At 70.9% G+C, this 56,862-nt stretch carries 53 protein-coding genes and 1 pseudogene (2 of these 54 running past the window's edge); 21 read left to right on the forward strand and 33 right to left on the reverse strand.

What is annotated here, in order from left to right; translation table 11 throughout:
- A protein-coding gene (locus FCI23_RS16505) for an ABC1 kinase family protein (RefSeq protein WP_136724646.1) crosses the window boundary here: on the forward strand, positions 1-58 show its end. Its footprint begins 1,292 nt before the window's first position; 58 of the gene's 1,350 nt are visible here — the last part of the coding sequence; its start codon lies off the left edge, out of view; its stop codon occupies positions 56-58.
- Between the two features lie 7 nt (positions 59-65).
- Here the strand turns inward: FCI23_RS16505 and FCI23_RS16510 are convergent, their stop codons facing one another.
- The 5 genes from FCI23_RS16510 to FCI23_RS16530 form a co-directional block, all read right to left on the reverse strand.
- Positions 66-287 carry a hypothetical protein gene (locus FCI23_RS16510; RefSeq protein ID WP_136724647.1) on the reverse strand — a complete coding sequence of 74 codons (222 nt, stop codon included), beginning with the start codon at positions 285-287 and terminating at the stop codon, positions 66-68.
- 105 nt (positions 288-392) lie between these two features.
- On the reverse strand, positions 393-707 hold the full coding sequence (locus FCI23_RS16515; RefSeq protein WP_136724648.1) for a hypothetical protein: 315 nt from the start codon (positions 705-707) through the stop codon (positions 393-395).
- Complete coding sequence (locus tag FCI23_RS16520) at positions 704-1,063, reverse strand: WhiB family transcriptional regulator (protein WP_136724649.1); 360 nt, start codon at positions 1,061-1,063, stop codon at positions 704-706. Before FCI23_RS16520 ends, FCI23_RS16515 begins: the two co-directional genes overlap by 4 nt.
- Positions 1,064-1,164: 101 nt before the next feature.
- Complete coding sequence (locus tag FCI23_RS16525) at positions 1,165-1,464, reverse strand: hypothetical protein (RefSeq protein WP_136724650.1); 300 nt, start codon at positions 1,462-1,464, stop codon at positions 1,165-1,167.
- Between the two features lie 136 nt (positions 1,465-1,600).
- Positions 1,601-3,838, reverse strand: a complete 2,238-nt coding sequence (locus tag FCI23_RS16530) for an ATP-dependent DNA helicase UvrD2 (protein ID WP_211265348.1) — start codon at positions 3,836-3,838, stop codon at positions 1,601-1,603.
- 166 nt (positions 3,839-4,004) lie between these two features.
- On the opposite strand from FCI23_RS16530, the gene FCI23_RS16535 reads away from it, so the two are divergent.
- Positions 4,005-4,247: a mycoredoxin gene (locus tag FCI23_RS16535; protein WP_136724652.1), complete on the forward strand. Its 243-nt coding sequence runs from the start codon at positions 4,005-4,007 to the stop codon at positions 4,245-4,247.
- Positions 4,248-4,462: 215 nt separating this feature from the next.
- Complete coding sequence (locus FCI23_RS16540) at positions 4,463-4,909, forward strand: hypothetical protein (protein WP_136724653.1); 447 nt, start codon at positions 4,463-4,465, stop codon at positions 4,907-4,909.
- Here the strand turns inward: FCI23_RS16540 and nudC are convergent.
- The 5 genes from nudC to FCI23_RS16565 form a co-directional block, all read right to left on the reverse strand.
- On the reverse strand, positions 4,883-5,824 hold the full coding sequence (gene nudC, locus FCI23_RS16545) for an NAD(+) diphosphatase (RefSeq protein WP_136724654.1): 942 nt from the start codon (positions 5,822-5,824) through the stop codon (positions 4,883-4,885). The two genes, FCI23_RS16540 and nudC, sit on opposite strands and share 27 nt — an antisense overlap.
- Positions 5,825-5,857: 33 nt before the next feature.
- Positions 5,858-7,252, reverse strand: a complete 1,395-nt coding sequence (locus FCI23_RS16550) for a dipeptidase (RefSeq protein ID WP_136724655.1) — start codon at positions 7,250-7,252, stop codon at positions 5,858-5,860.
- A 49-nt stretch (positions 7,253-7,301) separates the two neighbouring features.
- On the reverse strand, positions 7,302-10,718 hold the full coding sequence (locus FCI23_RS16555; protein WP_136724656.1) for an ATP-dependent DNA helicase: 3,417 nt from the start codon (positions 10,716-10,718) through the stop codon (positions 7,302-7,304).
- A 673-nt stretch (positions 10,719-11,391) separates the two neighbouring features.
- The gene (locus tag FCI23_RS16560; protein ID WP_136724657.1) at positions 11,392-14,703 is read right to left on the reverse strand and encodes an ATP-dependent helicase; all 3,312 of its coding nucleotides are present in this window, start codon (positions 14,701-14,703) and stop codon (positions 11,392-11,394) included.
- Positions 14,704-14,999: 296 nt separating this feature from the next.
- On the reverse strand, positions 15,000-15,359 hold the full coding sequence (locus FCI23_RS16565; protein ID WP_246143745.1) for an MGMT family protein: 360 nt from the start codon (positions 15,357-15,359) through the stop codon (positions 15,000-15,002).
- Positions 15,360-15,562: 203 nt separating this feature from the next.
- Between FCI23_RS16565 and FCI23_RS16570 the strand changes: the two genes are divergently transcribed.
- Both FCI23_RS16570 and FCI23_RS16575 read left to right on the forward strand, forming a co-directional pair.
- Positions 15,563-18,226 (forward strand): lysylphosphatidylglycerol synthase transmembrane domain-containing protein, encoded by a 2,664-nt coding sequence (locus FCI23_RS16570; RefSeq protein ID WP_136724658.1) that lies wholly within the window; start codon positions 15,563-15,565, stop codon positions 18,224-18,226.
- A 68-nt stretch (positions 18,227-18,294) separates the two neighbouring features.
- Entirely contained in the window at positions 18,295-18,525 is a 231-nt protein-coding gene (locus tag FCI23_RS16575; RefSeq protein WP_136724659.1) for a hypothetical protein, read from the forward strand.
- Between the two features lie 66 nt (positions 18,526-18,591).
- On the opposite strand, the gene FCI23_RS16580 is transcribed toward FCI23_RS16575, so the two are convergent.
- Both FCI23_RS16580 and FCI23_RS16585 read right to left on the reverse strand, forming a co-directional pair.
- A complete protein-coding gene (locus FCI23_RS16580; RefSeq protein WP_136724660.1) occupies positions 18,592-19,332 on the reverse strand; it encodes a hypothetical protein in 741 nt (246 codons plus the stop codon).
- A 74-nt stretch (positions 19,333-19,406) separates the two neighbouring features.
- Positions 19,407-19,823, reverse strand: coding sequence for an ATP-binding protein (locus FCI23_RS16585; RefSeq protein ID WP_407645973.1), 417 nt, complete (start codon positions 19,821-19,823; stop codon positions 19,407-19,409).
- Positions 19,824-20,084: 261 nt separating this feature from the next.
- Here FCI23_RS16585 and FCI23_RS16590 point away from each other — a divergent pair, with 261 nt between their 5' ends.
- Positions 20,085-20,990 carry a glycerophosphodiester phosphodiesterase gene (locus FCI23_RS16590; protein ID WP_136724661.1) on the forward strand — a complete coding sequence of 302 codons (906 nt, stop codon included), beginning with the start codon at positions 20,085-20,087 and terminating at the stop codon, positions 20,988-20,990.
- Positions 20,991-21,030: 40 nt separating this feature from the next.
- Here the strand turns inward: FCI23_RS16590 and moeZ are convergent, their stop codons facing one another.
- The 11 genes from moeZ to FCI23_RS16640 form a co-directional block, all read right to left on the reverse strand.
- Positions 21,031-22,209 (reverse strand): adenylyltransferase/sulfurtransferase MoeZ, encoded by a 1,179-nt coding sequence (gene moeZ, locus FCI23_RS16595; RefSeq protein WP_136724662.1) that lies wholly within the window; start codon positions 22,207-22,209, stop codon positions 21,031-21,033.
- Between the two features lie 145 nt (positions 22,210-22,354).
- Complete coding sequence (locus FCI23_RS16600; protein WP_136724663.1) at positions 22,355-23,251, reverse strand: NAD-dependent epimerase/dehydratase family protein; 897 nt, start codon at positions 23,249-23,251, stop codon at positions 22,355-22,357.
- Between the two features lie 64 nt (positions 23,252-23,315).
- On the reverse strand, positions 23,316-24,428 hold the full coding sequence (locus FCI23_RS16605) for a hypothetical protein (protein WP_211265349.1): 1,113 nt from the start codon (positions 24,426-24,428) through the stop codon (positions 23,316-23,318).
- Positions 24,425-25,996: a GT4 family glycosyltransferase PelF gene (gene pelF / locus FCI23_RS16610; protein ID WP_136724664.1), complete on the reverse strand. Its 1,572-nt coding sequence runs from the start codon at positions 25,994-25,996 to the stop codon at positions 24,425-24,427. Before pelF ends, FCI23_RS16605 begins: the two co-directional genes overlap by 4 nt.
- Positions 25,997-26,280: 284 nt before the next feature.
- Entirely contained in the window at positions 26,281-27,945 is a 1,665-nt protein-coding gene (locus tag FCI23_RS16615; RefSeq protein WP_136724665.1) for a dipeptide ABC transporter ATP-binding protein, read from the reverse strand.
- Positions 27,942-28,931: an ABC transporter permease gene (locus FCI23_RS16620; RefSeq protein WP_136724666.1), complete on the reverse strand. Its 990-nt coding sequence runs from the start codon at positions 28,929-28,931 to the stop codon at positions 27,942-27,944. The genes FCI23_RS16615 and FCI23_RS16620 overlap by 4 nt, the downstream gene beginning before the upstream one ends.
- Positions 28,928-29,917, reverse strand: coding sequence for an ABC transporter permease (locus FCI23_RS16625; RefSeq protein ID WP_136724667.1), 990 nt, complete (start codon positions 29,915-29,917; stop codon positions 28,928-28,930). The genes FCI23_RS16620 and FCI23_RS16625 overlap by 4 nt, the downstream gene beginning before the upstream one ends.
- Positions 29,914-31,626 carry an ABC transporter substrate-binding protein gene (locus FCI23_RS16630; RefSeq protein WP_136724668.1) on the reverse strand — a complete coding sequence of 571 codons (1,713 nt, stop codon included), beginning with the start codon at positions 31,624-31,626 and terminating at the stop codon, positions 29,914-29,916. The genes FCI23_RS16625 and FCI23_RS16630 overlap by 4 nt, the downstream gene beginning before the upstream one ends.
- Positions 31,627-31,820: 194 nt before the next feature.
- A complete protein-coding gene (locus FCI23_RS63065) occupies positions 31,821-31,919 on the reverse strand; it encodes an Ms4533A family Cys-rich leader peptide (protein WP_322973845.1) in 99 nt (32 codons plus the stop codon).
- A gap of 102 nt (positions 31,920-32,021) precedes the next feature.
- On the reverse strand, positions 32,022-33,482 hold the full coding sequence (locus FCI23_RS16635; protein ID WP_136724669.1) for a DUF3152 domain-containing protein: 1,461 nt from the start codon (positions 33,480-33,482) through the stop codon (positions 32,022-32,024).
- Positions 33,483-33,486: 4 nt separating this feature from the next.
- A complete protein-coding gene (locus FCI23_RS16640) occupies positions 33,487-34,473 on the reverse strand; it encodes an alpha/beta fold hydrolase (RefSeq protein WP_136724670.1) in 987 nt (328 codons plus the stop codon).
- A gap of 133 nt (positions 34,474-34,606) precedes the next feature.
- Between FCI23_RS16640 and FCI23_RS16645 the strand changes: the two genes are divergently transcribed.
- The 4 genes from FCI23_RS16645 to FCI23_RS16660 all read left to right on the forward strand — a co-directional run bounded on the left by FCI23_RS16645 (position 34,607) and on the right by FCI23_RS16660 (position 36,358).
- The gene (locus FCI23_RS16645) at positions 34,607-34,846 is read left to right on the forward strand and encodes a hypothetical protein (RefSeq protein WP_322973846.1); all 240 of its coding nucleotides are present in this window, start codon (positions 34,607-34,609) and stop codon (positions 34,844-34,846) included.
- Positions 34,847-34,972: 126 nt separating this feature from the next.
- Positions 34,973-35,620, forward strand: coding sequence for a TetR/AcrR family transcriptional regulator (locus FCI23_RS16650; RefSeq protein ID WP_136724671.1), 648 nt, complete (start codon positions 34,973-34,975; stop codon positions 35,618-35,620).
- Positions 35,621-35,731: 111 nt separating this feature from the next.
- Positions 35,732-35,962, forward strand: a complete 231-nt coding sequence (locus FCI23_RS16655; protein ID WP_136724672.1) for a DUF3107 domain-containing protein — start codon at positions 35,732-35,734, stop codon at positions 35,960-35,962.
- A gap of 123 nt (positions 35,963-36,085) precedes the next feature.
- A complete protein-coding gene (locus FCI23_RS16660) occupies positions 36,086-36,358 on the forward strand; it encodes a hypothetical protein (RefSeq protein WP_136724673.1) in 273 nt (90 codons plus the stop codon).
- Between the two features lie 343 nt (positions 36,359-36,701).
- Here the strand turns inward: FCI23_RS16660 and FCI23_RS16665 are convergent, their stop codons facing one another.
- Positions 36,702-37,433 carry a ferritin-like fold-containing protein gene (locus FCI23_RS16665; RefSeq protein ID WP_136724674.1) on the reverse strand — a complete coding sequence of 244 codons (732 nt, stop codon included), beginning with the start codon at positions 37,431-37,433 and terminating at the stop codon, positions 36,702-36,704.
- A 338-nt stretch (positions 37,434-37,771) separates the two neighbouring features.
- Between FCI23_RS16665 and FCI23_RS16675 the strand changes: the two are divergent.
- Both FCI23_RS16675 and FCI23_RS16680 read left to right on the forward strand, forming a co-directional pair.
- Positions 37,772-39,572: pseudogene (locus tag FCI23_RS16675) on the forward strand (DEAD/DEAH box helicase); the annotation flags it as partial.
- 76 nt (positions 39,573-39,648) lie between these two features.
- Complete coding sequence (locus FCI23_RS16680; RefSeq protein ID WP_407645974.1) at positions 39,649-40,608, forward strand: DMT family transporter; 960 nt, start codon at positions 39,649-39,651, stop codon at positions 40,606-40,608.
- A 701-nt stretch (positions 40,609-41,309) separates the two neighbouring features.
- Here the strand turns inward: FCI23_RS16680 and FCI23_RS16685 are convergent.
- Positions 41,310-42,434 (reverse strand): magnesium and cobalt transport protein CorA, encoded by a 1,125-nt coding sequence (locus FCI23_RS16685; RefSeq protein ID WP_136724677.1) that lies wholly within the window; start codon positions 42,432-42,434, stop codon positions 41,310-41,312.
- A 420-nt stretch (positions 42,435-42,854) separates the two neighbouring features.
- Here FCI23_RS16685 and FCI23_RS16690 point away from each other — a divergent pair, with 420 nt between their 5' ends.
- The 4 genes from FCI23_RS16690 (at position 42,855) to FCI23_RS16705 (ending at position 45,758) form a co-directional block, all read left to right on the forward strand.
- Positions 42,855-43,442, forward strand: a complete 588-nt coding sequence (locus FCI23_RS16690; RefSeq protein WP_136724678.1) for a suppressor of fused domain protein — start codon at positions 42,855-42,857, stop codon at positions 43,440-43,442.
- Between the two features lie 80 nt (positions 43,443-43,522).
- Positions 43,523-44,161, forward strand: a complete 639-nt coding sequence (locus FCI23_RS16695; protein ID WP_136724679.1) for a DUF6758 family protein — start codon at positions 43,523-43,525, stop codon at positions 44,159-44,161.
- 103 nt (positions 44,162-44,264) lie between these two features.
- Positions 44,265-45,137 carry a PHP domain-containing protein gene (locus tag FCI23_RS16700; protein ID WP_136724680.1) on the forward strand — a complete coding sequence of 291 codons (873 nt, stop codon included), beginning with the start codon at positions 44,265-44,267 and terminating at the stop codon, positions 45,135-45,137.
- A 6-nt stretch (positions 45,138-45,143) separates the two neighbouring features.
- Positions 45,144-45,758, forward strand: coding sequence for a MarC family protein (locus FCI23_RS16705; RefSeq protein WP_136724681.1), 615 nt, complete (start codon positions 45,144-45,146; stop codon positions 45,756-45,758).
- Positions 45,759-45,823: 65 nt separating this feature from the next.
- Here the strand turns inward: FCI23_RS16705 and FCI23_RS56410 are convergent, their stop codons facing one another.
- Positions 45,824-45,967 (reverse strand): hypothetical protein, encoded by a 144-nt coding sequence (locus FCI23_RS56410; protein ID WP_169316817.1) that lies wholly within the window; start codon positions 45,965-45,967, stop codon positions 45,824-45,826.
- A 202-nt stretch (positions 45,968-46,169) separates the two neighbouring features.
- Here FCI23_RS56410 and FCI23_RS16710 point away from each other — a divergent pair, with 202 nt between their 5' ends.
- Complete coding sequence (locus FCI23_RS16710) at positions 46,170-47,054, forward strand: NYN domain-containing protein (RefSeq protein ID WP_136724682.1); 885 nt, start codon at positions 46,170-46,172, stop codon at positions 47,052-47,054.
- Positions 47,055-47,160: 106 nt separating this feature from the next.
- Here FCI23_RS16710 and FCI23_RS16715 read toward each other — a convergent pair whose 3' ends face one another.
- Positions 47,161-48,030: an alpha/beta fold hydrolase gene (locus tag FCI23_RS16715; protein WP_136724683.1), complete on the reverse strand. Its 870-nt coding sequence runs from the start codon at positions 48,028-48,030 to the stop codon at positions 47,161-47,163.
- 66 nt (positions 48,031-48,096) lie between these two features.
- Here FCI23_RS16715 and FCI23_RS16720 point away from each other — a divergent pair, with 66 nt between their 5' ends.
- A complete protein-coding gene (locus tag FCI23_RS16720) occupies positions 48,097-48,630 on the forward strand; it encodes a hypothetical protein (RefSeq protein ID WP_136724684.1) in 534 nt (177 codons plus the stop codon).
- An 11-nt stretch (positions 48,631-48,641) separates the two neighbouring features.
- Here FCI23_RS16720 and FCI23_RS16725 read toward each other — a convergent pair whose 3' ends face one another.
- A complete protein-coding gene (locus FCI23_RS16725) occupies positions 48,642-49,340 on the reverse strand; it encodes a hypothetical protein (protein ID WP_136724685.1) in 699 nt (232 codons plus the stop codon).
- 117 nt (positions 49,341-49,457) lie between these two features.
- Between FCI23_RS16725 and FCI23_RS16730 the strand changes: the two genes are divergently transcribed.
- From FCI23_RS16730 to FCI23_RS16740, 3 genes are read left to right on the forward strand one after another with little or no spacing between them, the layout of a single operon-like run.
- Complete coding sequence (locus tag FCI23_RS16730; RefSeq protein WP_136724686.1) at positions 49,458-50,747, forward strand: magnesium transporter MgtE N-terminal domain-containing protein; 1,290 nt, start codon at positions 49,458-49,460, stop codon at positions 50,745-50,747.
- Positions 50,737-51,249, forward strand: a complete 513-nt coding sequence (locus FCI23_RS16735; protein ID WP_136724687.1) for a DUF1003 domain-containing protein — start codon at positions 50,737-50,739, stop codon at positions 51,247-51,249. Before FCI23_RS16730 ends, FCI23_RS16735 begins: the two co-directional genes overlap by 11 nt.
- 21 nt (positions 51,250-51,270) lie before the next feature.
- Positions 51,271-52,428, forward strand: a complete 1,158-nt coding sequence (locus tag FCI23_RS16740; RefSeq protein ID WP_136724688.1) for an Mrp/NBP35 family ATP-binding protein — start codon at positions 51,271-51,273, stop codon at positions 52,426-52,428.
- Between the two features lie 199 nt (positions 52,429-52,627).
- Here the strand turns inward: FCI23_RS16740 and FCI23_RS16745 are convergent, their stop codons facing one another.
- The 5 genes from FCI23_RS16745 to sigE all read right to left on the reverse strand — a co-directional run.
- Entirely contained in the window at positions 52,628-53,239 is a 612-nt protein-coding gene (locus tag FCI23_RS16745) for a hypothetical protein (protein WP_211265350.1), read from the reverse strand.
- A gap of 48 nt (positions 53,240-53,287) precedes the next feature.
- Positions 53,288-53,731 carry a sec-independent translocase gene (locus FCI23_RS16750; RefSeq protein WP_136724690.1) on the reverse strand — a complete coding sequence of 148 codons (444 nt, stop codon included), beginning with the start codon at positions 53,729-53,731 and terminating at the stop codon, positions 53,288-53,290.
- Positions 53,732-53,925: 194 nt separating this feature from the next.
- Positions 53,926-55,401, reverse strand: a complete 1,476-nt coding sequence (locus tag FCI23_RS16755) for a S1C family serine protease (protein ID WP_136724691.1) — start codon at positions 55,399-55,401, stop codon at positions 53,926-53,928.
- Positions 55,402-55,470: 69 nt separating this feature from the next.
- Positions 55,471-56,439 carry an anti-sigma factor family protein gene (locus FCI23_RS16760; protein ID WP_246143748.1) on the reverse strand — a complete coding sequence of 323 codons (969 nt, stop codon included), beginning with the start codon at positions 56,437-56,439 and terminating at the stop codon, positions 55,471-55,473.
- Positions 56,436-56,862 carry the 3' portion of an RNA polymerase sigma factor SigE gene (gene sigE / locus FCI23_RS16765; RefSeq protein ID WP_136724717.1) on the reverse strand. It continues 329 nt past the right edge of the window, so 427 of the gene's 756 nt are visible here — the last part of the coding sequence; the start codon falls outside the window, past its right edge; it ends in the stop codon at positions 56,436-56,438. Before sigE ends, FCI23_RS16760 begins: the two co-directional genes overlap by 4 nt.

Raw genomic sequence — 56,862 nt, forward strand, 5'->3', positions numbered from 1 at the left:
CGAGCTGCGGGAGTGGCTCCCGGGCTTCGCGGAGGAGGGTGAAGCGGAGTCTGCGTAGGGCCTGGCTACCACCAGGCGGAGTCGAGACGGCCTTCGATGCTGCGCAGGTTGGCTCGGGAGCAGCCGTCGCAGAAGTAGACGCGGCTGCCGTTCTCCACGGAACAGGTCCAGGTGATCGGCAGCCCTTCGCGGGCGGCGCCGCAGCGAGCGCAGACGGTGGTCTTGACGGCGCCGGCGAGCGCGACCGACTCACCCGGATCGACAGGGTCCTGAGTCTTCTGATCCACCCGCCGACGATATCCCCGCACGCCCGCAAAAGCGGACAACGCACCGCAGGGCCCATCCGAATGGATGGGCCCTGCGGTTGAGATCGGTGCCGGCCGGACACCGGATTACTGCATCACGGCCAGCGCCAGCGCGCGGCGGGCGCGGAGCGAGACACGCTCGGCACGGCGCTGGAGGCGCCGGGCGCTGAGCAGGCGGAGGGCCCTGCGTTCATGCTCGGCCTCATAGAGGCGCTGTTGCATATGGACACGGGCCAGGGCTTCTGGCATGAGTTGCATTTCGAGGTTCCTGTTCTGACGCGAGGTGTGCGCGTCGGCGGGCGGTGCGGGGGCGTCGGTGACGGACGGGGTCATCGTGGGGTCCTGCTTCTGCGGGTCGTGCGTATGAGGGCGGTCGATCGTTCCGAGGACTGGGCGGGTCATGCCATGACCGCGTTCTTGCGCGGGCGGCCACGGGGCCGCTTCCGGGGCACCACGACCCCCTGGACAAAGAGCTCGCCACCCCAGACACCCCAGGGCTCGCGGCGGTCCTTCGCACCGGCCAGGCAAGCCTCCAGCACGGGACAGGTCCGGCAGAGCGACTTGGCGTACTCGACGTCGGCCGGCGACTCCGCGAAGAAGACCTCCGGGTCGTAGGTCCGGCACGGGACGGGTACGCCGAGGCGCTCGATCTCGTCATCGAGCTCGGTCAGGGGCAGCAACGGGACCTCCGAGTGGTCAGTGGGCGGGGGCTTCGGGTCGGCGTGCGATACGGACGGTGCGTGCGGGATGGGGTGCACGGTCGGTTCGTTCCTCGTCTGTTGGGTTTTTGGAAAACAGAAGGGCCGCGGATCCCGGTCTGGGATTCCGCGGCCCTGGAAGGTGCCGGCCTGATCGTGGATCAGACTGGATCACTCCAGGGTTCAAACCTGCGGAGGTCCCACATGGGGTGGTGCTGCTTCTTCTGTCCGTTTTTGGTCCGATTGCCGGCACCGTTGGTGTCCGCAAAGGCATAGGCCTGCGCCTGTGCCGTCGCCGCTACCGCAAGTGCCTTGGTCTGTCGCTCAATGCGGACACCGCCCAGGCCACTGCCCATGGCAGGGACGCCGGACAGACCGCTGACGGGCAGCGAGAAGCCGAGCGGGCGGGCGGCAACGACCGATCGATCGGTCATTTGCGTGACGTTGATGATGCTGATCATTGGAATCCGCCTCCTTCGGCGTCTCGTAGAGCTTGTCGGACGTGCTTGCTTAGTACATCACGGTTCCTGGGGCTCTTGGAAGAGTCCCGGTGCCCGTGCTCAGAGAGGCTATGGGGATCTCCACGGCGGGCGCAAACTATTTTTCTGGCTCTTCTGCAACAGCTTCTTCTCCCGCCCCGGAGGCGAGCTCCTCGCCTCTGCACAGGGCCAGGACATCGGCACCGTACTTGTCCAGTTTGCGGGCCCCGACGCCCGCGATCACCGCGAGGCCGGAGGCGTCCATGGGACGGACCTCGGCGATGGCCAGCAGCGTCTTGTCGGTGAAGACGCAATAGGCCGGTTGGCCCAGCGCCTTGGCCTGCGCCACCCGCCATTCGCGCAGCCGCTCGTACAGCGCCTCGTCCAGATCGGAGGGGCAGTCCTCGCAGCGCATCAGTTTGATCTCGCCCGCCTCGGACAGAGTGCGCCCGCACACCCGGCAGTGCACCGGGCCGCGCTTCTTCCTGGCGCTTGGAACGCGCTCCACCCCGCCCCTGCTGGTCGATGGCCTGCCCGCCGCTCCCCGGGGGGTGGACCCGGGCCGCAGGCCGTCCAGGAAGCGCGAGGGACGCCGGCCGCCGCGGCCGCCCGGGGAGCGCGAGAGCGCCCAGGACAGACCGAGATGGAACCTGGCCCGGGTGACCCCGACGTAGAGCAGCCGCCGCTCCTCCTCGATCTGCTCGTCGGTCTTGGCGTAAGTGATCGGCATCGTGCCTTCCGTGAGGCCGACCAGGAACACCGCGTCCCATTCCAGGCCCTTGGCGGCGTGCAGCGAGGCAAGGGTGACTCCCTCGACCGTCGGCGCGTGCAGGGCGCCCGCCCGCTCGTCGAGCTCGGTGACGAAGTCGCCCAGCGTCGCGGCCGGCCGGGCCTGTACGAAGTCCTCGGAGAGCCGCACCAGGGCCGCCAGGGACTCCCAGCGGTCCCGGACCGCTCCCGATCCGGACGGCGGCTCGGACGCCCAGCCGCGCGAGCTGAGCACCGCCCGCACCTGCGCGGGCAGATCGGCGTCGTCAAGACCCGGCTCGGACGTCCCTCCCGCCCGGGCGGCGCCGCGCAGCAGCAGCCCGGCCTCGCGCACCTCGGGCCGTTCGAAGAACCGCTCGGCGCCGCGCAGCTGGTACGGCACCCCGGCGTCGGCCAGCGCCTGTTCGTAGATCTCGGACTGGGCGTTGACCCGGTAGAGGACCGCGATCTCGCTGGGGCGCACCCCGCCGTCCATCAGCTCCCTGATCCGGCGTGCGGTGCCCTCGGCCTCGGCGGGCTCGTCGGCGTACTCCGCATAGGCCGGTTCGGGACCGGCCTCGCGCTGCGAGACCAGCTCCAGGCGGTGTTGGGCGGCCTGGCCGCGGGCCTGGGCGAGGAGTCCGTTGGCGAGGTGGACGACCTGCGGGGTGGAGCGGTAGTCCCGGACCAGCTTCACGACCGTCGCGTCCGGGTGGCGGGTGCGGAAACCGAGCAGATAGTCGGGGGTGGCGCCGGTGAAGGAGTAGATGGTCTGGGAGGCGTCGCCGACCACACAGATGCTGTCCCGGTCGCCGAGCCACAGGTCGAGCAGCCGCTGCTGGAGCGGGCTGACGTCCTGGTACTCGTCGACGACGAAGTGCTTGTACTGGGACCGTACGCTTTCGGCCACATCCGGCCGCTCCTGGAGGACGCCGACGGTCAGCAGCAGCACATCCTCGAAGTCGATCATCCCCCGCTCGCGCTTGAGCTGCTCGTAGGCGGCGTAGATCCGCGCCGTCTCGGCCGGGTCCCGGGGGACGTCACGGCCGGACTTCGCAGCGGCGGCCGGATAGTCCTCGGGCACCGTCTGGGTGACCTTGCACCACTCGATCTCGCTGGTGACATCGCGCAGTTCATTGCGGTCGAGGCGGATCCGGCAGCGGGCCGCCGACTCGGAGACGAACTGGACCTTCCGCTCCAGCAGCCGCGGCATCTGGCCGCCGACCGCGCGCGGCCAGAAGTACTGCAGCTGGCGCAGCGCCGCCGAGTGGAAGGTGCGCGCCTGCACGCCGCCCGCGCCGAGCTGGCGCAACCGCCCGCGCATCTCGCCCGCCGCACGGTTGGTGAAGGTGACGGCCAGCACACTGGCGGGCTGCAGTATCCCGGCCCGCACCCCGTACGCGATCCGGTGGGTGATCGCCCGGGTCTTGCCGGTGCCGGCCCCGGCCAGCACGCATACCGGCCCGTGCAGCGCGGTGGCGACGGCGCGCTGCTCGGGGTCGAGCCCGTCGAGCACGCCGTCAGCCCCGTCCGGTGGAGCGGGGAACTGGGTCGGCGCCGGGACGGTGGGGAAGGCGGGGGAGAGCGAGGTGTGCGTTGCTGCGGTCACCCCGCCATGCTGCCAGGTCCGCTGGGACAGCCGGGAAAGTTATCCACAGGCGGGACTCAATGGTGTGATTATCGTGCTCCAGGAATGCGGGAGGAGCGGGTTAGCGTTCACCGATTGGTCGGATCCACCCCGGTCCGGCCACCCTGGTCGTGAGGAGCGAAAACAGATGTCGGGCACTGTGACCATGTACAGCACCACCTGGTGCGGATACTGCCGGCGGCTCAAGGGGCAGATGGACCGCGAGGGAATCGGCTACACCGAGATCAACATCGAGCACGACCCGGAGTCCGCGAAGTTCGTCGAGAGCGTCAACGGCGGCAACCAGCTGGTGCCGACCGTGCTTTTCCCCGACGGCTCGGCGCTGCCGAACCCCTCGTTGGCGCAGGTCAAGCAGAAGCTCGGCGTCTGAGCCCGAGTCCGACAGCGCTACCGCACATAGGTGACGCCCCCTCCGGCCCGGCCTGAGGGGGCGTCCCTTTTACCCGGGGGACGCCGGTGAACCCTGATGGGCGCGCCCAGGATGCCCGTCAGGAGAACAGGACTTACTTCTTGGAGTGACGGCTTCGTCGCATATGTCGACTTCGCCGTTTTCATCCTCCTCCTCGTTATCTGGAAGGAAGTCCCGTGAAGTCCACTCTCATAGCCCCTGCCCTGGCCGCAGCCCTGGTGTTTTCGGGCGCCGTCGCCGCGACGGCCGACGGCGTCCGTCCCGGCACGACGACCGCTGGCCAGAGCAGCAAGAGCAAGGGCGAGTTCGACAGGATCCGCATCGTGACGCGGACCGTTCGCGTGCCGGAAGAGGAGACAGAGAAGGGAGAGAAGGGAGAGAACGTGCGTACCGCGCGCACGCTCACCGTCCGCTGCGAGCGCGAAGACGAGCGCGTCGTCGGGGGCGGCGTCCAGACCGACGCCCCTGACCGCGTCGCCGTCACCGGAACGTACCCCACCGCGGACAGGGCCTGGACAGGGGTGACCACACCGTTCGCGAACACGAGGGAACGCACTCGTGCGTACACGATCACCGTCTTCGCCGTCTGCAAAGAGCTAGAGAAGGAGCGGCGCCAGTGGTAGTGGCTTGCCGTACCAGATCTCGATGAGCCGTGCGGCAATGGAGATACCCGACGGCGGCAAGATCTCACCGGACTCGATGCCCTCGCGGATGTCCTCGCGGGAGAACCACCGGGCCTCGTGGATCTCGTCGCCGTCGACATTGATCTCGGACGATGTCGCCCGCGCCATGAAGCCCAGCATCAGGCTCGACGGAAACGGCCAGGGCTGGCTCGCGACATACGACACCTCGCCGACCGTCACACCCGCCTCCTCCGCGACCTCTCGGACCACGGCCTGCTCGATCGACTCGCCCGGCTCCACAAATCCCGCGAGAGTGGAGAACCGGCCCTCCGGCCAGTGCACCTGGCGGCCGAGCAGCGCGCGATCCTCGTCGTCCGTCACCAACATGATCACGGCCGGATCGGTACGGGGGTAGTGCTCGGCCCCGCAGGCCGGGCAGCGGCGGATGTGGCCGGCCGCCGCGATGACGGTGCGCTCCCCGCAGCGCGAGCAGAAACGGTGCATACGCTGCCAGTTCTCCAGCGCGACGGCGTGCACCATCAGGCCCGCCTCCAGCTCCGGCAGCAGGCCGCCCACCTCGCGGAGCCCGGCGGGACGCTCATCGGCGTCGATCCGGCCGGGAAGCGCGTCCTTCTGCAGAGCGAAGTACCGCACGCCCTCCTCATCGATCCCGAGGAAGTACCGGTGCATCTCGGTGAGCGGTGCGTCGAAGGACGGGGTCATGACGAGCCGAGGGCCATCGTCCGTGTCCTCGACCAGCACCTGGCCGCCGGATACCACGAAGACCCGGGTGGTCGGATGGCTCCAGGCCGCAGCCAGCCACGCCTCGTCGAGGCGGTTGTTGGCGGCGCGGTCCACGACGGCCTGCGCCAGGGGCACCGGCCGGTGGTTGAGGTCGAATCCGTTTCCGGACAAGGCTGCTTCCAACTCCCACTCATATGCGGATGGTTACAAAGCGGAGGATCCCAAATCTCCCCACAGGTAAGCGGTGGTCTCGACGCCCTTGAGGAGCAGGTCGAGTTCAACCTTCTCGTTCACTGAGTGCCAACCGTCGGACGGCACGGAAATTCCCAGGAACAGGACAGGTACATCCAGCACGTCCTGGAGGTCCGCGGCCGGGCCGGAACCACCCTCCCGGGTGAATCTGACCTCTCTGCCGAAGGCTCTCGCCATCGACCGGACGACCGACTGCAGCGCAGGGTGGTCCAGCGGGGTCAGGCACGGGCGTGTCGCGCCCAGCCAGGTGATGCGGTGACGGATGCCGTCCGGGAGGTGGTCCTCGGCCCAGTCGGCCACCAAACGCTGGACCTTTTCCGGGTCCTGGCCCGCGACCAGCCGGAACGACAGCTTCAGGTGGGCCTCCGCCGGGATGATCGTCTTGCCGCCGGGGCCCTGGTAACCGCTGTATATGCCGTTCACCTCAGCGGTCGGGCGCGCCCAGATCCTTTCCAGGGTGCTGTGGCCCGCCTCGCCGAGCGGCGCGTACGACACCGCCGTACGGAGCCATTCGTTCTCGTCGAAGGGCAGCTCGGCGAAGAGCTCACGCTCCCGGGGCGCCAGGTCCGTCACCCCGTCGTAGAAGCCCGGCACCGCGACCCGGCTGTCCGCGTCGTGCAGCGCCGCCACCAGACGGGCCGCTTCGGTGGCGGGATTCGGCACCGCCCCGCCGAAGGACCCGGAGTGAATGTCCTGGTCCGGCCCGAAAAGGTCGATCTGGCACTCGGCGAGGCCGCGCATGCCCGTGCAGACCGTCGGGGTGTCCGCCGCCCACATGCCGGTGTCCGACACGATCGCCACGTCGCAAGCCAGGCGGCCGGCGCGCGCCGCGACCAGGGCGGGGAAGTTCGGGGAGCCCGACTCCTCCTCACCCTCGACAAGCAGCTTGAGATTGACGGCGGGGGCGCTGCGGCCGGTCGCGGCGAGGTGCGCGCGGACGCCGAGTGTGTGGAAGAACACCTGGCCCTTGTCATCGGCCGCGCCACGGGCGTACAGCCGGCCGTCACGCGTCACCGGCTCGAAGGGGTCGGTGTCCCAGCCGTCGCCGATATCGGCGGGCTGGACGTCATGGTGCCCGTACACCAGGACCGTCGGCGCCCGCGGGTCGCCGGACGGCCACTCCGCGAAGACGGCCGGCGCGCCCGGGGTTTCCCAGATCTCCGTCACCGGGAAGCCGGTACCGGCGAGTTTCGCCGCCAGCCACTCGGCGCTCCGGCGTACGTCGGCGTTCCGCGCGGGGTCGGCGGATACGGACGGGATGCGGAGCCATTCGGCGAGATCGCCGAGGAACGCCTCCCGATTGACGTCGATGTACGCGCGGACGGCGCTGTCCGGGGTGGTGCTCATAGCGTCCAGCCTATCGGGGACCGGCGAACGCTTCGGCCCGGGCTCCGGCTCAGACGTCGGCCTCGTCGAGAAGCAGGCGTTCGAGTGCGGGCCGGTCGGGAAGGTCCGTGGGACGGATGATCTCGCCCGTACGGACGTAGAGGAAGGCGGCGGTGACTCGGTCGAGGGGCACATTGTGCTGCTCCGCCCAGGCGAGCCGGTAGACGGCCAGCTGGAGGTCGTCGGCGGAGCGGGAACGGTTGGTCTTCCAGTCGACGATCTCGTACGCCGTACCGCCCTCGTCCCGCTCGCGGTACACCGCGTCGATACGGCCGCGGATCACCCGGCCGGCGAGGGTGAGCTGGAAAGGCGCCTCGACGCGGTAGGGGCTGCGCTCGGCGTACGGCGTGCGGAGGAAGGCATCCTTCAGGGCGGCGAGATCGCGCTCATCCTCGATCTCGTCGTCGCCCTCGATGCCGGGGAGATCCTCGGGGAGCAGGAGCGGCAGCGGTTCGAAGCGGGACTCCACCCACGCGTGGAAACGGGTGCCGCGGCGCGCGGCGGGCTGCGGCGGACGCGGCATCGGGCGGGCCAGCTCGCGCGCGAAGCCATCGGGGTCGGCCGCCAGCCGGACGAGCTGCGAGGCGCTGAGAACGGGCGGCACGGGTACGTCCCGCACAGTGGCGCGGGCGCGGCGCAGCTCCCCGGCGAGCGCGTCGAGGTCACGGTCCCAGGAAGCGATGAGCCGGGCCTCCTCGGGGGCCGGTGCGGGCGTCTGTCGCGGCAGTGACAGGCGCGGTGGCGGTGACGGCTGCGCGGGCGGCGCCGTCTCGTGCACCTGTTGCGGACGACCGGTGGCCAAGTCGTCCCAATCGTCCCAGCTGTCCCAGTCGTGTTCGTCGTCCGCGAACTCGTCCGGCGGCGCCGGCTCAGGTTCCGGCTCAGGTTCCGGCTTCGGCTCCGGCTCCGGCGGGGCAGCGAGATGGGCCAGGACGGTGCGGGCGGCCTGGCGGCGGCGTTCCAGGGCCGTCGGATCGAGGGGCAGGGGCCAGGCGTACTCGGCGGGGTGTTCCAGGGCAGGGTTCTGGGCGTCGTCGGGCGGGGGGTCGGTCCACTGCTCGATCTCGCCGTAGCCGGCCTCGCAGTGCACACGCAGGGCGTCCAGGAAGGCGGACGGTCCGAAGGGCCTCTTCTGGGTGGGCCCCCACCAGTGGCCGGAGCCGAGGAGGAGGGACCGGGGCCGGGTGAAGGTGACATAGCCGAGGCGGAGCTCCTCGATGCGGTTGTGCTCGGCCATGTCCTGCCTGAAGGCCTCCAGGCCCGCCCTGGTCCACTCGGCGACATCGGGGAGGGTGTCCGCGTCGCCGCGCAGCCCGTGCGGCAGCACCTTCGCGTTCGACGGCCACAGCTCGCGGCCACGCTCGCTCGGGAAGCCCTTCCGTACCAGGCCGGGGATGGCGACGACATCCCACTCCAGGCCCTTGGACTTGTGCGCGGTAAGCACTTTCACCGTGTTCTCGCCGCCGGGGAGCGAGCTGTCCAGGCCCTTCTCGTACTGCGCGGCAGTGTGCAGGAAGCCGAGGAAAGCCAGCAGCGTCGCGTCACCGTCCAGGGCCGCGAAGTTCGCGGCGATGTCGAGAAAGGCGCTGAGCGTCTCACGGCGGCGGGCGGCGAGCGCGTGCGGAGAGGCGGCGAGCTCGACCTCCAGCCCGGTGACGGCAAGCACCCTGTGCAGGACGTCCATCAACGGCTCGGTGAGCGCCCGCCGCAGGTCGCGGATCTCCGTGGCCAAGCGGGCGAATCGGACCCGGGCCTCCGGCGAGAACGGCAGGTCATCGCCCGGATCGGCATCGAGGAAGGTCTCCAGCGCGTCAGCGAGCGACACGACTTCGGCCGGGTCGGTGCCCTCCACCGCTGCGGCAAGGCGGTCCTCGCTCTCCCCTCCCGCTCCTCCCCCCGCCCCGTACGGGACGAGGAGGCGCGCACGGCGGCCCAGAAGCGCCAGGTCACGCGGGCCGATGCGCCAGCGCGGGCCGGTCAGCAGCCGCACCAGGGACGCGTTCGCGGTCGGATCGTGCAGCACCTCGCACACGGCGACCAGGTCGGCGACCTCAGGCAGATGCAGCAGGCCGGACAGGCCCACGACCTCGACGGGAATGTCGCGGGCGACCAGCGCCGCATGGATGTCGGCGAAGTGGCTCGTGGTGCGGCACAGGACGGCGATCTCGCCGGGGGCGGTGCCGGTGCGCACCAGGTGCGCGATTGAGTCGGCGAGCCAGGTGATCTCGTCGGCCTGGGTAGGGAGCAGGGCGCACCGCACGACCCCGTCACGCTCCGCGCCTGGTGCCGGGCGCAGGGCCTCGACGCCCTCGTGGCGGGCCCGCAGCTCGGTGGCGAGGCCGTTGGCCAGATCGAGGAGACGGCCGCCGCTCCGGCGGTTCTCGGAGAGGGAGTAGCGGTCGGAGGGCGAGCCGTCGGTGTGCGGGAAGTGGACCGGGAAGTCGTCCAGGTTCGCCACGGACGCGCCGCGCCAGCCGTAGATCGCCTGGCAGGGGTCGCCGACAGCCGTCACCGGGTGGCCGGTGCCGCCATTGCCGTCGCCGAACAGCCCGGCGAGCAGCAGTCGCTGCGCCACGGAGGTGTCCTGGTACTCGTCGAGGAGGACGACCCGGTACTGCTCGCGCAGGATCCGCCCCACCTCGGGGCGGCCCTGTGCGAGGGTCGCGGACAGCGCGATCTGGTCGCCGAAGTCGAGCAGGTCGCGCTGCTTTTTCGCTTCGCGGTACGCGATGGCCAGCCCGGCGAGGTCCAGCCGGGCCCGGGCGGTCTCGGGGAGCTTGCGAAGCTCGGCGTTGGTGAGGCGGACGCCTTCGAGGATGTGCAGGAGCTCCTCGTCGTACGCCTGGAGCCGGTCGGGCGGCACGAGGTGCTCTGCGAGCTCGCCTTCCAGGGCGAGCAGGTCGCTTACGAGGGTCGGGATGCCCTTGGTCAGCGCCGGGAACGGGCCGGGTGCGGACCGGAGGACCTTCGCGGCGAGCTGGTAGCGGGTCGCATCCGCGAGGAGGCGGGCGGAGGGTTCGAGGCCTATGCGCAGGCCGTGCTCCTTGAGGAGCTGGCCGGCGAACGCGTGGTACGTCGAGATCTGCGGTTCGCCGGGGGCGGCGTTCGCCGGGTCTGTTGGGTCGGCCGGGGCGGCCGGGTCCGGATCGGTGATCCCGGCCTTCAGCAGGGCTTTGCGTACACGCTCGGTCAGTTCACCGGCGGCCTTGTTCGTGAACGTGAGGCCCAGCACCTGCTCCGGCGCGACTTGGCCGGTGCCGACCAGCCAGACGACGCGGGCCGCCATCACGGTCGTCTTCCCGGAGCCCGCTCCGGCCACGATGACCTGCGGGGCGAGAGGGGCGGTAATGCACGCCGTCTGCTCCGGGGTGAAGGGGATGCCCAGCAGCTCCTTGAGCTGCTCGGGGTCGGTGATGCGGGCTGTCACCCAGTGAGGCTATCCGGCCCCGCTGACATCGCCGGCCCGGTGCGGCTGCGCCGGGCTGACCGGTGCGACGGCGGGTGCCCCCGGTGCCGGGGTTGCCGATCCTCCCCCAGCCTTCGGCCGGGAGGTGCCCCCACCAGCTACCGCTGGGAAGTGCCCCCACGACAGTGTCGCCAGCACCCCCTGCACCATGCGCCATCGGCATACGGCGACAAAGTCTGCGGGGACACCCCTGCACCGCCCCCTCCGGCCCGGTTCAGCGCCTCACGGTGGGTTGTGTCCCGCGGTCACCCCGGGGGTTGCCCGGCGCGCGGGGCTTTGGTTTTACGGTCTCCGCCCCGAGCGGGGCGTCACGCGCCTGTCCGGCCGGGAGGGGACGTGCCGGGGTGTCCCCGCAGGGGACGAGCACATGCACCCCGGGTGCGTTTCCTGCGGACCCGCACGCGCGAGCCCCGAGGAGATCACCCCACAGCGGCCCCGACCCCCACCACCACATCGCGTGCCGGCACGCACGACAACCCAGCCCGTCCGGCGTTTGCGGGGGCACCTCCTGGGGGCACCTCCCGGCCGAAGGCTGGGGGAGGTAGCTGGGGGAGGCTCGGCAACCCTGGCAGAGGGGAAGCAATCCGCACCGGTGGAACCCGGCGCCGTTCCGGCCAGCCCGGCGAAGGCGCGGCTAGTCGATTACGTGGCGGCCTTCGGGGCGGGCGCTGCAGGAGGCCTGGAAGGCGCAGTGGGTGCAGTGCTGACCGGTGGCGGGGGTGAAGCGTTCGTCCAGGACGCGGCCGGCGGCGGTGGCGAGGAGGTCCTCGGCCCAGGCACCGGCCAGCGGGTCCTGGGCCTGCACCGCGGGTAGGGCGTCGCCGCCGTCGCGGGCGGCGGCACCGATGCGGAGTTGGACGAGTTCGGCGCCGCCGGGAGCCGGGCGGGGGTCGGAGAAGAGGGAGTCGACGGCGCCCTCACGGACCGCGAGTTGGTAGACGGCGAGCTGAGGGTGATGGGCGACCGCGTCAGCGGACGGCTTAGGGGGGCGGCCAGTCTTGAAGTCGACCACGTAGGCGCGGCCCGCCGCATCCGTTTCGACGCGGTCCATGCTGCCGCGGATGCGGACCGCGACTTCGCCGGCCTCCAGGGTGACGTCGAAGCCGTGTTCGGAGGCGATAGAGGTGCGGCCTCGCTCCATGACGTGCCAGCGCAGGAAGCGTTCAAGGGCGGCGCGGGCGTTTTCCTTCTCCTGGTGCGATTTCCACGGCGCGTCGAAGGCCAGGGCGTCCCACACGGAGTCCAGGCGCTCCATCAATACGTCAAGGTCGGCCGGGGTGTGTCCGGAGGCGACCTCGTCGGCCAGCACATGGACGACGTTTCCGAAGCCCTGGGCGGCGGTGGAGGGCGGCTCGGCCTTCACTTCGCGCCCGAGGAACCACTGCAGGGAGCAGGTGTTGGCGAGCTGGTCCAGGGCACTGCCGGAGAGGGCGACGGGCGTGTCGCGGTCGCGGAGGGGGACGGCGGAGCGGGTCGGCTCGTAGAGGCCCCACCAGCGGTCGGGGTGGGCGGCGGGGACGAGGGGGTGGCCGTTGTCGTTGAGTGCGGCGAGGCGTGCGAGACGTACGGCGGCGGCTTCGCGGAGGGCGGCGGAGGCGGCGGGGTCGACGGTGGTGGCGCGCAGCTCGGCGACGAGAGCGGCGACGGAGAGCGGGCGGCGCGCGCGGTGGGTGACATCGACGGGCTCGACGCCGAGCTCGGTGAGGAAGCGGGAGGGCTGGTCACCGTCGTCGGCGGCGGCCTTGACGGCGGTGACGACGAGCCGCTCCTTGGCTCGTGTGGCGGCGACGTAGAAGAGCCTGCGCTCCTCCGCGAGCAGTGCGCCCGGTGTGAGGGGCTCCGCCAGGCCGTCGCGGCCGATCCGGTCCGCTTCGAGCAGCGAGCCCCGGCGCCGCAGGTCGGGCCAGAGGCCTTCCTGTACGCCGGCGACTACGACCAGCCGCCATTCCAGGCCCTTTGAGCGGTGCGCGGTCATCAGCCGAACGGCGTCGGGCCGCACTGTGCGCCGGGTGAGCAGATCGGCGGCGATGTCCTGGGCCTCGATCTCCTCCAGGAAGTTCAGCGCACCCCGCCCGCCGGTGCGCTCCTCCGCCCGCGTGGCGGTCTCGAAGAGCGCGCATACGGCGTCCAGGTCCCGGTCGGCGTTGCGGCCCGCCGCCCCGCCGCGCGTCGCGGACCGCTCCAGCCGGGCGGGCCACGGTGTGCCGTCCCACAGGCCCCACAGGGCCTCTTCGGCGGAGCCGCCGCCGGCCAGCAGCTCCCGTGCCTTGCGCAGCAGCAGTCCGAGCCGCTGCGCCCCGCGGGTGAACGCGGGGTCGTGCGCGACGAGCTGCTCCGGGTGTGCGAGCGCCTCGGCGATGAGCACGTCGGACGGGCGCGGCACGGCACGGCCTGCCGCCCGCTCCTCCTCGCGCAGGGCGCGGCCGAGGCGCCGCAGGTCGGCGGCGTCCATACCGCCGAGGGGGGAGGAGAGGAGGGTGAGAGCGTCCTCGACGGTGAGCTCGGCGCCGTTCACCGCGCCGTGGGCGGCGACACGGAGGGCCAGCAGCAAAGGGGCGACGGCAGGTTCGTGGCGGAGCGGGAGGTCGTCGCCGTCGATGTCGACGGGGACGCCGGCGGAGGTGAGGGCGCGGCGGAGGCCGGGGATGGAGCGTGAGCCGGCGCGGAGGAGGACGGACATGTCGCGCCAGGGGATGCCGTCTTCCAGGTGGGCGCGGCGGAGGAGATCGGCGATGCCGTCGAGTTCGGCGCCGGGAGTTGGGTAGGTACGGACGGCGACTGTGCCCCCGTCCCGGACCGCGGTGAGGTCGCGGTGGGCGCGGACGGCGTGGGTGGGAAGGCGGGTGAGGGGCATACGGCGGGTGAGGAGGCGGGTGGCGGTGAGGAGGCCGGCGCCGGCGCGGCGGGAGACGGTGAGGACGCGGACCTGGGCGGGGGTGCTGTCGCGGTGCGGGAAGGCGTGCGGGAAGTCGAGGATGCCGTTCACATCGGCGCCACGGAAGGCGTAGATGGACTGATCGGGGTCGCCGAAGGCGACAAGGGTGCGGCCCTGGCCCGCCAGGGCGTGCAGCAGCCGCACCTGTGCCGGGTCGGTGTCCTGGTACTCGTCGACGAATACGGCCTCGTACTGGCCGGAGAGCACGGCTGCGACCTCGGGACGCTCGGCCAGCAGCACCGCCCGGTGCACCAGTTCCGCGTAGTCGGTGACGCCCTGGAGGTCGAGGACGTCCAGATACTCCGCGAGGAAGGACGCCGCCGCCGACCAGTCCGGCCGCCCGATGCGCCGTGCGAAGGCCGAGAGTGCACCGGGGCCCAGGCCCAGCTCGCGGCTGCGGGCCAGCACCGCGCGCACCTCGTCCGCGAAGCCGCGTGTGGTGAGGGCGGCGCGCAGCTCGTCGGGCCAGCGCACCGACGCACGTCCGGCGCGTTCCAGGTCGGCCTGGCCGGCCAGCAGGTCGCGTACGACGACGTCCTGTTCGGGTCCGGACATCAGCCGCAGCGGGTCGGCGAACAGCTCGGGGTCCTGGTGGGCCCGGACCAGGGCGTAGCAGAAGGAGTGGAAGGTGGTGGCCTGCGGGGCGGTCACGCCGCGCATCCGGGCGGCCATGCGATCGCGCAGCTCGACCGCCGCCTTGCGGCTGAAGGTGAGTACGAGGATCCGTTCGGGCGCGGTGCCGCGCCGCACCCGCTCGGCGACCGCCTCGACGAGGGTGGTGGTCTTGCCGGTGCCCGGCCCTGCCAGAACCAGCAGCGGCCCGTCCGGGTGCTCAACCACCGCGCGCTGGGCGGCGTCCAGCACAGGGGGTGCGGGCCGCACGGGCGGGGTTCTCAGCAGCCGGTAACCGCCGGGCCCGCCCGGGGCCGGGCGGGCCGTTCGTGGTGCGGAGGGAGCGGAAGATGCGGAGGAGGTCACGTAGGTTGCCGGTTCTGTGGAGGTGCCTGTCATGGTCGCGGACGTGTGGTCCTCGTGCGCTGCGGGAGGGCGGTGTGCCGCCTGTGCGGCACCGTGCCGACGGTACGCCACGGGCCGCGCCGCAGTGCGGAGCCCTGTCTTCGGGAGCCGCGAAGACACCGCCGCACAGGCCCCACCCTTGTGCGGGCGCCTCCTGCGTGTCAGCGGAACGCCGGAAGGATCACCGGAATCGCCGGGTCCGCCCAGGATTACTCCGTACTCCGTACGGACTGCCCGGCGCATGGACCGGGGCCGAATGGCGGAAGCTGGATGATGTGAGCAACCGGTCGTCAGTCGTCACCGGGGACTTTGCCGTCCCAGCGGGCCCGTCGCATGTCCAGCCGCGGTATGTGGTCGTCGGAGCTGCGCGAGGCATCGCGCAGCGGCGTGCCCTCCTCGCGGTAGCACGCGAGGGCGCGCAGCTCGTGGCCCGGCAGCAGCACCCCGTCCGAGCGCACCACGCGCCACCACGGCACCGGTCCGCCGTACAGCGCCATGGCCCGGCCCACCTGGCGCGGGCCCCCCTCTTCCAGCCATTCCGCGACGTCCCCGTAGGTCATGACCCGGCCGCGCGGGATCATCTCCGCCACGCCGAGCACCCGCTCGGCGTACAGCGGGATCGCGCTCTCCGACAGCTCTTGTCCACTCACTCTTCACATCCTCCCCCAGCCCACCGACAACGGGCCACGATGGCCGATTGCCCCCTCGTGCATCCATCTGCCGACGGCTCGTGCCACCATCTTCCGGGCGGTGACAGGTGATACGAGAGCAAAAAGAGACAGCAGGGCAGCAGAACGCCGAATCCGGCGCGCCCCCTGCCGAGGGCGCCCAAGTGCCGGGGGCTGATGCCGCCATGCCCGCGAACAGCCTTGGGGACGGCTCCACGGACGCGCCGGAGGCCCCTGCGGAGGGACCGGAAGCCGACGACGCGGGGGCCGCGCGGATTGATCCGGTGGCGCGGGACGAGCCGCTGCTGCCGGCGCGGGTGCACCGGCCGGTGGATCTGATGCGGTTTGTGCTCGGGCTGCTGGGGATCGCGGTCGTGCTGGCCATCGCCGGGTTCGCGCACGCGACGACTTCCGGGGTGGAGCAGGACATCGCGAAGGGGTCGACGCACGCGCCGCAGCCGCTGATCACTTTCGCGGGGTTGACGGCGAGCGTGGCGGTGCTGATCGTGCCGGTCGCGTACGCGATCGAGCGGCTGATCAAGAGGGACGGGCTGCGGATCGCCGATGGTGTACTCGCGGCTGTGCTCGCGCACGGCGTGTCGCTCGCGACGGACCTGTGGGTCTCCGACGCCGCCCCGGCGGCCATCAGGGACGCCCTGACCCGCGATGCGCCCGGGGGCGGCCTCACCGACCCCGTACATGGATACCTCGCGCCGGTCATCGCCTATATGACGGCAGTGGGCATGGCCCGCCGCCCGCGCTGGCGCGTGGCGCTGTGGTGCGTGCTGATACTGGACGCGTTCGCGGTGCTGGTAGGCGGCTATACGACACCGTTCTCGATCTTCGTCACCGTACTGATCGGCTGGACCGTCGCATACGGCACGCTCTACGCGGTCGGCTCGCCCAATGTGCGCCCCACCGGCCAGCACCTCCTCGCCGGTCTGCGCCGGGTGGGATTCGCGCCGCTCACCGCCGTACGGGCTGAGGAGGAGACCCCCGACACGCCCGACTCCGACCGTGGACGCCGCTATACGGTCACGTTGGAGGACGGGCCGCCGCTCGACGTCACGGTCGTCGACCGCGAGCAGCAGGCCCACGGCTTCTTCTACCGGGTGTGGCGGCGCCTTCAATTGCGCGGCATCAACCAGCGACGCAGCCTCCAATCGCTGCGCCAGGCCCTGGAGCAGGAGGCACTGCTCGCGTACGCGGCGATCGCCGCCGGGGCGAACGCGCCGAAGCTGATCGCCACCTCGGAGCTGGGCCCGGACGCCGTCATGCTCGTGTACGAACACATCGGCGGCCACAACCTGGACGCACTGAGCGACGACGAGATCACCAATGAGCTGCTGCACGACGCTTGGAAGCAGGTCAGGGCCTTGCAGTCGCGCCGTATCGCGCACCGAAGACTGGTCGGGGAATCGCTGCTGGTGGACCGTTCGGGCGCGGTGTTCGTGACGGATCTGCGGGGCGGCGAGATCGCGGCCGGGGACCTCGTGCTGCGAATGGATATCGCGCAGCTGCTGACAACGCTGGCACTGCGCGTCGGCCCCGAGCGGGCCGTGGCCTCGGCGCTGGCCGTCCTGGGCCCCGACGCGGTGGCGGACTCGCTGCCGCTGCTCCAGCCGATCGCGCTGAGCCGGTCGACCCGGGCCACGCTCAAACACCTCGCGCGTGACCGGGCGCAGCGGGAGCGCGACGCCGTGCTGGAGGCCTCGAAGGCCACCACAGCGGCCAGGGAGGAGAGCGAAAGCAGCGAGGGTGTGCCGTCGCGCCCTGACACGAAGGCCGAGCGGCGCGCCGAGAAGGCCGAGAAGAAGGCCATCGAGGTGGCCCTCGACGAGGCGCGTGAGGAGGACCTGCTCTCCCGGATCCGCCAGGAAGTGCTGCTGATCCGGCCGCAGGCGCCGGTGGAGCCGGTCCGGTTGGAGCGGATCAAGCCGCGCACCCTGGTCACCTTCATCGCGGGCGCGTTCGCCGTGTACTTCCTGCTGACGCAGCTCAGTGCGGTGCCGCTGACGGACGCCATCGCCAGGGCCGACTGGGCCTGGGCCCTTGTCGCGCTCCTGGCCTCCGCCTTGAGTCAGGTCGCGGCGGCCTGTGCCCTGGCCGGTTTTGTGCCTGAGCGGTTGTCACCCGGCAGGACCGTCCTGGCGCAGGTCGCCGGGTCGTTCGTGAAGCTGGTCGCCCCGGCGGCCGTCGGCGGGGTCGCGCTCAACACCCGCTATCTCCAGAAGTCCGGCGTCCGGCCCGGGCTGGCCGTGGCGAGCGTCGGCGCGTCGCAATTGGTCGGCCTCGGCTCGCACATCACTCTGCTGATGATCTTCGGCTACATCACCGGTACGGAGAAGACCCCGTCCCTGTCACCGTCCCGTACGGTCATGGCGGGCCTGCTCACGGTGGGCGTACTGGCGCTGGTGGTCACGGCGATTCCGTCGCTGCGCAAGTTCGTCTCCACGCGGGTGCGGTCGCTGTTCGCGGGTGTGGTGCCGCGGATGCTCGACGTACTGCAGCAGCCGATGAAGCTCGCCACCGGCATCGGCGGCACCCTCATGGTGACGGTGACCTACGTCGTCTGCCTCGACGCCTCTGTACGCGCCTTCGGCGGCAGCCTCTCCTACTCGAGCATCGCCGTCGTTTTCCTCGCCGGCAACGCGCTCGGCTCCGCCGCGCCCACCCCTGGTGGCGTCGGCGCCGTCGAGGCGGCGCTTACGGCGGGTCTTGTGCTCGCCGGGCTGCCGAACGAGATCGCCACCCCGGCCGTCCTCCTCCACCGGCTCCTCACTTTCTGGCTGCCCGTGCTGCCCGGCTGGCTCGCTTTCGGCCACCTCACGCGCAAGGGCGCCCTCTGACGCGGCGCGAGCGTGCGCCGAGCCCCTCCGCGCGGCAGGGCTCGTCGCACTCTCGCGCCCATATACGCGTGTTTCGCCGGAGCCCCGGCTCGCTCGCCGGGATCTTCGTCTCGAAGTCCGGGTCGCCGCTCGGCCCATGGAGCCGGATCGCGGACTGTCCGACGCCGGGCGTCCAGGCCTGGTACGACCAGTTCCTCCCCGTCGACCCGACTGACGCGGGCCTGGGCCCGGACGGCAAGCTCCACGCGGCCACGCACGGCCGGGGCATCTACTCCATCTCCGTAATCGACCTGAAGTGACGTGAGTGCGGGCCCCGCCACGCTCTCAGGAGCCGACGGGGCCCGTCAGGGCAGAAACGGCCTGCCTCAGTGCTGCCACCCGTTGCCATAGCCGTGGCTGCTCTCGTGGCTGTTGTCGTAGCCCTTGTCGCGGTCCTCGTCGCGGTCCTTGTTGTCGTAGCCCTTGTCGCGGTCCTCGTCGTGGTCCTTGTCGTAGCCCTTGTCGCGGTCCTTGTCGCAGTCCTTGTCAAAGCCCTTCTCGTGGTCCCTGCCAAAGCCCTTGTCGTAATCCTTGTCAAAGCCCTTGTGGTGACGGAAGCCATCGTGGTCGCCGAAGCCGTGGTGGCCGCCGAAGCCGTGGTGGCCAAAATCGCCAAGGATCAGGCCCAGGCCGCCCAGCAGTCCGCCGCCGTAGGAGGACTCGCCAAAGCTGTACTCCTTGCCGAAGTGCTTGTGATCGCCGTGCTCGTCATGGTCGCGCTTGTCATCGTTGTAGCCGAAGTCGTCCTTCTGGCCGTAGTCGTCGCTCTTATGGCCGTAGCCGTCACTCTTGTAGCCGTAGCCCTTCTTGTGGTCACAGTCCTTCTTGTGGCCGTAGCCGTAGTCCTTGTGGCCGTAGTCGTCCTTCTTGCTGTGCTCGTCCTTCTTACTGTGCTCTTCCTTCTTGTGGCCCTTTTCCTTCTTGTGGCCGTGGTCGTCCTTCTTCTTGGACTGCTTGTGAGAGGAGCGCGGATTGTCCCCGGCCATGGCGGGCACGGAGGCACTGACGATGAGGCCGAGCGAGGCGGCACCAAGAGCGCTGGTGGCAAGGATGCGACGAATGCGCACGGAAATCTCCTTCAAGTGCGTGAGTGCACGAATGCACATCTACGGGCACTTCAAAGCGTCACCGCCGATGACTCTCAGCGCATTTCGGGTGAGCCAATCGTGAACTCACACCAAACGATCTTCCCCGGCCGCCTCTCCCCCACCCCCCACTTGTCAGCCACCTCTCCCACCAGCATCAGCCCCCGACCAACCTCCTCCTCCTCGGACGGATGGCGCACCTCGGGCCGGCCGTCCCCGCTGTCGTGCACCTCCACCCGCAGCACCCCGTCCGGCACCGTCAGCCGCACCAGGAACCCCCGCCCGGCCGGCACTCCATACCGCAGGGCGTTCGTCGCGAGCTCGGACACGCACAACAGGACGTCTTCCACGCACTCTTGTACGCCCCAGATCGCGAGCACTCTCGCCGCGAACCCGCGCGCGGCGGGAACTGATTCAAGACGCCGGTCAAAGAACTGCTCCTGCGTCACAGGCAACGGATTATTGTGGTTCACATCACACAATGTCGCGCTAAGTGACCACCCTTGACAAGGAGTAGCGCCCATACGTCGCCAGTAATACAGAGCTGGAAAGAGATCCGTCATGGCTCGCCAACAGAGCAACCAACCTTCGCCAACTTCGCGCAACATCGGACGACTTCGGACTACGCCCTGGCCATACCGCCAACCTGGACCAGGTCACGCTGCTGGTCTGTGCCGCCACGCTCGCTGACGGAGGTTCAGCACCGTGCTGCTCCCCTCTGTCAATGTGTAGGCATGTACAACAGCCGCCTCACCACAGCCGGATTCAGGGCCGGGTCCGCAACCACAGCCGCAGCCGCAGCACTGCTCAGCTTGGGGGCGTTCGTGGTGCCGGCGCACTCGCGCCTGGAGACCGCTACAAGGACGGGGACCGTGACGGTGTTCGGCCACCGGGGTGCACCGACGCGTGCGCCGGAGAACACGCTGGCGTCCGTACGCAAGGCCTCGGCGCTGGGCACGAAATGGGTCGAGAACGATGTGCAGCGGACGAAGGACGGCAAGCTGGTCGTCATCCATGACACGACGCTGACGCGCACGACAAACGCCAAGAAGATCTTCCCGAACCGGGCCCCCTGGAACGTCGGCGACTTCACGCTCGCGGAGATCAAGAAGCTGGACGCGGGCAGTTGGTTCGGGAAGGAGTACCGGAATGAGCGCGTCCCGACCCTGGGCCAGTACATGGACCTGCTGAACCGGACGGGTCAGAAGCTGCTGCTGGAGCTGAAGCAGCCGCAGCTGTACCCCGGCATCGAGCAGCAGACGCTGGGCGTGCTCCGGGCCAAGGGCTGGCTCGACAGCGGACACGTCCGCGACAAGCTGGTGATCCAGAGCTTCAGCGCCGCCGCGCTGCGCACGACACACCGGCTGAGCCCCGCCGTACGAACCGGGCTGCTGGGCAGTCCGGCACTCGGCACGCTGAAGGCGTACACGGCCTTCGCCGACGAGGTCAACCCGCGCTACACGGCCGTGACGCCCTCATACATTGACGCCGTGCACCGTCTGAAGGGCCCGCACGGGATCCGCCTGAAGGTGAACGCCTGGACGGTCGACGACGCGTCGACGGCCGCGCGGATGGCCGGGTTCGGCGTGGACGGGATCATCTCGAACCGGCCTCAGGCAATTTGTGAGGCCGTCGGCTGATGCCGACGGCCTCACAAGGTGCGCAGCAGTGCTGAGCCGCTCAGTAGACCGGCTTGTGCGGCTCGACGGTGTTGACCCAGCCGATGACACCGCCGCCGACATGCACGGCGTCGGAGAAGCCGGCCGACTTCAGGACGGCGAGGACCTCCGCCGAGCGGACGCCGGTCTTGCAGTGGAGGACGATGCGCTTGTTCTGGGGGAGGTCCTGGAGGGCGTTGCCCATCAGGAACTCGTTCTTGGGGATGAGGCGGGCGCCGGGGATGGAGACGATCTCGTACTCGTTCTGCTCCCGGACATCGATGATGTCGATGTTCTCGCCGTCGTCGATCCACTCCTTGAGCTGCTTCGGGGTGATCGTCGAGCCGAGGGCGGCCTCCTGGGCCTCCTCGCTGACGACGCCGCAGAAGGCCTCGTAGTCGATCAGCTCGGTGACGGTGGGATTCTCGCCGCAGACCGCGCAGTCGGGGTCCTTGCGGACCTTGACCTGGCGGTAGGTCATCTCCAGGGCGTCGTAGATCATCAGGCGGCCGACGAGCGGTTCGCCGATGCCGGTGAGGAGCTTGATGGCCTCCGTCACCTGGATGGAGCCGATGGAGCCGCAGAGGACGCCGAGGACACCGCCCTCGGCGCAGCTCGGGACCATGCCGGGCGGCGGGGGCTCGGGGTAGAGGCAGCGGTAGCAGGGGCCGTGCTCGGACCAGAAGACCGAGGCCTGGCCGTCGAAGCGGTAGATGGAGCCCCAGATGTACGGCTTGTTGAGCAGCACGGCCGCGTCGTTGACGAGGTAGCGCGTCGCGAAGTTGTCGGTGCCGTCGACGATGAGATCGTACTGGGAGAAGATCTCCTTGACGTTCTCCGCCTCCAGGCGCTCCTGGTGCAGGACGACATTGACGTACGGGTTGATCCCGAGGACCGAGTCCCGGGCGGACTCGGCCTTCGAGCGGCCGATGTCGGCCTGGCTGTGGATGATCTGGCGCTGGAGGTTCGACTCGTCGACCTCGTCGAACTCGACGATGCCGAGGGTCCCGATACCGGCGGCGGCCAGATACATGAGGGCGGGTGAGCCCAGGCCGCCGGCACCGACACAGAGGACCTTGGCATTCTTCAGCCGCTTCTGCCCGTCCATCCCGACGTCGGGGATGATCAGGTGGCGGGAGTACCTGCGGACCTCGTCGACGGTGAGCTCGGCGGCGGGCTCGACCAGGGGTGGCAGCGACACGGGAACTCCGGATCGGTAGGCATATGTGTACTACGTTGTTCTCCCCGTAACAGTGCCACGCACTCGGATATTCCGAGATACCTGGTCCGAGGCGCGAGACGGATACGCGAGACGGACAAAGTTCACATGCTGCGCCCGGCTTGGGTCAGACGCGGCATGCCGCCTCCATCCATACGTCCGCGAGCGACTCCTCCAGCGCGATACGGGGGCGCCAGCCGAGCCGGTCGCGGGCGGTGCGCACATCGGCCTGCTGCCAGTTCCCGCAGCCGTCCGGGTAGGCGATCTGCGGTTCGTCGAGCTCGTACAGGGAGCCGCCGAAGCCCGCCGCGTGCGCCAGCCCGGCCGCTACCTCGCGCATCGGCAGCGCCCGCCCGGTACCGATGTTCACCACGCCCTGTGCCGCCGACAGGGATGCGGCATGGACCGCCCGCGCCACATCCCTTACGTCCACGAAGTCGCGCTGCACCGCCAGCCCCGCGAGTTTCAGGTCACCGTCCCCGCTCTCCATCGCCCGCCGCAGCGCCTCCGCGAGCCGCCCCAGTGGCGCCCCAGTGGGCGTACCGGGGCCGACCGGCGTGAAGATCCGCAGCACGATCGCGTCCAGCCCCGAGCCCAGCACCAGCTCCGACCCGGCCAGCTTGCTCACCCCGTACGGGCCCCCCGGACGCGGCACCGCGTCCTCCGGCGTGGACGAGCCCGCCGGCGAGGGGCCGTACTCCGCCGCGCACCCGAGCTGCACCAGGCGTGACCCGGTGCCGCTGCGGCGCATCGCCTCGCACACCGTGGCGACCGCGATCGTGTTGTGCCGGGTCAGCTCGCGGGCGCCGCCCCTGATCGCCCCGGCGCAGTTGACGACCACTCCGGGGTGAACGGCGTCCAGGAAGCGCGCCAGCGCCCCGGGGCTGCCGGAGGAGAGGTCGAAGCGCACATCGGCGTCGTCGCTCCGCCCGAGGGCGGTGAGCTGCACGGCGGGATCCGCGAGCAGCCGTTCGGCGACATGGCGGCCGAGGAATCCATCGGCCCCGAGGAGGAGGACTCTCATCGATTGTTCATTGCTCCTATCGGTGTTACGAGGGTCTTTGTGGTCACCGGCTGCCGGACGCGCCTCACGGCGCCACCGGGTGCGCCGAGGCACGGGACAGGGCCCGCCGCGCGTATCCCGCCAGGACCAGCGCGGCCACACCGCAGGCCGGGGCGGACAGAGCGGCCGGGCCCACCGCCTCGATGGGGCCGGCGAGCGGTTCCAGGCCGTGGACGCGGTGGAGGAAGGCGCCCGCGAGTGCGCAGACCTCGACGGCCGACGCGGCGGCGAGGCCGGCCGCGGCGGCACCGGGGAAGCCGTGGATGGCGAGCAGGCGGGCGGTGAAGAGCAGCATGCCGAGCGCGGCCGGCCCGGCCAGGGCGGCCGGGGTGCGAGCGGCGCCGGTCGCGGCCGACACGGCGCAGAGCAGCGCCAGCAGCAGGAGGAGGAACAGCACCATCGTGCCCGCGAGCAGCGGGCGTACGGCGGCGGCGAAGTCCGCGAGGCTACGGCTGGCGTCCCGATGGGCCCGGGACCGTACGGCGTACCGGTGCGCGCACCACGCCGCGGGGGCCAGCGCGAGCGCCAGAGCGGTCGGCGCGGCCGCCGCGGCCGGGGCGAACGGGGCGAACGGGGCGAACGGGACCCCGGCATCGGCAGGGTGGCCCAGCAGCGCCGCGACCGCCGGCTCCCCGTACAGCGCGAAGCCGAGCAGCCAGCACGTCCACAGCGCCCCGCCGGCCGCCGCCCCGCCCGGCGCCCGCAGCGGCCCCTGGCGGACCACCGACTGCACGGCCAGCGCGATCAACGGCACCGCCACCGCGGCCACGGCCAGCGCCCGCAGCGGCTGGGCGCGCAGCGCGTGCACGCTGAGCGCGGTGGCCGCGCAGGCCGCGCCGGGGAGCAGATACAGCGCCGCGCGGTACGCCGACAGCCGTACGGCGGCGCTCCGGGGCCGCCTCACCGCCGACGCGGCCGGGTCATGGTCCTGGTGTGCCCGGGTCTGGCCCGCTTCGCGCGGAACCCGCGCATACACCTCCTCCGCCAGCGAGAACACATCCCGGTGCCGAAACCTCCCGGCCACGCTGTCGGTCATCCCGTGCGCCTCCAGGCCCGCCGCGATCTCCAGCGGGTCGACTGCCTCTGCGCACAGCTCCTGGTGACGGTGGATCAGCCCCAGTACGGGATCGGCGGTCATGCGGGGTCCTCCTGACGGGCCGCGCCGACGCACGCGGATTCATGGGCCCACGCGGGGCGGCGGTGGCCGGGGTGGTCGGCGTGCCAGTGGCCGGGGATGGGGATTTCGGCCGGGCTCGCAAGGCCCGCGGGGTCGGCGACAAGGTCGAGGTAGATGTCGCGGAAGGCCGCGAGGTTCTGCTCCACGGTGAAGAGTTCCAGCGCTCTCTCCCGCCCGGCCGCACCGAGCCGTGCACGGCGCTCGGGGTCGCGCAGCAGCGCCAGGCACGCCGCGGCGAGCGCTGCGGGATCGCGCGGCGGTACGACAAGCCCGGTGCCGCCGATGACTTCACGGACCGCGCCCACATCCGTGGAGACCGTGGCCCGGCCGCAGAACATCGCCTCGACCAGGGTCACCGGGAACCCCTCCACCATGCTGGACAGGACGACCACATCGCCCGACCCGTAGGCCTCGGCGAGCCCTGGCGTTTCCGACGAGCCCACCGTCCCGAACGACACCGCGTCCCCGGCCCCGCCGGGAAACAGCCGCGCCGCCAGCGCTCGGCAGTACGCGGGATACTCCTCCGTCCCGCCCGCCTCCTCCGCCGTGCCGACGATACGAAGCCGGGCGCCCGGCTCGGCGGCGCGAACCGCCGCGAACGCCTGCAGCAGCCCGGCCAGATCCTTCGCCGGGCCCATCCGTCCCACCCACACCAGCGTCCGCCCGCCGCCGGATCCGGCGGCGGGCGCCAGCCGCGCGTGATCCATGCCCGGGTACACCACCCGGATCCGCGCCCGGTCCGCGCCGCCCCGCTCCTGCCAGCGGCGGGCGTGCGCATTGCCCGGTGTGATCAGCGCGGCCTGCCGGTACGCCTCCTCGGCGAGCAGCCGGTGGAACGCCGTCAGCAGCGCCCTCACCGGTGCGGACAGCCCGGCGGCGCGCTGCGCGAGCAGCGTTTCCCGGAGCCGTACGCCGTACTCCGTCACCAGCAGCGGCGTGCCGAAGAACCGTTTGGCCAGCAGGCCCGGCAGCACCGCCGCCCCGCCCGACACCGCATGGCAGAGGTCGGCCCTGGCGAGCCCCTCGCCATGGGGGTGGTACCACCGCGCGGACATGGGGCGCAGCGCCCTTTCCAGCAGATCCGCCGCGATGAGCAGGTCGCTGACGCCCATGGCGCCGCCGCTGCCCCGGCAGGCGTCCTCCAACGCGCCCAGCGCCTGCTCCGAGCGGAGTACTCCAGGCACTCCCCGGTCCCCCCGGGCGAGTTCGGCCAGCCCGTACAGCGCCGTGGCGAAACGGTCCCGCGACTCCCCGCCGCCCGCCAGCACCCCGGCCAGATCCCGGTACTGGGCGAGCACCAGGCCCCGGCGGCGGGATGCGCCGCCGACCGGCGGCGGGCCGTAGAGCCGCAGGCTCCGGACCCGGGTGACATTCGGCGGTTGCGTGAGCGTCCCGTGCGCGCCGGTGCGGGTGAGGGCGTATACCTCGAACTCGTGGCGCGCGAGCCCGCGTACGAGCCGGTCGCACCACGCACTGCCCTCACCCCGTGCGTACGGATAGCCACCCTCTGCCAGCATCGCAATGCGCATGAGTACGCCACCCTTTCCCTTGGCTTCCGCCTTGGCCGCTGCCTTGCCAGGCCGCGCGATGACGTTATGCCGGTGAGGTGGGGACGCGATGGACGGTTGTCCGTGGCGCCACCGGAAGGGGTGAAGCGACGTAACTTTCGGGTGCATTGCGCGTTTGTGCACCCCTACGCTGGGATGCGGTTACGGCCTGCGGGCCGACGGCCTCTGCCCGTGCGCCTGCGGCGCGGACCGCCGGCCCCGGTGGCAGGTTGAGTGCCGCCGGGCTCGCACCCGCGGCAGTGGGCTCAGACCCGCACCGCCCCCCGCGAGGCGCGCCGCGCGGATCGCCGGGCCGAGGACTGCGCGGGATCGAGGACCGGAACGGCGGCCAGCAGGCCCTTGGTGTAGGGGTGCTGGGGGGCGTCGTAGACCTGGTCGGCGGTGCCGTGTTCGACGATGCGGCCGTGCCGCATGACAGCGACGCGGTCGCTGACCTGGCGGACTACGGCGAGATCATGGGCGATGAAGAGGAGCGAGAGCCCGAGCTCGCGCTGCAACTGGCCGAGCAGGGCCACGACCTGGGCCTGGGTCGTGACGTCCAGGGCGGAGACGGGCTCGTCGCAGACGATGAGCCTCGGCTCGGGAGCGAGCGCCCGGGCGATGCCGACGCGCTGACGCTGGCCGCCGGAGAATTCGTGCGGATAGCGGTGGTACCAGCCGGGGTCGAGCCCGACGCGTTCGAGGAGTTCGCGCACCCGCGCGACGATCGCCGCGTCGTCCAGCCGGCCGGCGGCCCGCAGCGGGTCGGCGATGGACTCGCCTATGCTGCGGCGCGGATTCAGCGAGGACACCGGGTCCTGGAAGACCATCTGCAGGGCACGGGGACCGGCCTGGCGGATGTCCCGCCCCTCGTACCGCAGTTCGCCGGCCGTGGGCTCCAGCAACCGCACCAGCATGCGCCCGAGGGTCGTCTTGCCGCTGCCGCTCTCCCCCACCACGCCGAGCGTCTCGCCGCGGCGCACGGTCAGTGACACGCCGTCCACGGCGGCGAACCTCGCGCCGCGCCTGCCGAATTCGCGCCGCAGGCCGACCGCTTCGAGGAGCACGTCCTCCTCCGGCGCATCCGGCGCATCCGGCGCATCCGCCATTCCCACCACTTCCGGCTCGCGCGCAGCACGTACCGCGTCCAGGCGGGGCACCGCCGAGAGCAGAGCCCGGGTGTAGGGCTCGCGCGGAGCACCCAGCACCTCGCTCACCGGCCCGCGCTCGACCGCTCGCCCGTCCTTCATCACAAGGATGTCGTCGACCGAGCCCGCCACGACACCGAGGTCATGCGTGACCAGCAGCAGTCCCATGCCCGTCTCGGCCCGGAGCTCATGCAGCAGGTCGAGGATCTGGGCCTGGACGGTGACGTCCAGGGCCGTCGTCGGCTCGTCGGCGATGAGCAGCTGCGGCTCGCAGGCGAGCGCCATGGCGACGAGCGCACGCTGCCGCATACCACCGCTGAACTCGTGCGGGCGCGAGCGCGACCGCCGGGCCGCGTCGGGGATGCCGACGCGGTCGAGCACCTGGACGGCACGTTCACGGGCGGCGCGCCGCGAGGCCTTCGTGTGCACCCGGTACACCTCGGCGATCTGGTCACCGATGGCGTAGTACGGGTCCAGGGAGGACAGCGGGTCCTGGAAGACCATGGCGGCCCGGCCGCCCCGCAGCTGCCGCAGCTCGGCGTCGTCGGCGGCGAGCACATCGGTGCCGGCGACCCGCACCGAGCCGCCGATTTTGGCGCCGGTCCCCCGGTGGAGGCCGAGGAGCGCGAACGCGGTGGCGCTCTTGCCGCTGCCGCTTTCGCCGACGACGCCCAGCGCGCCGCCCGCGCCGAGGGTGAAGCTGAGACCGTCGACAGCGCGTACGCCGCCACCGGCGGTGGGGAATTCGATACTGAGGTCGGTGACCTCGATGAGCGACGTCACGTCAGGACCACCCGTCGGTCGGCCACCGCGTAAAGCACATCCGCGACGGCGTTGGCGAGTACGACGAAGAAACCGGTGACCAGCACCACCCCGACCACGACCGGCAGGTCCTTGCCCTGCACGGAGGTGACGAGTTTCTGCCCGAGGCCGGGCAGTCCGAAGAGGGTCTCGGTGAGTACGGCGCTGCCGAACATCGTCCCGAGGTCCATCGCGGAGAGCGCGATCACCGGCGTGAGGGCGCCGCGCAGCGCGTGCCGTCCGATGATCTTCCGTTCGCTGACGCCGTAGGCCCGGAAGGTCCGGATGTGATCCTCGGCGAGGGTCTCCAGCATGGAACTACGGGTGAGCCGGGCGTACTTCGCGGACTCGATGAGACCGAGCGCGAACCACGGCAGCAGCATGTTCCAGAACCACTGCTGGGGGTCGGCGGTCAGCGGCACATAGGTGGGGAAGGGCAGCCACTGCAGGTAGGAGCAGAAGACCATGAGCAGCAGGATGCCGATGATGAAGACCGGGATGGCCGTTCCGGCGAGGGTGAGAGCGGTCAGGGCGCGCTCGGTGAACCGCCCGCGGCGCAGTGCGGAGAGCACGCCCGTGCCGACGCCGAGCAGGGTCCAGACGACCATGGCCCCGAACGCGAGGGAGGCGGTCGCGGGGAACTTCTCCACGAGGATCTGGGTGACGGGCTGGTCGTTCTGGTAGGAGATGCCGAGGCAGGGGGCGTCACAGTGCATGACGGCAGTGCCGGTGCTGTAGTCGTGCCCGGCGACGATGCCCTGGAGGAAGTGCCAGTACTGCAGGTACACCGAGTCGTTGAGGCCCAGTTGCCGGCGCACGGAGGCGACCTGGGCGGGGCTGCACTTCTCGCCGCAGGCGAGTTGCGCGGGGTCGCCGGGGGCCAGGTAGAAGATCGCGTAGAGGACGACCGACAGGGCCAGCAGGACGAGTACGGCGCTGCCGAGGCGTCGCAGGAGGAAGCGGCTCATGACGCGGCGGCCTCCCGTTCGCGCTGATGGCCGCCCTTACGGCCGGTGCCGACCCGGAGCCGGCTGGCGGCGCGGGGGTCGAGGGCGGTGCGGACCCCGTCACCGAGCAGCGTGAAGGAGAGCACGGTGATGAAGAGCATGACGGCGGGCAGCAGCACATAGGTCGGGTCGGCTTCGTACCAGGTGGTGGCGCTGGACAGCATCTGTCCCCAGGAGGGCGTGGGAGGCCTGACGCCCACGCCGAGGAAGGAGAGCCCCGCCTCGCTGACGATGTTGGTGGGCAGCAGGATCGCGGCGTAGGTGATGACGGGCGCGGCCAGCGAGGGCAGCAGTTCGCGCCGGGCGATCCGCCAGGTGCCGGAGCCGCCGAGCCGGGCGGCAGCGACGTAGTCGAGGGACTTCAGGGACAGCGTCTGGGCCCGTACGATCCGGGCGGTGCCGCCCCAGCCGAGCAGGCCGATGACGAGCATCAGCAGCACCGGGCGCGGGAATCCGTCGGGCACGACGGCCATGAGGGCGATGGCGAAGACAAGGGTGGGCAGCGCCAGCATGAAGTCGGTGGTCCGGCTGAGCAGGTTGTCGAGGAAACGGTTGCCGAGGCCGGCCGCGAGCCCCGTGCCGACGCCGATGAGCACCTGGACAACAGTGGAGCCGAGCGCGACGACGAGCGAGATCCGCGAGCCGTAGACGATCCGGGCGAACATGTCGCGGCCGGTTCCCGGCTCCACGCCGAGCCAGTGGTGGGCGCTGATGCCGCCGAAGGAGCCGAGCGGGACCCCGCCGGCGGCGGAGTTGACCAGATCGGCGTGGTAGGTGGTGGTGTCCTGGCCCTCGACGGCCGCGAGCAGCGGCGCGGCGACGGCGACCAGGACGAGGAGTGCGATCACGGCGGCGCCGGCGGCTGCCGCACGCTGTGCGCGCAGCCGCCGCCAGAACTGCCGGGCGCCCGGGGCCGGGACGGGGGCGACAAGTGCTTCGATGGTCACTTGACCGCGACCTGCGAGGGGTCGAGGACGCCGTCCCAGTCACTGATGACGATGTTCTTGACATCCTTGCCGTACAGGCGCTTGTAGACCGGGTGGAAGAGCGGCACGTCGAGCGCCTGCTGGCCGATCTTCTTGTCCAGGGCGCCCCAGCGGGCGGCGGCGGCCTTGGCGTCGGTCAGCTGGTTGATCGCGTCGATCTCCTTGTTGACCGAGGCGTCGTTGAGCTGGGCGTAGTTGAAGTTGGAGCCGCTCTGGACGATCTGCCGGCCGTCGAAGAGCGGCGCGAGGAAGGGGCCGCCGGACGGCCAGTCCGCGCCCCAGTGGGCGAGGAAGAAGCCGGGCTCGGTCTTCAGGCTGTGGATCTTGTCCCGGTACGCGGTGTCCTCCAGGCCGTCGAGCTTGACGGTGATCCCGGCCTGCTTCAGCGCCTCCTGGATGGCGGTGGCGATCTCGGGGCTGGTCTCGAAGTCCTTGGCGTTGGAGTGCGTCAGGGTGATGGTCAGGCCGTTGGCGTAGCCGGCCGCCTTCAGCAGCGCCTTGGCCTTCGCCGGGTTGCCGGTCTGGCCCGACGGGAAGGCGTCGTACGGCGTGTAGCCGTAGGCGGGCTGGTTGGGCAGCATGGTGGTCGCGGCCTCGGCGAGCGATGATCCGCCGGCCGCGTTGACGACCGTGGTGCGGTTGATGGCGTACGAGATGGCCTCGCGCACCTTCGGGTTGTCGAAGGGCTTCACCTTCGGGTTGAAGGCGATGTAGTTGATGTAGCCGAAGTGGCCGGTGCCGACCCGGCTTGCCAGGGTCTTGTCACCGGCGACCTTGGCCAGCTCGGCGGGGCCGAGGTTGGTGTCGGTGGTGATCGCGGTCGCGTCCGTGCCGGAGCTGGTCGCCAGCCGCTGGTTGATCACCGTGGAGTCGAGACCGGACTGGACGTCGATCTTGTCCGGGTAGGCCTTGCGCTGGGAGTCGGTCTTGGCGGACCAGTAGGTGTTGCGCGTCAGGACCAGGTGCTCGCCGTCGTTCTCGTTCTTGAGGACCTTGTACGGTCCGGAGGAGACCGGGTGTTCCTCGTACTTCGTACCGGTGTCCTTGGCCTGGGGGACGGGCGCGAAGGAGGTCTGGGTGGCCAGGAAGGGGAAGTCGCCCTCGGGCTTGTCCAGCTTGAAGATGATGGTCCTGGCATCCGGGGTCTCGATCGAGGCGAGGCCCTTCTTGTCCTTGTACGGGCCCTGGTAGGCGTTGCCGCCGATGAGCCAGTCGCGCAGGTAGGGGGCGCCGCCGGACAGCTCGGCGGCGAAGGACCGCTCGATGCCGTACTTGATGTCGGCGGAGGTGATCGTCGTACCGTCCTCGTACTTCAGGCCGTCCTTGAGGTGGTACGTCCAAACCGTGGCGTTCTTGCTGGGCACACCGGTGTTGGTCGCCAGGTCCGGTACGACCTTGGCGCCGGCCGCGCCGTTCTCGCGGTTGCGGGTGGTCAGGGTGCGGAAGACCAGCGAGGGGATCTTGCCGCCGCCCGAGGTGTAGAGCCGGGCGGGATCGAAGTCCGTCTGCGGCTGGCTGTTCAGCACGGTGAGCGTGCCGCCCTTGCTCGGCTTGCCGCTGTCCGACTTGGCGCTGCTGTCCTTGGGGCCGCAGGCCGCGGCGCCGCCGGCCAGGGCCATGGTGACGACTGCCGCTGCCACGCGGCGGGATGTGACGGACGGTTGGCGCATCGGAGTAAACCTTTCGCGGCTGCGAGTGGGGATCAGTGCGTTACGGAGAAAGATCCCGCAGGCGGCAGCAAGCGACGGCCCCATGGACTCCCGGAACATGCTTGAAACGGGGAGAGAGGGAGCCGGAGGTGGTCTACGTCATCGGAACGCCGCGCCCGCAGGAAGCCAGCCCCCGGGCGGAGGCATGACCTGGGCTAGCGACAGTGGATATCGGCCACGCTGTGCCTGGTCACGCCTATGAGCGCCAGCTCGATGCTGGCGTCCCTGGCGGTGGCGGCGCGGCGGTACTGCATGCCCAGAACACTGAATGAAGTTCCGCTTGAAGTCAAAATCGCATGAGATTTTGGACGATCCAGACCGATTTCATGCCAATTTCACAGCAAAACCGACAGAAGTCAGCCATCCTCCGGGAACGGCCAGGGGTTGGGCTTGCAGGTCTTCCCGTTCAGCGTCAGGAACTTCGTCTGCTGCATCATCACCGGCGCCAGTGCGCCATCCTTCGGGCAGACCACATGACTATGGCCGAGCCTGTGCCCTACCTCGTGATTGATCAGCATTTCGCGGTATATGTACATCTTGTTCTGGCCGTAGGTCTTCGAGCCCTGCGCCCAGCGGTACGCGTTGATCATCGTGCGGGGCGTTGAGACGGAGTCACACGACACATTGTCATCTGTCGTGTCCAGCCCGGACTTCGCACACCACTTCGCCGTTGTGCCGGGGCTGGCCAGCGTGATCACTATGTCCGCGTGACCGCTTGACACCCGCTCGAAGGTCTTGGTGCCGTCATGGCCCCAACTGCGTTCGTCGTTGAGTGTCTTATAGACCGCCTGGGCGAACAGCTCCCCGTCCAGCGGCAGCCCCTTCTCCACATCCACCCGCACCCGCAGCACCTGGCCCTTGCCCGGCGCCTTCTGGTGCCCACCGATCGTCGTGAACGTGTCGGACAGCGCCAGACCCTGGTCCAGCGGATACACGGTGGCCATCGCCTCGGCGTACGAGAGCGATACCGCCGGGGCGGACGCCGACGAGCCCGCCTGCGCCGACGACGTCCCCGAGGGCGCCGCCCCGTCCACCGGCGCCTGGGCGCCCTCCCGGATCCGCCCGGCCCCGGCCACCTGCCCTGCCACCAGGACCGCCAGCACTGTCATCACGACCGCCGCGGCGACCCCGGCGAGCGAGCGGCCCTTCGAGCCGGACCCGCGGGCGGGGGCTTCCTCGGCGGACCCGCCCCGCGTCTCGCCGCCGACGGCCGGAGCCGCCGGCCGCACATCGTCAAAGGCTTCGAGAAAGTCCTTCCGCGGCCCCGGCACGCGCCCGGCGGCCCGCACCCCGGGTACCCGGGGTGCCCCCGGCACGCTGCCCTGACGACCGGGCGCGACCGGGCCGGAGCGCTGCCCGGGGATCGCGGTGCCGGGCCGCGGCCCGCCGAACGCGTCGAACGCCTCGAACGCCTCGAACGCGTCAGCGACATCCGGACGGGGGCGAGGAATCCGGCTCGGCGTGCCACCCCGCGAAGGGGGCGCCGGAATCCCCGGCCATCCGCCGAGCGCATCCTGCTCGGCAGGGTCGTCGAGCGCGGACGGCTCTGCCGAGCGCAGCCGGCCGCCCGGGGAGCGGGCGAACCCGGGGCTCGCGGGCCAGTCGGCCGCCGCGCCCCAAGCTCCGTGCTCGGTGTGGTCGGGGTGCTGCTGCGGCCCGCTCTGCCCGCCACGCGGAGCTTGCACCGCCCCGGGACCACCGGCGGCGTCCGGACCGGTCCCGGAACCGCGCCGGCGGCGGCCGAAGCCGGCGCGGGAGCCCCGAGCGCCGGATATCTCGTCCTCGCGGCCCTCCGGACCGCCGCGGTGCCTGCCCATCCCGCTATCGGCTCCCGCTCGCGTCGGTGCCGTCCAGGCGATCCGCGTCATCCAGCAGCACGCGGACCGCCCTCGCCACCTCGTCGGGGTGCTCCATCATCGCCACGTGCCCGCTGTCCGGCAGCGCCAGCAGCCGGGAGTCGCGGAAGGCGCGGCTCGCGCGCCTGGCCATCCGGAAGGAGACCAGCTTGTCCAGACCGCCGTACACCAGCAGGGTCGGGGCGAGAACCCGCTCGGCCTGCCGCCAGAGCGAGTGCTGGCCGCCGAGCGTGTAGGCGTCGACGATGCCGCGCGTCGAGCGCGCCAGCGCGTCCCAGAAGTACGGCAACGCCAACCGCCGCTCGTACTCGGCGGCGTGCTCGGCCCGCACCTCCTCCGGGACCCGGGCCGGGTCGCCGTAACAGAGCGCCAGCAGCTGCTCGGTGCGCCGCTCGCCCGACCAGTCCCGGGTCGCCCGTGCGGCCAGCGCGGGAACACCCGGCAGACCGAACATCGCGGTCGGCCAGGCCGAGCGCTGCGGCGGCACCTCAGGCAGCGCCGGGGAGACCAGCGTCAGCGTGCGTACGAGATCGGGACGGGCCGCCGCGACCTTGGTGGCGACCGCGCCGCCCATCGAATTGCCGAAGAGATGCACCGGGCCCCGCCCGTCGGCCTCGATCAGACGCACGACAGCACGCGCGTGCCCCCCGACCGTGTAATCCCCGTCATCCGGCGGCGGCGAGTAGCCGAAGCCGGGAAGATCCGGCGCCTCGCCGTCCACCCGGTCGGCCAGCCGCTCCATGAGCGCGGACCAGTTCGCCGAAGAACCGCCCAGGCCGTGCACGAAGAGCGCGGGCGCCAGCCCCTCCCGATCCGGCACCCTCGAGCGCACTGTCAGCGTCACCCCCGGAAGCGTCACCACCCGCAGGGATTCGCCATCGCGGACTCTCGGACCCGCTGGAGGCACCGGCGTGGCGGCTATTACGGCTTCGGGCAGCTCCGTCGAAGACATGGACCAATATTACGAGACGATCACGCGTACGATTGCATGTTCAGCATCACAGGTCTCCGAACGTGTCGGTTGCCACTCTGCGCCCCGGGTAACTCTCTCCTAGGCTCGCAGGTAGCGAAGGAAGGGAGGAGTCGTGTCCGACATCACCGATGACTTCGACAACGAGGAAGCCATCGACCCCGACAGCGACATTGATCCCGACATCGACACGGAGCTCGATCTGGAGGCTCCCGAAGCCGACGTCATCGAACAGCACACGGACCTCCTCCGGTACCGCGACGTCCCCATCACCGAGCGCCCGATCGAGGCCGACCCGGCGGACGCCGCCGACCAGCGCCGCGTAGTGAAGCTGGACGAGGACGACTACCGCTGACCGCACGCCGGTACCAGCCCGTGAGAATGTGCGCACGAGCGGCGCACACGTCCGTTACTGAAAAGTAGGATGGCAGACGCAACTCAGCGCAGCTATCACGAGCGCAGTAACCAATTGGGAGGCCGCGTGACCGCCATCGAGCATACCGAGGCACGCCCACGCGGCACCCGCCTGCCGCGCCGGGCCCGCCGCAACCAGCTGCTGGGCGCCGCCCAGGAAGTGTTCGTCGCGCAGGGCTACCACGCCGCCGCCATGGACGATATCGCCGAGCGTGCCGGTGTCAGCAAGCCCGTGCTCTACCAGCACTTCCCCGGCAAGCTCGACCTGTACCTCGCCCTGCTCGACCAGCACTGCGAGTCACTCCTCGACGCCGTCCGCACCGCCCTCGCCTCCACCACCGAGAACAAGCTGCGCGTCACCGCCACCATGGACGCGTACTTCGCCTACGTCCAGGACAAGGGCGGCGCCTTCCGGCTGGTCTTCGAGTCCGACCTCACCAACGAGCCCGCGGTACGCGAACGCGTCGACAAGGTCTCCCTGCAGTGCGCCGAGGCGATCAGCGAGGTGATCGCCGAGGACACCGGCCTGCCCAAGGAGCAGTCCATGCTGCTCGCCGTCGGGCTGGGCGGCGTCTCCCAGGTCGTCGCCCGCTACTGGCTCGGCAGCGGCGGCAGCATCGCCCGCGAGGAGGCCGTCCAGCTGCTCACCTCGCTCGCATGGCGCGGCATCGCCGGTTTCCCGCTGCACGGCACCGAGGGCGGCGCCCCGCACTGACCGCTCGTTCCCGCCTGTTCGCTACGGGCGTGCCGGTCGGACGCTGCATCGCACCTGCGCACGGCTAGTCTGTGCTCCGTACACCGCCAGACCATCGGAGGGACAAAAGCCGTGGAGGTCAAGATCGGCGTGCAGCACGCGCCACGCGAGATCACCATCGAGAGCTCGCAGTCGGCCGAGGAGGTCGAGAAGGCCGTGGCTGACGCGCTCGCCGGCACAGCCAAGCTGCTGAGCCTGACGGACGAGCACGGCCGCAAGGTCCTCGTCCCTTCGGAGCGGCTCGCCTACGTCGAGATCGGCGAGTCTGCCGCTCGCCGGGTCGGCTTCGGCGCAGCGCTCTAACCGCGGCGCTCTGCTCTCGAAGACGGCGGGCGCCCGGGACAATCCGGGTGCCCGCCGTTTTGCGTGCCTGCTCCCGGGGGTATGACGGAAACGACCGATCGATCCTCGGGGAGGGACCCCAGCATGCTGTGGCACGCGCTCGCTTTCGCCGCCCTCGGCCTCGCCGTCGCCTCAGCCGTGATGCGGCTACTGCCCGCCACGCGACTCCCCTCCCGCCGCCTCGTCCTCCCCACCGGTCCCGTCGCCGCCCTAACCGGCGGTCTCCTGGCCCGCGCCATCCTCGGCCCCGGCCACCTTCTCCTCACCCTCCTCGCCGCCGTCGCTGTCGCCGCGGCTCTTCTCTCCCTCCTGATCCGCCCCTCCGGCCGCCGCGAGTCAGCCCCCCACCCAGCGTGACGCCCTTCGGGCGGATCCCAACGCCCCCGCCCGGCCCCCGGGCAGTAAACGCACACCCCCAGCCGGGCCCGCACTGCCAAACCAGCAGTCGCCGGACGCCCCCGGCACGAGGCGGTACCCGCAGGCAATAGCGGACAGAGTCGTCCCGCAGCAAGCGGAACCGGCAGAAGGGGGCGGTGCAGGGGTGTCCCCGCAGACTGTGTCGCCCAAGGGCCGGTGGCGATGGCGCATGTCCGAACCACATCCGGAAGGCCCCCGGGCGCCCCCGACCCGTGCCGAACGACAACCTGAAGGCCCCCGGCGCCGCCGAGCCCAAATTGGACGAGCCGCCGCCCCGCGGGGGCTACGCCGCCAAGCCCAGCGCAGCCATGCGCTTGGTATGCGCCTCGGTGATGCGCGTGAACATCCGCCCCACCTCCGCCAGGTCAAACCCGTCCGCCACACCGCCCACAAGCATCGTGGAGAGCGCGTCACGGTCAGCGACAACCCGCTGCGCCTGCGAGAGCGCCTCCCCCATGAGCCGCCGCGCCCAGAGCGCCAGCCGCCCCCCGACCCTGGGCTCCGCCTCGATCGCGGCCCGCACCTTCTCCACGGCGAAGGAAGCGTGCCCGGTGTCGTCGAGCACGGACAGCACGAGCTCACGTGTGTCGGAGTCCAGCCGCGCAGCGACCTCACGGTAGAAGTCCGAGGCGATCGAGTCGCCGACATAGGCCTTGACCAGGCCTTCGAGCCAATCCGAGGGCGCCGTCTGACGGTGGAAGTCGTCGAGCGGCGTCGCGAACGGCTCCATCGCGGCAGTGGGCTCCGCGTCGACCGCGGAAAGCCGGTCCCGGAGCTGCGCGAAATGGTGAAACTCGGCGGTAGCCATCGCCGCGAGTTCCGCCTTGTCGGACAGCGTCGGCGCCAGCTTCGCGTCCTCCGCGAGCCGCTCGAACGCGGCCAGCTCGCCGTAGGCAAGCGCGCCGAGCAGGTCGATGACCGCCGCACGGTACCGGGGGTCGCCGGAGGCCGTGGCCCAATCCTGGGCGGCGATGGCGGTGGAAGCGGGCGCGGTTGTCTCGTCAGGCGTCTCCATGCTGGGCACAATAGCCCGCCTCATCAGGGAGGCAATCACCTCGCCGGGCCCCACGGTCCCCTGTCGTCCCGGGTGTCGTCCCGCATCCCGAGAAAATCCATCCGGCGCAGCTGCGCGATTCCGGGGTACAGTGGTATGAGCCCGCCCGGTTTCCAGGCGGGTCATGTATGAGACATGGATGCCCGGTCGGTGGCCCGATCGGCTCCACCGACCGCCCTCCACCACAGGAGGGGCCCACTCGCGGCACGCGCGAGGGCAGCGGTCCCGCGCTTCTCAGCCACTCACGGCTGTACGACACCCTGCGCGGTCAGCGCCCGCGTTCCGTCCCTGACGGAGTGATGGACGCTCGACCCCCCTCACCGCTCAGTGCCGCGTCTCACAGAAGAGGCAAGCATCCTGACCACCACCAGTTTCCGCAGCCTCGGGATCTTCCCCGAGACCGCCGAGGCCCTCGAAGCCGTCGGCATCTTCAATGCCTTCCCCATCCAGGAGATGACTCTCCCCGTCGCCCTCGCCGGCAACGACGTCATCGGCCAGGCCAAGACCGGCACCGGGAAGACGCTCGGCTTCGGCCTTCCGCTCCTCGAGCGGGTCATCGTACCCGCTGATGTCGAGGCCGGGCGCGCCAAGCCGGAGGATCTCGTCGACGGCCCGCAGGCCCTCGTCGTCGTCCCGACCCGCGAGCTCTGTCAGCAGGTCACCAATGACCTGCTGACCGCCGGCAAGGTCCGGAACGTACGGGTTCTCGCCATTTACGGCGGCCGCGCCTACGAGCCTCAGGTCGAGGCCCTCAGGAAGGGCGTCGACGTTGTCGTCGGCACCCCGGGCCGCCTGCTCGACCTCGCCGGACAGAAGAAGCTCAACCTCGGCAATGTCCGTGGCCTGGTCCTCGACGAGGCCGACGAAATGCTCGACCTGGGCTTCCTGCCCGACGTCGAGAAGATCATGACCATGCTGCCGACCAAGCGCCAGACGATGCTCTTCTCGGCCACCATGCCGGGCGCTGTCATCAACCTCGCGCGCCGCTACATGACGCAGCCGACCCACATCAGCGCCACCTCGCCGGACGACGAGGGCGCGACGGTCGCGAACACCACCCAGCATGTCTTCCGCGCCCACTCCATGGACAAGCCCGAGCTCGTCTCGCGCATCCTCCAGGCCGACGGCCGCGGCCTCGTCATGGTCTTCTGCCGCACCAAGCGCACCGCCGCCGACGTCGCCGAGCAGCTGGAGCAGCGCGGCTTCGCCTCGGGCGCCGTCCATGGCGACCTCGGGCAGGGCGCCCGTGAGCAGGCGCTCCGCGCCTTCCGCAACGGCAAGGTCGATGTGCTGGTCTGCACGGATGTCGCGGCTCGCGGCATCGATGTGGAAGGCGTCACGCACGTCATCAACTACCAGACGCCCGAGGACGAGAAGACCTACCTTCACCGCATCGGCCGCACCGGCCGCGCCGGCGCCTCCGGTATCGCCATCACCCTCGTCGACTGGGACGACATCCCGCGCTGGAAGCTCATCAACAAGGCGCTCGACCTCCCCTTCGACGAGCCCGAGGAGACCTACTCCACCTCCGAGCACCTCTACGAGCTCCTCGGCATCCCCGCCGGCACGAAGGGCGTCCTGCCCCGTGCGGAGCGCACCCGTGCCGGGCTCGACGCGGAAGAGGTCGAGGACCTCGGCGAGACCGGCGGCCGCGGGCGCGGTGGCGGCCGTAAGGCCGCTACGACCACGGTTGTCGAGGAGCGCCCCGCCCGCACCCGCGCCCCGCGCCAGCGGCGCCGGACGCGCAACGGCGAGCCCATCACGGCCGCCGCTGCCGCGGAGGCGGAGGCAGCTGTCGCCACGGCCGAGGGCGAAAGCGCGACACCTTCGGCATCGACCCCGGCTCCGCGCCGGCGGCGCCGGGCCCGTGTCGCTGTCGCCGCCGGTGCCGAAGCGGTCGTGACGACCGCGGAGACCACCGAGGCCCCTGACCGCGGCGAGACCGTGCCCGCGCCCAGGCGGCGCCGTACCCGCGCCACTGTCGCCGCCGACTCCGCTGAAGCCGCCACCGCGGCCCCCGCCGAGCCCACCGCGACCTCCGCCGACGACGGCGAAGCCAAGCCCGCCCGTCGTCGCCGCCGTACCCGCCGCACCGCCGCCGAAAGCTGATCACCACGCCGGATGGGTGGCTCAGGGCCTCGCCCTGAGCCACCCATCCGGCGTGTCAAGGGGAACCATGCCAGCCGCTCCGCACAACGCCGCCGAGCCCTCGTCCCGTACGAGCGCCGGGCCGGCCCCCGTGCCCGCGGGCACGGCCGAGGCCGCGAACATGCCGCTGGACTTCACGCTGCTGGCGGTGGCGATCACAGGCGTCTCCTTCTCGGCACCGCTGGTCGCGTCGACCGCGGCACCCGCTCTCGCCATCGCATTCTGGCGGAACGCGATGGCGACGGCGGCGCTGAGCCCGTTCGCGCTGATACGAGGCCGTAATCGCCTGGAGCTGCGCCGGATGGGTCGACGGGCAGTCTTGCTGTCGCTGGCCGCCGGAGCGGTGCTCGCGCTGCACTTCGGGTTGTGGCTGCCGAGCCTGTCCATGACATCCGTCGCGTCGTCCACCGCGCTGTGCACGACGACCCCGATCTGGACGACGATCTTCCTCCGGCTGCGTGGGCACCGCCCGCCGAAGCTGGTGTGGGCGGGCACGCTGCTCGCCATGGTCGGCGTGGTGATCCTGACCGGGGTCGACCTCTCCCTCTCCTCCCGCGCCCTGGCGGGCGACGCGCTCGCGCTGGGCGCGGGCGTTGCCGCGGCGGCGTACGTACTGCTGGGCGCGGAGGTGCGCCGTACGGTGAGCACGACGGCGTACACCTACGTCTGCTACGCCATGACGGCTGTCGTGCTCCTGGCCGTGTGCCTCGGGTCGGGTTCCGCGCTCGGTGGGTACTCGGGTGCGACGTGGATGAAGCTGGTGGCGCTCACTGTGGCGGCCCAACTGCTGGGGCACAGCCTGCTGAACCGGGTCGTGCGCGGGCTCGGCCCGTCGACCACGTCGACGGCGATCCTCCTGGAAACGCCGGGCGCGGCCCTGATCGCGGCGGTCTGGCTGGGCCAGATGCCGCCGGTGGCGGCGTACCCGGCACTTGGTGTGATCCTCACGGGTCTCGCGCTTGTGGTCCTGTCGGACCGGCGTTCGTAGCTTTCCGCGTCCTGCGCCCGGGGTGGGGTGCGCTTTGTTCGGTTGTTGGGTCGGTGGCGCCTCCGGGGTGACTCGCTCCCCCAACGTTCGGCCGGGAGGTGCCCCCACAATCGCCGGACGGGCTGGGTTTGGTGCTCTGCGCCGGGGTTGGGGTCCGCTTGTTCGGTGGGTGGGTCGGTGGCGCCTCCGGGGTGACTCTCTCCCCCAGCCTTCGGCCGGGAGGTGCCCCCAGGAGGTGCCCCCACGACTGTGTGCCAGGGCCCGGGACGTCATTCGCCATCGCCGGCGGCACTTGGGCGACACAGTCTGCGGGGACACCCCTGCACCGCCCCCTCCGGCCGCCACAGCGCCTCACGGTGAGTCTTGTCCTGCGGTCCAGACCACCGGGTGCGAGGCGTTGGTTTTACGGTCTCCGCCCTGAGCGGCCGTCACGCGCACATCCGGCCGGGAGGGGACGCGCCGGGGTGTCCCCGCAGGGGACGAGCACATGCACCCCGGGTGCGTTCGCTGCGGACCCGCACGTGCGAGCCCCGAGGAGATCACCCCACAGCGGCCCCGACCCCGCAACGGGCATTGCGTGGCGGCACGCACGACCACCCAGCCCGTCCGGCGCTTGAGGACGGACCGGCGCCCCGGCAGAGGAGGCGGAACCGGCACCCCCGGCAGACGGAACGAAACCGTGCCGGTCCGGCCGGACAAACCTAGAGCCAGCCGTTGCGCCGGAACCCGCGGTGAATGGCGAAGCAAATCGCGAGGGTGGCGCAGAGCACCACGGGATAGCCATACCGATAGTGCAGCTCAGGCATGTTGTCGAAGTTCATGCCGTAGACGCCGGTGATCATCGTCGGGACGGCGAAAATCGCCGCCCAGGCGGTGATCTTGCGCATGTCCTCGTTCTGGGCGACGGTGGCCTGCGCAAGGTTGGCCTGGAGGATCGAGTTGAGGAGGTCGTCGAAGCCGACGACCTGTTCGTGGACGCGGGCGACGTGGTCGGCGACGTCGCGGAAGTACTTCTGGATCTCGGGGTCGACCAGCCGCATGGGCCGCTCGCTGAGCAGCTGCATGGGTCGCAGCAGTGGGGAGACGGCGCGCTTGAATTCGAGGACCTCGCGCTTGAGCTGGTAGATGCGTCCGGCGTCGCCGCCACGGGCGGACTTGCCGTCGGCGGCGGAGAAGACATCGATCTCGACCTCGTCGATGTCGTCCTGGACGGCGTCGGTGACGGCGAGGTAGTCGTCGACGACCTGGTCGGCGATGGCGTGCAGGACCGCGGAGGGGCCCTTGACGAGCAGGTCGGGGTTGTCCTCGAGGCGGTGCCGCAGAGCGCGGAGCGAACCGTGGCCGCCGTGCCGGACGGTGATGACGAAGTGCCGGCCGGTGAAGACCATCACCTCACCGGTCTCCACCACCTCGCTGGTGGCGGTGAGTTCGGCGTGCTCGACGTAGCGGATGGTCTTGAAGACGGTGAAGAGGCTGTCGTCGTAGCGCTCCAGCTTGGGCCGCTGGTGGGCCTGGATGGCGTCCTCGACGGCCAGCGGGTGCAGGCCGAAAACCTCGGCGATGCCGGAGAACTCCTGCTCCGACGGCTCGTGCAGGCCGATCCAGACGAAGCCGTCGCCGCCGCGCACCTTGGCGAGCGCGTCGTGCGGGGTGAGGTGGTCGCTGACGCGGTGTCCGTCGCGGTAGACGGCGCAGTCGACGACCGCGCTGGGGGCGGAGGCGGAGGCGGAGCCGTTGCGGGTGGCCGGGCCGTAGTCGTACGACGAGGTGCTTTTGCGCAGGAGGGCGGGACGGACTACTGCACGCAGGTCGCGGATCATCGACATGGCGAGCTCCTTCACGGACTGGCCGACGGCGTCGTCTCAGAAAATGCATAACGCCGCACTGAAATGCTGATCAGGGGACGGTGATCGAGCCGCAGTTCGGGAAGCTCTTCCAGCGCGTGACATGTGCGTGACGCATGAAGGCAGGAGTTCGCGAAAAAGACCGCAGTTTCCGTGTTTCACGGCTAGGGGGCCGGGTACGGAAGGCTGGGGATCAGAGCGACAATTGCCGGGCGGAAGAGCTGCCGGTACTGCACGGTCGACTAGGATCCATTGCAGCCCCACCTCCTCCTGCCGATCCCCGCTGGGGGATGATGGAAGGCTCCCGCCATGGTAGTGACGTAGCCAATGGGTCACCTTACCAGTGAGCGGTAGCGTCGGGTTGACGCTTTGCCTGTTCGAGACGGGATCTATGCTCGCTGCATGGGTGACGTCCTGGAGTTGGTGGAGGCGCGGCTGCGTACGGCGTTCGGCGATCCCGAGGCCCGGGCCGCGGTGACGTTTCTGGGCGCCGAGCGGATCGAAGTCCTGCGGTTCGTCGACGGCGGCGTGCGGCGGTACGTAACGCTGGGTATGTCCCGCCGGCCCATGAGCGACCCTCTCGCGCCGGTCGTCGAGGCGGTGCGCGGGCCGCGGGCCGAGCTGGTTCTCTCCGTACGGGCCGGATCCGCGCCGGTCGACGAGGTGTTGCGGCCGCTCGCGGTGCTTGCCTCGTCCCCCCAGGTCGAGGGTGTCGTGCTCGCGCCGGGCGCGTCGTTGGACGTGGGCGACCCGCTGTGGACGGGGGCGCCCTTCTCGGCGGTGCTCGTCGCGGAGCCGGGCGGCCTCGTCGAGGACCTGGAGCTCGGCGAACCGATGGATCCGGTGCGCTTCTTCCCGCTCCTGCCGATGACCCGGAACGAGGCCGCGTGGAAGCGTGCCCAGGGAGCGGCGGCCCTCCAGGAACGCTGGCTGCGGCACGGTACGGATCTGCGCGACCCGGAGCGCGCATCGGTGCCGCTCGCCGGGTGACCGCCCCGCGCCGCGCCGGGCGGCGCCGGACGGGTGATCGTCCTTGACGCGGGCACGCCTGCGGAGGACTGTGGGGCGGTATGAGGGGCGAACCCAGTTGCCCGAAGTGCGGTGGCCGGGTCCGGGCGCCCGGCCTCTTCGCGGATTCCTGGCAGTGCGATCTGCACGGCTCCGTATATCCGCTGCAGCCCGTGGTCCCACCGAGCGTCGAGGCGCTCGGCGTGGCTGTGAACCGTGCCCGTGTGCCGGTGTGGATGCCCTGGCCGCTCCCGGTCGGCTGGCTCTTCACCGGCGTCGTGTACGCCGGTGACGACCGCAGCGGGGGCCGCGCCACCGCTGTCGCCTGTTCCGGGCCCGGACCGCTCGGCGGTCCCGGCGAGCTGCTGCTGATCGCCGAGTCGCTCGGTGTCGGCCTGGGCGCCCGCTATGCCGGCATCCCCGGTCCCGACCCCGGCCCGCACATGTGCCTGGGCAAGCCCGCCGTCACCAAGGTGCTGGCCGCCGGGCAGCCCACCTCCCTGTGGCATGTGGAAGGCGCCCCGCCCGACCGCGCGGTCTTCGCCGGCGAAGCGTTCGGCCTCTGGCTCTGGGCCGTCGTCTGGCCCGAGCAGTCCGGGCTGCTCATGTACGACGAACTGATATTGACCGACTTGCGCGAAGCCGGCGCCGAGGTCGAGCTGGTGCCCTGCGGGGCGTTGTCGCCGCGCTTGCTCACGTAGGCGGGGAGGGCTCGCGCCGCCCTGGGAATCGCAGGCGGTACGGCCGGTTATCCTGGGTTTCGCAAACCACCATCCCATTGCCGACCTCCTTGGAGCCAAAGCCGTGCGTATCGATCTGCACACCCACTCCACGGCGTCGGACGGCACCGATACCCCGGAGGAGCTGATCCGGAACGCGTCGGCGACCGGACTGGATGTCGTAGCGCTGACGGATCACGACACGGTCGGCGGCCACGCGAAGGCAGTGAAGGCGCTCCGGGAGGGGTTGGAGCGGCCCTTGACGCTGGTCACCGGGGCAGAGCTGTCGTGCCGCCTCAATGGGATCAGCCTGCACATGCTGGCGTATCTGTTCGACCCGCAGGAGCCGGAGCTGTTCCGGGAACGGGAGTTGGTGCGCGACGACCGGGTGCCGCGGGCGAAGGCGATAGTGGAGAAACTGCGGCAGCGGGGTGTGCCGGTCAATTGGGACCAGGTGGCGCGGATCGCGGGCGACGGAGCCGTAGGGCGGCCGCACATCGCGACGGCGCTGATGGAGAAGGGCCTGGTCGGCAGCATCGGCGAGGCGTTCACGCCGGAGTGGATCGGCCCGGGCGGCCCCGCGTACGTGGAGAAGCACGAACTGGACCCGTTCGAGGCGATCCGGCTGGTCAAGAACGCCGGCGGGGTCACCGTCTTCGCCCACCCGGCCGCCGTGAAGCGCGGGGTGACCGTGTCGGACGACATCATCGCCGAGCTGGCCGCCCGCGGGCTCGACGGCATCGAGGTCGACCACATGGATCACGACGCGCCGACCCGCGCCCGTATGCGCACGATCGCCGCCGAGCTCGGGCTGCTCCCCACCGGTTCCAGCGACTACCACGGCAGCCGCAAGACCTGCCGGCTCGGTGAGCACACCACAAACCCGGAGGTCTACGAGGAGATCGTCAGCCGGGCGACCGGCGCGGCCCCGCTGTCGTCGGCCGCCGGACGGGTCTGACGACTCATGAGTCTCTTCGACGCCACCCTCTTCGGGTCCGTCTTCGTCACACTGTTCGTGATCATGGATCCACCCGGCATCACGCCGATCTTTCTCGCCCTGAGCTCGGGCCGGCCGGCCAAGGTCCAGCGGCGGATGGCCTGGCAGGCGGCGTCGGTCGCGCTCGGCGTGATAGCCGTGTTCGGGGCCTTCGGCCAGCAGATCCTCGACTATCTGCATGTTTCCGTGCCGGCCCTGATGGTGGCCGGCGGCCTGCTCCTGCTGCTCATCGCGCTCGATCTGCTCACCGGAAAGGCGGACGAGCCGACCCAGACCAAGGACGTCAACGTCGCCCTCGTACCTCTCGGCATGCCGCTGCTCGCCGGTCCGGGCGCGATCGTCACCGTCATCCTGGCCGTGCAGAAGGCGCACGGTTTCGGACAGCAGCTGTCGGTGTGGGTGGCGATCGCCGCCATGCATGTCGTGCTGTGGCTGACCATGCGCTACTCGCTGGTCATCATCCGCCTGATCAAGGACGGCGGCGTGGTGCTGGTCACCCGGCTGTCGGGCATGCTGCTCTCCGCCATCGCGGTCCAGCAGATCGCCAACGGCGTCTTCGGCTTCATCCACGGCGAGGGCTGAAGGCAACAGAAAAGGGCCCCTCTCGGGGGCCCTTCGTAACTCTGCGGGTTCGACTGTCTACTCGGCTACTGCGCGGCGGGGCGTATATACAGGCGCTGACCGATGGCCGCTGCCTGCTGAACGATCTGTTTGACGGAGGCGGCGTCCACGACCGTACTGTCAACGGCGGTACCGTCCTGGTCGTTGAGGCGCATGATCTCGAAGCGCATGGCTTCTCCCTTCGTCTGGGGCACTCCTCCATTGGAGAGCGTGGCTGCTTCACAGCCGTTACATATCCGTTTCTATGAGTGGACAACGAACGCTCACGGGAAAACATTCCCTACGCTAAAGAAAACTTTTCCGAGCCTAAGTACCCGCGAGTAGCAACCCGGCTTGTGCGGTACCTGTGGCGCCCCGGACAATGACACGTCTATGGACGACGATGCCCTCTCCGCCATCGAGCGCACCAATGAGCTCCTCCAGCAGGTCCTCACCAAGCTCTCGACGACCCCCGCCACCCACGCCGTCTTCGTCGACGCCGGATACGTCTACGCCGCCGCCGGCCGCCTCGTGGCGGGCTCCGAGGACCGCCGCTCCTTCGAACTCGACGCCGAGGGCATCATCGAGGCGTTCATCGACAAGGCCCGCGCCAGCTTTCCGGACAGCCGGCTGCTGCGCGTCTACTGGTACGACGGTGCCCGCCGCCGAATCCACACCACCGAACAGGAACGGATCGCCGAGCTCCCCGACGTCAAGGTCCGGCTCGGCAACCTCAACGCCAGCCGCCAGCAGAAGGGCGTCGACTCCCTGATCCGTACCGACCTGGAGTCCCTGGCCCGGCACCGCGCCATCAGCGACGCCGTACTCATCGGCGGCGACGAGGACCTGGTCTCCGCGGTCGAGGCCGCCCAGGGATACGGCGCCCGGGTCCACCTCTGGGGCATCGAGGCCACCGACGGCCGCAACCAGGCCGACCCCCTCTTGTGGGAGGTCGACAGCCAGCGCACGCTCGACCTCGACTTCTGCAAGCCGTACGTCGTCCGGCGCGCCGCCCTTGAATACGGCGAGCACGCCCCCGCCCCCAGCCGCGACGACGTCCACTTCGTCGGCGCCCGGGTGGCCGGCGGCTGGCTCGTCTCCCGGGGCCGCGATGACCTCGCGGAGCTGCTGCCCGGCCATCCTTACCTGCCGCCCGGCTATGACCAGGAACTCCTCGTCGAGGCCGAACGCCTCCTCGGGATCTCGCTGCGCGGCCACGCCGACCTCCGGCGGTCGCTGCGGGACGGCTTCTGGGAGCACCTGCGCGCCCAGGTCTGACGTACCGGTGGGGGCACCTCCCGGCCGAAGGTTGGGGGAGAGTCACCCCGGAGGCGACACCGACCCAACCGACAACACAGCGCACCCCACCCCCGGCGGCGCAGCCTCAGGCGTCGCGCCAGAACGCCGCCAGTGCCTCGGCCGTCTCCGACGGCCGTTCCGTGTTGGGGGAGTGCTCGGCACCGTCGATGACCACCCGGCGCGCCGAGAGCCGCTCCGCCATCCGGTCGAGCCACGGCACCGGCCACACGTGGTCCACCGCGCCCGACACGACCAGCTTCGGCAGCGCGGCCACCGCCGCGAGCTCGCCGACGCGGTCCCGCTCTGCGATCAGCTGACGGCCGGTCACGATCAGCTGCTCCGGTACATTGCCGAGCCACCGTCGGCAGAGGAACTCCTCAATGCCGTCCGTGCCGACGGCCTCTTCCGCCTGTTCCTCGTCCATCGCCCGCATCGCGGCCCAGACGCGCTCCATGCCCATCACCGACAGGGCGTCGATCAGCAGCTTCGTACGGCTCTGCTGGGCCACGTCAATCGCCCCCGGCCCCGAACTCATCAGCGTCAGCGACGCCCACGGGCCCGGCTCCGCAAGCACCGCGGCCCGCGCCACGTGGCCGCCCATTGAGTGCCCCAGCAGATGCACCGGACCGCCGCCGTCCTTCAGCGCCGCGGCCTGCGCCACCGCATCCGCCGCCAGCTCCGCCTGCGCGTAGGCGTTCTCACTGCGCGGTCCGCCTGTCTCGTGCTGGCCCCGGCCGTCGACCGCGACCATGCGGAAGCCGGCTGCGGTCAGCGGCTGCAGCAGGGCGATGAAGTCCTCCTTGCTGCCCGTGAACCCGGGCAGGAGCAGCGCGGTCCCGCGCCGGGCGGTCCCGGCGGGCGGCGCCGCGTCGAGCACCGCGAAGGATCCGCGGTCGGTCTCCAGACGGTACGCACGGGTGCGGGGCGGAAGGCCCATGAACGGCGGTCGACTCATGGGCCGAGAGTAATTGGCTCCCCCGGCATCGCGGTGCCCGGGCCCGCAGCAAATAGGCTGGGTCGCATGACGGAGACCGTGGAGCAGTCGCTGCTGGACCAGGCCCTGGTCGAGGAGGCCGTGAAGAAGTCCGGCCTGCTGTGGGTGCGGGCGGCGGGCGGACGGGCGCCGCAGGCCCTGTGGCACGCCTGGGTGGACGGCGCGGTGTGCGTGGTGGGCGGCGGCCCCGGGGAGCAGCCGCTCGGCGGGCTGACGGACGGCGGGACGGCCGACGTGACCGTACGGAGCAAGGACAAGTGGGGGCGGCTGGTGGCCTTCCCCACGACGGTGCGGGAGCTGGCCCCGGGCGGCGAGCCCTGGACCGCGGCCGTGGCGGAGCTGAAAGGCAAGCGGCTCAACGCCCCGGACGCGGAGACGATGACCGAGCGCTGGGCGCGCGAATGCCAGGTCCTGCGGCTGGAGCCCGCCGGCCCGTCGGTCGAGCGCCCGGGCGCGATGTCTGCCGTCAGCGGCGCGGCCACGCCGGTGCCGACCGATGCCACCACCCGGCAGCCCGTGCCGGCGGGGCTGCCGAAGCTGCTGTTCCGGCGCAAACGATAAGCAACTGATGGTCAGCCGCCGGACGCGGTGATCTGTTTCCCGTAGTCCACGACGTGGTCCTTGTCCGGCGCGCGCAGCGTGAAGTCCTTGCCCCAGTCGGCCAGCGTCAGCGTCCCCGCTCCGCCCGCGCGCCGGATCCGGAGCGGGTAGGGCCGCCCCTCCAGGGAGACGTCGAGGGTGCCGCCGCTGCCGCCGTCAGCGGTGAGGGCGATGGTGCGGGTGCCGTTGACGGACCGGTGGTCGCCGGTGGCGAGCTTGCCGGACATGGCGAAGAGCCCGTCGAGCAGGACGGCCTTGTCGGTGAAGCCGCTGAACTGCTTGTACGCGGGATCGCCGGTCGGCACCTTGACGTACTTGTCCTTGAGGGTGGCGCCGGCCTTGGCGCCGTAGAAGTCCTCGCCGGCCTTGAGGTACAGGTCGTTGCCGACCCGCAGCAGCTCGAAGGTGCTGCCCTTGCTGGTGACCTGGCCGACCCCGCCGTTGCCGCGCAGCCGCATGTCGAGCGTGTAGCTCTTGCCCTTGCTGGCGACGGTGCCGGACAGCCGCACCGTATCGGCCTTGTCGGCCGCGGCACGGGCCTGCCGCGCGATCGTTTCGGGCGGGAGCTTGGCGACCCCGTTCGTCCCCTGGTCCGGATCGCCCGCGCACCCGGCGAGCGCGAGTCCCGCGCACAAGGCCCCGAGGAGTACGGCAGTCCGGCGGCCGGGCATCACTGGTCCTGTCCTCCTGGATAACGGGGGGCGGTTGGCGATCGGAACCGAAGCTACCGCAGCGTACTCGAGCAGCCCCGCGCGGCCGCAATGATCGGTACGGGTTAGCCTTGCCGCATGGCAGCCGGTACCCCCCGGGTCTTCATCTCGCATCTCGCCGGGGTCGCGGTATTCGATCCCAACGGCGACCAGGTCGGCCGGGTCCGGGATGTCGTTGTGATGCTCCGCGTCGGGAGGCGGCCGCCAAGGGTGCTGGGGATGGTGGTCGAGGTGGTGAGCCGGCGCCGGATCTTCATCCCCATGACGCGGGTCACCGGTGTGGAGTCGGGCCAGGTGATCACCACGGGCGTGGTGAACATGCGCCGCTTCGAGCAGCGGCCGACCGAGACGCTGGTGATCGGCGAGCTGCTGGACCGCCGGGTGCAGCTGGTGGAGACCGGCGAGGAAGTGACGGTGCTGGACGTCTCGATGGCGCAGTTGCCGGCCCGCCGCGACTGGGAGATCGACAAGGTCTTCGTACGGCGTGGAAAGTCCGGGGCGCTGCGCCGCAAGGGCGAGACGCTGACGGTTGAGTGGTCGGCGGTGACCGGCTTCTCGCTGGAGGAGCACGGGCAGGGCGCGGAGAACCTGCTCGCCACCTTCGAGAAGCTGCGCCCGGCCGACCTGGCGAATGTGCTGCACCACCTGTCCGCCAAGCGTCGCTCGGAGGTGGCGGCGGCGCTGGACGACGACCGGCTGGCCGATGTGCTGGAGGAGCTGCCGGACGACGACCAGGTCGAGATCCTCGGCAAGCTCAAGCAGGAGCGCGCGGCGGACGTCCTGGAGGCGATGGACCCCGACGACGCCGCCGACCTGCTGTCCGAGCTGCCGAAGGAGGAGCAGGAGCGGCTGCTGGCGCTGATGGAGCCGCAGGAGGCGGCGGGCGTACGGCGGTTGCTGCTCTACGAGGAGCGGACGGCCGGCGGGCTGATGACCACCGAGCCGATCGTGCTGCCGCCGGACGCGACCGTCGCGGACGCGCTCGCCCGGGTGCGCAACCCGGACCTGTCCCCCGCGCTCGCCGCCCAGGTGTATGTCTGCCGGCCGCCGTACGAGACCCCGACCGGGAAGTACCTGGGCATCGTGCACTTCCAGCGGCTGCTGCGCGACCCGCCGTTCACCCTGGTCAGTGCGATCGTCGACACCGATCTGCAACCGCTCGCGCCGGATGCCCCTCTTACCGTGGTGACCGGCTACCTGGCGACGTACAACCTGATCGCGGCGCCCGTCGTGGACGAGAGCGGCAGTCTGCTGGGGGCGGTCACCGTCGACGACGTACTCGACCATCTGCTGCCGGAGGACTGGCGCGAGACCGAGCTGCTGCACACGCCCCCCGTGGCGGTGCAGGAGGTTCCCCATGGCGAGTGAACGCCCCCGCGTCCGGCTCGACCAGCCGCGGGCACCACGGCGGAGCCTGTTGCCGCGCTATGACGCGGAGGCCTTCGGCCGGGTCTCGGAGCGGATCGCGCGTTTCCTGGGGACCTGGCGGTTCATCGCGTGGATGACCGCTGTCATCATCGTGTGGGTGGTGTGGAACGTCTCCGCGCCGGAGCGGCTGCGGTGGGACAACTACCCGTTCATCTTCCTCACCCTGATGCTGTCCCTGCAGGCCTCGTACGCGGCCCCGCTGATCCTGCTGGCGCAGAACCGCCAGGCCGACCGCGACCGCGTCAACCTGGAGCAGGACCGGGCCCGGAACGAGCGCAGCATCGCCGACACCGAGTACCTGACCCGGGAAATCGCCGGGCTGCGGATGAACCTCGGCGAGGTGGCGACCCGGGACTGGATCCGCTCCGAGCTCCAGGATCTCGTGAAAGAATTGACGGACCGGGACCACGAGGTGGAACGCACCACACAACGCGAGGCCTGAGGCGCGTCGTACCATCGGCGTATGGCTACCGACACTGACGGCTCCGCCCCCTCGACCGACGCGGTACGCGCCGCGCTGGCGACGGTGAACGACCCCGAGATCCACCGCCCGATCACTGACCTCGGCATGGTCAAATCTGTCGACATCGGCGCGGACGGCACGGTCAAGGTGGGCGTGTTCCTGACGGTGTCGGGGTGTCCGCTGCGCGACACGATCACCAAGGAGGTGACCGCCGCCGTCATGAAGGTGGCGGGCGTGACCTCGGTCACCGTCGAGCTGGACGTCATGAGCGACGAGCAGCGTCGCGAGCTGACGTCGTCGCTGCGCGGCGGCACCGCGGAGCGGGAGATCCCGTTCGCCCAGCCGGGGTCGCTGACCCGGGTGTACGCGGTCGCCTCCGGCAAGGGCGGCGTCGGCAAGTCCTCGGTGACCGTGAACCTCGCGGCGGCGATGGCACAGGACGGACTGAAGGTCGGCGTCGTAGACGCGGACATCTACGGGCACTCCGTGCCGCGCATGCTCGGCGCGCACGGTCTGCCGACCCAGGTCGACAACATGATCATGCCGCCGTCGGCGCATGGTGTGAAGGTCATCTCGATCGGCATGTTCACCCCGGGCAACACCCCGGTGGTGTGGCGCGGGCCGATGCTGCACCGCGCGCTCCAGCAGTTCCTCGCCGACGTGTACTGGGGCGACCTGGACGTCCTGCTGCTCGACCTGCCGCCGGGCACCGGGGACATCGCGATCTCCGTGGCCCAGCTGGTCCCGGGCGCGGAGATCCTCGTGGTGACCACCCCGCAGCAGGCTGCCGCCGAGGTCGCCGAGCGGGCCGGCTCCATCGCCGTACAGACCCACCAGAAGATCGTCGGTGTCGTCGAGAACATGTCGGGCATGCCGTGCCCGCACTGCGACGAGATCATCGACGTCTTCGGTACGGGGGGCGGTCAGCGGGTCGCCGAGGGCCTCACCAAGACCACCGGCGCGTCCGTGCCCGTCCTGGGCTCCATCCCCATCGACGTACGGCTTCGGGAGAGCGGCGATGACGGCCGCCCGGTCGTCCTGAGCGACCCTTCCTCCCCGGCGGGCTCCGCGCTTCGTTCCATCGCCGGCAAGCTCGGTGGGCGCCAGCGGGGCCTTGCGGGGCTGTCGCTGGGGATCACGCCGCGCAACAAGTTCTGACAGCGCCCGGGGTCGGACATGCGGCTGGCGCCGTGGGGAGGCTCCGCCCCAGACCCGCCCCCTACGCCCTGGCGGGCGTGGGAGGCTGGGGGAGGGTGGGCACAACCCGGGCCACCGGCCCGCAGATGGAACCGGGGGCCGGGGGCCGGCCCCCGGTTTCGGGAAGGGGCGGGGTGGGGGAAAGCGCCGCAGACCGGGGTCAGCCGTCGTGCGCGGCGATGTCCTTCACGACGGCCAGCCCGAGCCCGTACGCGCTGATCCCGCGCCCGTAGGCGCCGAGGTGCGCCCCCCTGGCCGTGCCGGCGAGGACCCAGCCGTACTCGGACTCCCGGTAGCGGAAGGGGGTGGGCTCACCGTTCACGGGGAGGGTGAGGGAGGACCAGCCGGGGCCGGAGAGGTCGTCGGCGAGCTCCCAGGCGATGGCGGTCTGCTGTTCGAGCCAGTCCTCGCGCAGGTGGCGCTCCATGTGCGTCGGCCACGTGCAGGAAAGCAGCCCGGAACCGGCCAGCCAGGCGGCGGTGGCAACCGAGGTGGCCTCGATGGTGCCGGTGCCGTCGGTGCTGCGCCGCAGGGGGCGGGGTGCGACCGAGACGACAATGGTGAAGCGCCGGGTGTCCGGGGTGTCGTCGACCTTGACGGACGGCTCGTCCCCGTGGCCGACCGCGCCGTGCTCGGTGGTGCCTTCGGCACTGATGCCCGGCGGTGTCAGCCAGCGGTGGCCGGTGAAGGCCTCGTCAAGGGCGTACCAGGGGAAGTCGGCCCGCAGATATCCGTCGATTGTGCGTCCCACGGCCTCAGCTGTCGTCTCCATAAGCGCGGCGCGCCTCCTCCACAGGGTAAACATCTGGAGAATAGCGGCTCAGGTCGCGTCCGAGTCGAATGGCGGCGGTTCACCCGGCTCGAGGCGGTCCCGCTTCCGGTACGGATCCGGGGTCTCGGAGGAGGAAGAGGACGACGAACCGGAGGACCCGGAGCCGTCCCGGCCGTGCACGGCGTCCGTGATGTCGGCCATCTCCGTCTTGAAGTCGAATCCGTTACGGAGCTCCTTCAGGCCCAGGTCGTCGTTGTCCAGCAGCTGCTTGCGGACGAACGTCCTGGGGTTGAGATCCTCGAACTCGAAGTCCTTGAACTCCGGGCCCAGCTCCTTGCGGATGTCCTCCTTGGCGCTGTCGGAGAACTCACGGATCTTGCGGATGACCTGTGAGACGTCCTTGATGACCTTCGGCAGTTTGTCCGGGCCGAAGACCAGGATGCCAAGGATCGCGATCGCGAGGACCTCCAGGGCGCCTATGTCACCAAACACCTTGCAGCTCCTTGGGGGGTCAACGGCCGGCGGACAGAATCCGGCGAATATCACGGTACCTGGCCGAACCGAGTAGACGGGAGAGGCAAGGGTCAACAGTAGGCCTGGTATCTGTCAACGCGTTAGAGGGACATCCGGTCACTCATCCACCCGTTCGGCCGGTTGTTCGGCCGGTCGCCCCTGCGACGTGGCGGTCAGCCGCCGGTCGCGCTGCCGAGGGTGAGCGATACGGTGCGCGGCCTGCCGCCACGCAGCAGGGTCAGGGCCAGCCGGTCGCCGGGGCGGTGACTGCGGATCCGCACGATCAGCTCGTCGCCGCTGTGCACCGGGGTGCCGTCGATCGCGGTGATGATGTCGCCGGGCTTGATGCCGGCCCGGTCGCCCGGGCCGCCCGCGGTCACCTCGGAACTGACCTGGGCCCCGTCGCCGGAGTACTGCATGTTGATGCCGACGCCGATCACCGGGTGGGTGGCCTTGCCGGTGGCGATCAGCTCCTCCGCGACCCGCTTCGCCTGGTTGACCGGGATGGCGAAGCCGAGGCCGATGCTGCCGCCCTGGCTCGTACCGCCGAACGGGTCGGAGGCGCTGTCGGCGGAACGGATGGCGCTGTTGATGCCGATCACCTGGCCCTTGGCGTCCACGAGCGGGCCGCCGGAGTTGCCCGGGTTGATCGGGGCGTCGGTCTGGAGAGCGTCCACATAGCTCATGTCGGTGCCGTCGGACTGGCCGCCGGCGGTGATCGGCCGCTCGGTGGCGCTGATGATGCCCGAGGTGACCGTCCCCTCCAGGCCGTACGGGGCGCCGATGGCCACCACCGGGTCCCCCACCCGCACCGCGGCGGAATCGCCCAGGGTCAGCGGCCGCAGCCCGCTCACGCCGGACACCTTGACCACCGCCAGGTCGTAGCCGGTGTCCCGGCCGGTCACCTTGGCGGCGGCGACCTGGCCGCCGTTGAAGGTCACCGAGATGCTGCCGCTCTTGGCGGCCGCCTCCACGACATGGTTGTTGGTGAGGATGTGGCCCTGCCCGTCGAGGACGAAACCGGTGCCGGTGTCCTCACCGTCGGCGCCCTTCACATGGATGTAGACCACCCCGGGCAGTGTCCTGGCCGCGATCGCCGCGATGCTGTCCGGAGCTCTGCCGCCCGGTTCCAGGGACGCCTGCGGCAGGCTCACGCTGCCTGCCGCGCCCCCTGTGCCGTCCCTGCCGCTCAGATACGCCCCAGTAGCCCCGCCGACGCCTCCGGCGACCAGCACGACCGCCAGCAGTCCCACGAGGCCCCTCCCGCGCCCACGGGGGCGCTGCGAAGGGCCTACAGGGCCTGCGGGGCCGCCGGGCTGTGCCCAGGGGTCGTAGGGGTGCCAGAGGCCGACTGACAGCGGCGGAGGCCCGGAGTCGGCCTGCCAGAGGCTCTGCTCCCCCGGGCCGGGGGTTCCCGGATGCAGCACGGGCGGCGCGGGAGCCCACGGCCCGGGGGAGCCGTAGGGCGGGGTGTCGTACGGATCCGCGGCATGCATCGGCACGGGCTGCGCTTCGGCAGGTGCGGCGGCGGTGCCCGGGGCCTGTCCGGCCGGAAGGGCATCCATGACCACCCCGTACCGGGTACCGGCTTCCGGTGCGGGCTCCGGACGGCTCCACCAGTTCGGCCGGGCGCTCTTGCCCACGTCCATGCGCTCCCCTACGACGACCTGTGTCTTTCCTGGATTGAACCAGGAGTCGGCGCGGCTCGCAGCCGTCGGTCAGGGGTTGACCGGGGAGTTGCCGAGGAGCGACAGCAGGGAGTTGACGGGGAGGGGGGCCGAGGGCGAGGCCTGAGCGGCGGCCTGCGTCCCGGCCGCGGACGGAGCGGGGGACGGAGGCGCGGACGGGGCGACGGGCGACGCGGAAGCGGACAGGGGGGCGTCGGACGCCAGGGCCGGGAACGAACCGGACGAACCATTGGCGACCAGCGGGCGGTGGTCGGGGAGGATCAGGGGCCGGGCCACCGAGACCGGGGTGAACCCGGGGCTCCGCGGCGAGTAGGCGCCGTTGCCGGACTGGGGCCGTACATCCGCGACACTGCTGCTCTCCGCGCCGAGCGGGGTCACCGCCGAGCCCGGATCGTCCGTGACGGGATCGGCCGGGGCGTCCAGCGGCAGCGCGCCGCCCAGGGCGAGAGCCGCCATCGAGAAGGCACCCGCCGCCGCGAAGGCGAACCGCCGCCCCCGCGAGGCGGACCCCGATGAGCCGGAGGACCCCGATGAGCCCGATGCGCGCGAAGAACCGGATGAGCCCGGAGTAACCGGCCGCTCGGCCTCGTGTATCCGGAAGCCGCGCGACAGTGGCGTCAGCACGGGCAGGCCGAAGCCCGCACCCCGCTTGCCGAACACACTGCCGTCCAGCCGTTCACCGCCGAGGGTCGGGCCCTCGACCAGCTCCTCCGGCGGGTCGAACAGCCCCGGGCCGTTGTCGTCATCGCTGCCGGTGAGTCCCGGCAGCCCTTGCAACCTGGCCAGCAGGCCTGCGGATATGGCGGGCGGAGCGGAGGCGGAGATCGCGTTCTTCGTCAGGCGCTGGTCATCGGCGGCCGACTTGCAGCCGGAACACGTCGCGAGGTGCGAGAGCACCCGGTCCCGCGCGTCATCGGGCAGCTCGCCATCGACAAACGCGGCGAGGCGGTCACCCAGGTGCTCTTCGGCAGTAGTGGGGTGGGGGCCCGTACCGCTCACGTTCTCCCGACCTCCAGACCGGCGAGGGCACGCCCGGGACGTGCGGCGGGAGCACGGTGTTCCAGCGCCTTGCGCAGGTGGGAACGCCCGCGGTGGATACGACTGCGCACGGTGCCCAGCTTCACTCCGAGCGTGGCCGCGATCTCCTCGTACGACAGACCCTCGATGTCACAGAGCACGACGGCGGCCCGGAATTCGGGCGCAAGGGTGTCCAGCGCCTGCTGCACATCCGCGTCGAAATGCGTGTCGTTGAAATGCTGGGCCGGAGACGGCTCACGGCTGGGCAGCCGCTCCGCCGCGTCGTCACCGAGCGCGTCAAAACGGATCCGCTGCCGACGGCGGACCATGTCCAGGAAGAGATTGGTGGTGATGCGGTGGAGCCAGCCCTCGAAAGTGCCCGGGGTGTAGGTCGACAGCGAACGG

The sequence above is a fragment of the Actinacidiphila oryziradicis genome, from assembly GCF_005047355.1.
Classification (GTDB): Bacteria; Actinomycetota; Actinomycetes; order Streptomycetales; family Streptomycetaceae; genus Actinacidiphila; species Actinacidiphila oryziradicis.

Coding starts and splice junctions, on each gene's coding strand:
- FCI23_RS16525 (WP_136724650.1), bottom strand. CDS start 1,464: ATGATCAGCATCATCAACGTCACGCAAATGACCGATCGATCGGTCGTT.
- FCI23_RS16515 (WP_136724648.1), bottom strand. CDS start 707: ATGACCCGCCCAGTCCTCGGAACGATCGACCGCCCTCATACGCACGAC.
- FCI23_RS16705 (WP_136724681.1), top strand. CDS start 45,144: ATGAGTCTCTTCGACGCCACCCTCTTCGGGTCCGTCTTCGTCACACTG.
- FCI23_RS16730 (WP_136724686.1), top strand. CDS start 49,458: ATGGCAGCCGGTACCCCCCGGGTCTTCATCTCGCATCTCGCCGGGGTC.
- FCI23_RS16620 (WP_136724666.1), bottom strand. CDS start 28,931: ATGAGCCGCTTCCTCCTGCGACGCCTCGGCAGCGCCGTACTCGTCCTG.
- FCI23_RS56410 (WP_169316817.1), bottom strand. CDS start 45,967: ATGCGCTTCGAGATCATGCGCCTCAACGACCAGGACGGTACCGCCGTT.
- FCI23_RS16535 (WP_136724652.1), top strand. CDS start 4,005: ATGTCGGGCACTGTGACCATGTACAGCACCACCTGGTGCGGATACTGC.
- FCI23_RS16685 (WP_136724677.1), bottom strand. CDS start 42,434: ATGTCGATGATCCGCGACCTGCGTGCAGTAGTCCGTCCCGCCCTCCTG.
- FCI23_RS16665 (WP_136724674.1), bottom strand. CDS start 37,433: ATGGAGACGCCTGACGAGACAACCGCGCCCGCTTCCACCGCCATCGCC.
- FCI23_RS16725 (WP_136724685.1), bottom strand. CDS start 49,340: ATGCCCGGCCGCCGGACTGCCGTACTCCTCGGGGCCTTGTGCGCGGGA.
- FCI23_RS16695 (WP_136724679.1), top strand. CDS start 43,523: ATGAGGGGCGAACCCAGTTGCCCGAAGTGCGGTGGCCGGGTCCGGGCG.
- FCI23_RS16550 (WP_136724655.1), bottom strand. CDS start 7,252: ATGAGCACCACCCCGGACAGCGCCGTCCGCGCGTACATCGACGTCAAT.
- FCI23_RS16630 (WP_136724668.1), bottom strand. CDS start 31,626: ATGCGCCAACCGTCCGTCACATCCCGCCGCGTGGCAGCGGCAGTCGTC.
- FCI23_RS16605 (WP_211265349.1), bottom strand. CDS start 24,428: ATGACCGCCGATCCCGTACTGGGGCTGATCCACCGTCACCAGGAGCTG.
- FCI23_RS63065 (WP_322973845.1), bottom strand. CDS start 31,919: ATGCAGTACCGCCGCGCCGCCACCGCCAGGGACGCCAGCATCGAGCTG.
- FCI23_RS16715 (WP_136724683.1), bottom strand. CDS start 48,030: ATGAGTCGACCGCCGTTCATGGGCCTTCCGCCCCGCACCCGTGCGTAC.
- FCI23_RS16660 (WP_136724673.1), top strand. CDS start 36,086: ATGCTGTGGCACGCGCTCGCTTTCGCCGCCCTCGGCCTCGCCGTCGCC.
- FCI23_RS16745 (WP_211265350.1), bottom strand. CDS start 53,239: ATGGAGACGACAGCTGAGGCCGTGGGACGCACAATCGACGGATATCTG.
- FCI23_RS16635 (WP_136724669.1), bottom strand. CDS start 33,482: ATGGGCAGGCACCGCGGCGGTCCGGAGGGCCGCGAGGACGAGATATCC.
- FCI23_RS16640 (WP_136724670.1), bottom strand. CDS start 34,473: ATGTCTTCGACGGAGCTGCCCGAAGCCGTAATAGCCGCCACGCCGGTG.
- FCI23_RS16590 (WP_136724661.1), top strand. CDS start 20,085: ATGTACAACAGCCGCCTCACCACAGCCGGATTCAGGGCCGGGTCCGCA.
- FCI23_RS16560 (WP_136724657.1), bottom strand. CDS start 14,703: ATGACAGGCACCTCCACAGAACCGGCAACCTACGTGACCTCCTCCGCA.
- FCI23_RS16735 (WP_136724687.1), top strand. CDS start 50,737: ATGGCGAGTGAACGCCCCCGCGTCCGGCTCGACCAGCCGCGGGCACCA.
- FCI23_RS16720 (WP_136724684.1), top strand. CDS start 48,097: ATGACGGAGACCGTGGAGCAGTCGCTGCTGGACCAGGCCCTGGTCGAG.
- FCI23_RS16570 (WP_136724658.1), top strand. CDS start 15,563: ATGCCCGCGAACAGCCTTGGGGACGGCTCCACGGACGCGCCGGAGGCC.
- FCI23_RS16710 (WP_136724682.1), top strand. CDS start 46,170: ATGGACGACGATGCCCTCTCCGCCATCGAGCGCACCAATGAGCTCCTC.
- FCI23_RS16755 (WP_136724691.1), bottom strand. CDS start 55,401: ATGGACGTGGGCAAGAGCGCCCGGCCGAACTGGTGGAGCCGTCCGGAG.
- FCI23_RS16680 (WP_407645974.1), top strand. CDS start 39,649: ATGCCAGCCGCTCCGCACAACGCCGCCGAGCCCTCGTCCCGTACGAGC.
- FCI23_RS16600 (WP_136724663.1), bottom strand. CDS start 23,251: ATGAGAGTCCTCCTCCTCGGGGCCGATGGATTCCTCGGCCGCCATGTC.
- pelF (WP_136724664.1), bottom strand. CDS start 25,996: ATGCGCATTGCGATGCTGGCAGAGGGTGGCTATCCGTACGCACGGGGT.
- FCI23_RS16690 (WP_136724678.1), top strand. CDS start 42,855: ATGGGTGACGTCCTGGAGTTGGTGGAGGCGCGGCTGCGTACGGCGTTC.
- FCI23_RS16740 (WP_136724688.1), top strand. CDS start 51,271: ATGGCTACCGACACTGACGGCTCCGCCCCCTCGACCGACGCGGTACGC.